The sequence below is a fragment of the Amycolatopsis pigmentata genome (genome assembly GCF_042684065.1).
Taxonomy (GTDB): domain Bacteria; phylum Actinomycetota; class Actinomycetes; order Mycobacteriales; family Pseudonocardiaceae; genus Amycolatopsis_E; species Amycolatopsis_E pigmentata.
Genome location: NZ_JBHUKR010000029.1, coordinates 1 through 56,792 on the forward strand (window position 1 = coordinate 1; position 56,792 = coordinate 56,792).

Annotated in this window: 56 protein-coding genes and 1 pseudogene (1 of these 57 running past the window's edge); 14 read left to right on the plus strand and 43 right to left on the minus strand. The window is 68.9% G+C overall.

The window, feature by feature from the left end; translation table 11 throughout:
- Positions 1-299: 299 nt before the first annotated feature.
- Genes tyrS through argC form a run of 10 tightly spaced genes read right to left on the minus strand, consistent with a single transcriptional unit; the run spans position 300 to position 10,631 of the window.
- Positions 300-1,574 (minus strand): tyrosine--tRNA ligase, encoded by a 1,275-nt coding sequence (gene tyrS / locus ACFSXZ_RS39525; RefSeq protein ID WP_378271515.1) that lies wholly within the window; start codon positions 1,572-1,574, stop codon positions 300-302.
- Positions 1,575-1,604: 30 nt separating this feature from the next.
- Positions 1,605-2,228 (minus strand): DNA-3-methyladenine glycosylase, encoded by a 624-nt coding sequence (locus ACFSXZ_RS39530; protein ID WP_378271842.1) that lies wholly within the window; start codon positions 2,226-2,228, stop codon positions 1,605-1,607.
- A gap of 17 nt (positions 2,229-2,245) precedes the next feature.
- Entirely contained in the window at positions 2,246-3,643 is a 1,398-nt protein-coding gene (gene argH / locus ACFSXZ_RS39535) for an argininosuccinate lyase (RefSeq protein WP_378271517.1), read from the minus strand.
- Between the two features lie 47 nt (positions 3,644-3,690).
- Positions 3,691-4,899 carry an argininosuccinate synthase gene (locus ACFSXZ_RS39540; RefSeq protein WP_378271518.1) on the minus strand — a complete coding sequence of 403 codons (1,209 nt, stop codon included), beginning with the start codon at positions 4,897-4,899 and terminating at the stop codon, positions 3,691-3,693.
- Positions 4,883-5,410 (minus strand): arginine repressor, encoded by a 528-nt coding sequence (locus tag ACFSXZ_RS39545; RefSeq protein WP_378271519.1) that lies wholly within the window; start codon positions 5,408-5,410, stop codon positions 4,883-4,885. Before ACFSXZ_RS39545 ends, ACFSXZ_RS39540 begins: the two co-directional genes overlap by 17 nt.
- Complete coding sequence (argF, locus tag ACFSXZ_RS39550) at positions 5,407-6,333, minus strand: ornithine carbamoyltransferase (RefSeq protein ID WP_378271520.1); 927 nt, start codon at positions 6,331-6,333, stop codon at positions 5,407-5,409. The genes ACFSXZ_RS39545 and argF overlap by 4 nt, the downstream gene beginning before the upstream one ends.
- Before the next feature lie 2 nt (positions 6,334-6,335).
- A complete protein-coding gene (locus ACFSXZ_RS39555; RefSeq protein WP_378271521.1) occupies positions 6,336-7,535 on the minus strand; it encodes an acetylornithine transaminase in 1,200 nt (399 codons plus the stop codon).
- Positions 7,535-8,452 carry an acetylglutamate kinase gene (gene argB / locus ACFSXZ_RS39560; RefSeq protein WP_378271522.1) on the minus strand — a complete coding sequence of 306 codons (918 nt, stop codon included), beginning with the start codon at positions 8,450-8,452 and terminating at the stop codon, positions 7,535-7,537. Before argB ends, ACFSXZ_RS39555 begins: the two co-directional genes overlap by 1 nt.
- Positions 8,449-9,606: a bifunctional glutamate N-acetyltransferase/amino-acid acetyltransferase ArgJ gene (gene argJ / locus ACFSXZ_RS39565; protein WP_378271523.1), complete on the minus strand. Its 1,158-nt coding sequence runs from the start codon at positions 9,604-9,606 to the stop codon at positions 8,449-8,451. The genes argB and argJ overlap by 4 nt, the downstream gene beginning before the upstream one ends.
- Entirely contained in the window at positions 9,603-10,631 is a 1,029-nt protein-coding gene (gene argC / locus ACFSXZ_RS39570; protein WP_378271524.1) for an N-acetyl-gamma-glutamyl-phosphate reductase, read from the minus strand. The genes argJ and argC overlap by 4 nt, the downstream gene beginning before the upstream one ends.
- Positions 10,632-10,773: 142 nt before the next feature.
- Here argC and ACFSXZ_RS39575 point away from each other — a divergent pair, with 142 nt between their 5' ends.
- Positions 10,774-11,532, plus strand: a complete 759-nt coding sequence (locus ACFSXZ_RS39575; RefSeq protein ID WP_378271526.1) for a class I SAM-dependent methyltransferase — start codon at positions 10,774-10,776, stop codon at positions 11,530-11,532.
- A gap of 75 nt (positions 11,533-11,607) precedes the next feature.
- Here ACFSXZ_RS39575 and ACFSXZ_RS39580 read toward each other — a convergent pair whose 3' ends face one another.
- On the minus strand, positions 11,608-12,120 hold the full coding sequence (locus tag ACFSXZ_RS39580; protein WP_378271528.1) for a helix-turn-helix domain containing protein: 513 nt from the start codon (positions 12,118-12,120) through the stop codon (positions 11,608-11,610).
- 238 nt (positions 12,121-12,358) lie between these two features.
- Between ACFSXZ_RS39580 and ACFSXZ_RS39585 the strand changes: the two genes are divergently transcribed.
- Entirely contained in the window at positions 12,359-13,087 is a 729-nt protein-coding gene (locus ACFSXZ_RS39585; protein ID WP_378271844.1) for a DNA alkylation repair protein, read from the plus strand.
- Between the two features lie 44 nt (positions 13,088-13,131).
- Here the strand turns inward: ACFSXZ_RS39585 and pheT are convergent, their stop codons facing one another.
- From pheT to infC, 6 genes are all read right to left on the minus strand, one after another.
- The gene (gene pheT, locus ACFSXZ_RS39590; RefSeq protein WP_378271529.1) at positions 13,132-15,660 is read right to left on the minus strand and encodes a phenylalanine--tRNA ligase subunit beta; all 2,529 of its coding nucleotides are present in this window, start codon (positions 15,658-15,660) and stop codon (positions 13,132-13,134) included.
- The gene (gene pheS / locus ACFSXZ_RS39595; protein ID WP_378271530.1) at positions 15,660-16,727 is read right to left on the minus strand and encodes a phenylalanine--tRNA ligase subunit alpha; all 1,068 of its coding nucleotides are present in this window, start codon (positions 16,725-16,727) and stop codon (positions 15,660-15,662) included. Before pheS ends, pheT begins: the two co-directional genes overlap by 1 nt.
- An 86-nt stretch (positions 16,728-16,813) precedes the next feature.
- A complete protein-coding gene (locus tag ACFSXZ_RS39600; protein WP_378271846.1) occupies positions 16,814-17,638 on the minus strand; it encodes a TrmH family RNA methyltransferase in 825 nt (274 codons plus the stop codon).
- Entirely contained in the window at positions 17,635-18,024 is a 390-nt protein-coding gene (gene rplT, locus ACFSXZ_RS39605; protein ID WP_378271531.1) for a 50S ribosomal protein L20, read from the minus strand. Before rplT ends, ACFSXZ_RS39600 begins: the two co-directional genes overlap by 4 nt.
- A 139-nt stretch (positions 18,025-18,163) precedes the next feature.
- Complete coding sequence (gene rpmI / locus ACFSXZ_RS39610) at positions 18,164-18,358, minus strand: 50S ribosomal protein L35 (protein ID WP_378271532.1); 195 nt, start codon at positions 18,356-18,358, stop codon at positions 18,164-18,166.
- Between the two features lie 70 nt (positions 18,359-18,428).
- Complete coding sequence (gene infC / locus ACFSXZ_RS39615) at positions 18,429-18,983, minus strand: translation initiation factor IF-3 (RefSeq protein ID WP_378271847.1); 555 nt, start codon at positions 18,981-18,983, stop codon at positions 18,429-18,431.
- A gap of 260 nt (positions 18,984-19,243) precedes the next feature.
- Between infC and ACFSXZ_RS39620 the strand changes: the two genes are divergently transcribed.
- Positions 19,244-19,612 carry a DUF1844 domain-containing protein gene (locus tag ACFSXZ_RS39620; RefSeq protein ID WP_378271534.1) on the plus strand — a complete coding sequence of 123 codons (369 nt, stop codon included), beginning with the start codon at positions 19,244-19,246 and terminating at the stop codon, positions 19,610-19,612.
- Positions 19,613-19,796: 184 nt separating this feature from the next.
- On the opposite strand, the gene ACFSXZ_RS39625 is transcribed toward ACFSXZ_RS39620, so the two are convergent.
- Both ACFSXZ_RS39625 and ACFSXZ_RS39630 read right to left on the minus strand, forming a co-directional pair.
- Complete coding sequence (locus ACFSXZ_RS39625; RefSeq protein ID WP_378271536.1) at positions 19,797-20,177, minus strand: RidA family protein; 381 nt, start codon at positions 20,175-20,177, stop codon at positions 19,797-19,799.
- Positions 20,149-20,937 carry an IclR family transcriptional regulator gene (locus ACFSXZ_RS39630; protein ID WP_378271537.1) on the minus strand — a complete coding sequence of 263 codons (789 nt, stop codon included), beginning with the start codon at positions 20,935-20,937 and terminating at the stop codon, positions 20,149-20,151. Before ACFSXZ_RS39630 ends, ACFSXZ_RS39625 begins: the two co-directional genes overlap by 29 nt.
- 95 nt (positions 20,938-21,032) lie before the next feature.
- On the opposite strand from ACFSXZ_RS39630, the gene ACFSXZ_RS39635 reads away from it, so the two are divergent.
- The 3 genes from ACFSXZ_RS39635 to ACFSXZ_RS39645 all read left to right on the plus strand — a co-directional run bounded on the left by ACFSXZ_RS39635 (position 21,033) and on the right by ACFSXZ_RS39645 (position 25,397).
- A complete protein-coding gene (locus ACFSXZ_RS39635; RefSeq protein ID WP_378271538.1) occupies positions 21,033-22,325 on the plus strand; it encodes an amino acid deaminase in 1,293 nt (430 codons plus the stop codon).
- Between the two features lie 10 nt (positions 22,326-22,335).
- Positions 22,336-23,925 (plus strand): N-acyl-D-amino-acid deacylase family protein, encoded by a 1,590-nt coding sequence (locus tag ACFSXZ_RS39640; protein WP_378271540.1) that lies wholly within the window; start codon positions 22,336-22,338, stop codon positions 23,923-23,925.
- Between the two features lie 83 nt (positions 23,926-24,008).
- Positions 24,009-25,397, plus strand: a complete 1,389-nt coding sequence (locus ACFSXZ_RS39645) for a GntP family permease (protein ID WP_378271541.1) — start codon at positions 24,009-24,011, stop codon at positions 25,395-25,397.
- A gap of 101 nt (positions 25,398-25,498) precedes the next feature.
- Here ACFSXZ_RS39645 and ACFSXZ_RS39650 read toward each other — a convergent pair whose 3' ends face one another.
- Genes ACFSXZ_RS39650 through ACFSXZ_RS39660 form a run of 3 tightly spaced genes read right to left on the minus strand, consistent with a single transcriptional unit; the run spans position 25,499 to position 28,235 of the window.
- Entirely contained in the window at positions 25,499-25,957 is a 459-nt protein-coding gene (locus ACFSXZ_RS39650; RefSeq protein ID WP_378271543.1) for a YbjQ family protein, read from the minus strand.
- 29 nt (positions 25,958-25,986) lie between these two features.
- Positions 25,987-26,652 (minus strand): response regulator, encoded by a 666-nt coding sequence (locus tag ACFSXZ_RS39655; RefSeq protein WP_378271544.1) that lies wholly within the window; start codon positions 26,650-26,652, stop codon positions 25,987-25,989.
- Entirely contained in the window at positions 26,649-28,235 is a 1,587-nt protein-coding gene (locus ACFSXZ_RS39660) for a sensor histidine kinase (protein WP_378271545.1), read from the minus strand. Before ACFSXZ_RS39660 ends, ACFSXZ_RS39655 begins: the two co-directional genes overlap by 4 nt.
- 120 nt (positions 28,236-28,355) lie before the next feature.
- Between ACFSXZ_RS39660 and ACFSXZ_RS39665 the strand changes: the two genes are divergently transcribed.
- Complete coding sequence (locus tag ACFSXZ_RS39665) at positions 28,356-29,720, plus strand: cation:dicarboxylate symporter family transporter (RefSeq protein ID WP_378271546.1); 1,365 nt, start codon at positions 28,356-28,358, stop codon at positions 29,718-29,720.
- A 9-nt stretch (positions 29,721-29,729) separates the two neighbouring features.
- Here ACFSXZ_RS39665 and ACFSXZ_RS39670 read toward each other — a convergent pair.
- The 3 genes and pseudogenes from ACFSXZ_RS39670 to ACFSXZ_RS39680 form a co-directional block, all read right to left on the minus strand.
- Positions 29,730-30,187: pseudogene (locus ACFSXZ_RS39670) on the minus strand (SRPBCC family protein).
- A 121-nt stretch (positions 30,188-30,308) separates the two neighbouring features.
- Positions 30,309-33,161 (minus strand): excinuclease ABC subunit UvrA, encoded by a 2,853-nt coding sequence (gene uvrA, locus ACFSXZ_RS39675; protein ID WP_378271548.1) that lies wholly within the window; start codon positions 33,159-33,161, stop codon positions 30,309-30,311.
- Positions 33,162-33,292: 131 nt separating this feature from the next.
- Positions 33,293-34,531, minus strand: coding sequence for an acyltransferase family protein (locus tag ACFSXZ_RS39680; protein ID WP_378271549.1), 1,239 nt, complete (start codon positions 34,529-34,531; stop codon positions 33,293-33,295).
- 110 nt (positions 34,532-34,641) lie between these two features.
- On the opposite strand from ACFSXZ_RS39680, the gene ACFSXZ_RS39685 reads away from it, so the two are divergent.
- Entirely contained in the window at positions 34,642-35,319 is a 678-nt protein-coding gene (locus tag ACFSXZ_RS39685; protein WP_378271550.1) for an MBL fold metallo-hydrolase, read from the plus strand.
- On the plus strand, positions 35,316-35,717 hold the full coding sequence (locus ACFSXZ_RS39690; protein ID WP_378271552.1) for a hypothetical protein: 402 nt from the start codon (positions 35,316-35,318) through the stop codon (positions 35,715-35,717). The genes ACFSXZ_RS39685 and ACFSXZ_RS39690 overlap by 4 nt, the downstream gene beginning before the upstream one ends.
- A gap of 140 nt (positions 35,718-35,857) precedes the next feature.
- Here ACFSXZ_RS39690 and trxA read toward each other — a convergent pair whose 3' ends face one another.
- Positions 35,858-36,181, minus strand: a complete 324-nt coding sequence (trxA, locus tag ACFSXZ_RS39695) for a thioredoxin (RefSeq protein ID WP_378271553.1) — start codon at positions 36,179-36,181, stop codon at positions 35,858-35,860.
- The gene (locus ACFSXZ_RS39700; protein ID WP_378271555.1) at positions 36,181-36,567 is read right to left on the minus strand and encodes a MerR family transcriptional regulator; all 387 of its coding nucleotides are present in this window, start codon (positions 36,565-36,567) and stop codon (positions 36,181-36,183) included. Before ACFSXZ_RS39700 ends, trxA begins: the two co-directional genes overlap by 1 nt.
- Before the next feature lie 254 nt (positions 36,568-36,821).
- Between ACFSXZ_RS39700 and ACFSXZ_RS39705 the strand changes: the two genes are divergently transcribed.
- A complete protein-coding gene (locus tag ACFSXZ_RS39705; RefSeq protein WP_378271556.1) occupies positions 36,822-37,451 on the plus strand; it encodes a DUF5684 domain-containing protein in 630 nt (209 codons plus the stop codon).
- Positions 37,452-37,561: 110 nt separating this feature from the next.
- Here ACFSXZ_RS39705 and ACFSXZ_RS39710 read toward each other — a convergent pair whose 3' ends face one another.
- The 9 genes from ACFSXZ_RS39710 to ACFSXZ_RS39750 form a co-directional block, all read right to left on the minus strand.
- Positions 37,562-38,062, minus strand: a complete 501-nt coding sequence (locus tag ACFSXZ_RS39710; protein ID WP_378271557.1) for a DUF6114 domain-containing protein — start codon at positions 38,060-38,062, stop codon at positions 37,562-37,564.
- Positions 38,059-38,673 (minus strand): DUF6230 family protein, encoded by a 615-nt coding sequence (locus tag ACFSXZ_RS39715; protein ID WP_378271558.1) that lies wholly within the window; start codon positions 38,671-38,673, stop codon positions 38,059-38,061. The genes ACFSXZ_RS39710 and ACFSXZ_RS39715 overlap by 4 nt, the downstream gene beginning before the upstream one ends.
- Before the next feature lie 322 nt (positions 38,674-38,995).
- A complete protein-coding gene (locus ACFSXZ_RS39720; RefSeq protein WP_378271559.1) occupies positions 38,996-40,354 on the minus strand; it encodes an aminomethyl transferase family protein in 1,359 nt (452 codons plus the stop codon).
- A 58-nt stretch (positions 40,355-40,412) separates the two neighbouring features.
- Positions 40,413-40,922: a mycothiol transferase gene (locus ACFSXZ_RS39725; protein WP_378271560.1), complete on the minus strand. Its 510-nt coding sequence runs from the start codon at positions 40,920-40,922 to the stop codon at positions 40,413-40,415.
- Between the two features lie 22 nt (positions 40,923-40,944).
- Positions 40,945-41,691 (minus strand): ABC transporter permease, encoded by a 747-nt coding sequence (locus tag ACFSXZ_RS39730; protein WP_378271561.1) that lies wholly within the window; start codon positions 41,689-41,691, stop codon positions 40,945-40,947.
- A 41-nt stretch (positions 41,692-41,732) separates the two neighbouring features.
- Positions 41,733-42,185 (minus strand): MmpS family transport accessory protein, encoded by a 453-nt coding sequence (locus ACFSXZ_RS39735; RefSeq protein WP_378271563.1) that lies wholly within the window; start codon positions 42,183-42,185, stop codon positions 41,733-41,735.
- 209 nt (positions 42,186-42,394) lie between these two features.
- Positions 42,395-43,150 (minus strand): MgtC/SapB family protein, encoded by a 756-nt coding sequence (locus ACFSXZ_RS39740; RefSeq protein WP_378271848.1) that lies wholly within the window; start codon positions 43,148-43,150, stop codon positions 42,395-42,397.
- Positions 43,150-44,661, minus strand: coding sequence for an FGGY-family carbohydrate kinase (locus ACFSXZ_RS39745; RefSeq protein WP_378271564.1), 1,512 nt, complete (start codon positions 44,659-44,661; stop codon positions 43,150-43,152). Before ACFSXZ_RS39745 ends, ACFSXZ_RS39740 begins: the two co-directional genes overlap by 1 nt.
- Positions 44,654-46,069: an L-fucose/L-arabinose isomerase family protein gene (locus ACFSXZ_RS39750; RefSeq protein ID WP_378271566.1), complete on the minus strand. Its 1,416-nt coding sequence runs from the start codon at positions 46,067-46,069 to the stop codon at positions 44,654-44,656. The genes ACFSXZ_RS39745 and ACFSXZ_RS39750 overlap by 8 nt, the downstream gene beginning before the upstream one ends.
- A 245-nt stretch (positions 46,070-46,314) precedes the next feature.
- On the opposite strand from ACFSXZ_RS39750, the gene ACFSXZ_RS39755 reads away from it, so the two are divergent.
- Positions 46,315-47,295 carry a LacI family DNA-binding transcriptional regulator gene (locus tag ACFSXZ_RS39755; RefSeq protein ID WP_378271850.1) on the plus strand — a complete coding sequence of 327 codons (981 nt, stop codon included), beginning with the start codon at positions 46,315-46,317 and terminating at the stop codon, positions 47,293-47,295.
- A 4-nt stretch (positions 47,296-47,299) separates the two neighbouring features.
- On the opposite strand, the gene ACFSXZ_RS39760 is transcribed toward ACFSXZ_RS39755, so the two are convergent.
- Genes ACFSXZ_RS39760 through ACFSXZ_RS39770 form a run of 3 tightly spaced genes read right to left on the minus strand, consistent with a single transcriptional unit; the run spans position 47,300 to position 50,885 of the window.
- Positions 47,300-48,307: a substrate-binding domain-containing protein gene (locus ACFSXZ_RS39760; protein ID WP_378271567.1), complete on the minus strand. Its 1,008-nt coding sequence runs from the start codon at positions 48,305-48,307 to the stop codon at positions 47,300-47,302.
- A gap of 17 nt (positions 48,308-48,324) precedes the next feature.
- Positions 48,325-49,356 carry an ABC transporter permease gene (locus ACFSXZ_RS39765; protein WP_378271569.1) on the minus strand — a complete coding sequence of 344 codons (1,032 nt, stop codon included), beginning with the start codon at positions 49,354-49,356 and terminating at the stop codon, positions 48,325-48,327.
- Positions 49,356-50,885, minus strand: coding sequence for a sugar ABC transporter ATP-binding protein (locus tag ACFSXZ_RS39770; RefSeq protein ID WP_378271852.1), 1,530 nt, complete (start codon positions 50,883-50,885; stop codon positions 49,356-49,358). The genes ACFSXZ_RS39765 and ACFSXZ_RS39770 overlap by 1 nt, the downstream gene beginning before the upstream one ends.
- 242 nt (positions 50,886-51,127) lie before the next feature.
- Here ACFSXZ_RS39770 and ACFSXZ_RS39775 point away from each other — a divergent pair, with 242 nt between their 5' ends.
- Complete coding sequence (locus ACFSXZ_RS39775; RefSeq protein ID WP_378271571.1) at positions 51,128-51,712, plus strand: DNA-binding protein; 585 nt, start codon at positions 51,128-51,130, stop codon at positions 51,710-51,712.
- Positions 51,713-51,726: 14 nt separating this feature from the next.
- The gene (locus tag ACFSXZ_RS39780; protein ID WP_378271573.1) at positions 51,727-52,485 is read left to right on the plus strand and encodes an RES family NAD+ phosphorylase; all 759 of its coding nucleotides are present in this window, start codon (positions 51,727-51,729) and stop codon (positions 52,483-52,485) included.
- Between the two features lie 3 nt (positions 52,486-52,488).
- Here the strand turns inward: ACFSXZ_RS39780 and ACFSXZ_RS39785 are convergent, their stop codons facing one another.
- Positions 52,489-52,803, minus strand: a complete 315-nt coding sequence (locus ACFSXZ_RS39785) for a hypothetical protein (protein ID WP_378271574.1) — start codon at positions 52,801-52,803, stop codon at positions 52,489-52,491.
- A 137-nt stretch (positions 52,804-52,940) separates the two neighbouring features.
- Here ACFSXZ_RS39785 and ACFSXZ_RS39790 point away from each other — a divergent pair, with 137 nt between their 5' ends.
- Positions 52,941-53,090 (plus strand): hypothetical protein, encoded by a 150-nt coding sequence (locus ACFSXZ_RS39790; RefSeq protein WP_378271575.1) that lies wholly within the window; start codon positions 52,941-52,943, stop codon positions 53,088-53,090.
- A 15-nt stretch (positions 53,091-53,105) separates the two neighbouring features.
- Here ACFSXZ_RS39790 and ACFSXZ_RS39795 read toward each other — a convergent pair whose 3' ends face one another.
- The 3 genes from ACFSXZ_RS39795 to ACFSXZ_RS39805 all read right to left on the minus strand — a co-directional run.
- Positions 53,106-53,528, minus strand: a complete 423-nt coding sequence (locus ACFSXZ_RS39795; protein WP_378271576.1) for a hypothetical protein — start codon at positions 53,526-53,528, stop codon at positions 53,106-53,108.
- Between the two features lie 381 nt (positions 53,529-53,909).
- Positions 53,910-55,841 (minus strand): S9 family peptidase, encoded by a 1,932-nt coding sequence (locus ACFSXZ_RS39800; protein WP_378271578.1) that lies wholly within the window; start codon positions 55,839-55,841, stop codon positions 53,910-53,912.
- Positions 55,842-55,868: 27 nt separating this feature from the next.
- Positions 55,869-56,792: the 3' portion of a TerC family protein gene (locus ACFSXZ_RS39805; protein ID WP_378271580.1), read on the minus strand. 39 nt of this gene lie beyond the right edge of the window; 924 of the gene's 963 nt are visible here — the last part of the coding sequence; its start codon lies beyond the right edge, outside the window — the gene reads right to left on this strand; the stop codon is at positions 55,869-55,871.

Here is a 56,792-nt window from a genome sequence, read left to right on the forward strand (position 1 = left end):
AACAAAGCTCTACTGGCTATAGTTCACTAGCACACTGTTGAGTTCTCAAACAACACGTAAATGTCTTCTTCTGGCAAGCCAGGCGACAACCGGCCCACCGCGAATCCGCTGATTCATTCGATGAGGTTTGGTCTCGCCCGACCGGACCACCCACTCTACCACACATGGTGGGAGGTTGGTTCGCGGCCCTCGCCTGGTACCCCGTGCCTTCCGGCCCGGTCTCCCTGGCGACGAAGAAAAGATTACATGGCGGCGACAGGGGCCTCGCAAGGGGGTCCCCTAAACGGGGAACCCCCAGGTCAGGCCAGCAATCGGACTCCTCCGACGGTCCGCTTGCCCCGCCGGACGACGAGCCATCCGCCGTGCAGCGCGCCGTCGGGCTCGGGCCGCCACTCCTCGTCGGCGATCTTCACGTTGTTCACGTAGGCACCGCCTTCCTTGACCGTGCGCCGCGCCGCGCCCTTGCTGTCCACCAGGCCCGCGGTCACCAGCAGATCGACGATCGTCGGTTCCTCGGATCGCCGGACCTCTCCGGTGGGCACCTCCGCCATCGCCGCTTCCAGCGTCGACGCGTCGAGCTCGGCCAGCTCTCCCCGGCCGAAGAGCGCCTGGCTGGCGGCGATGACCTGCCGGGTCTGTTCCGGCCCGTGCACGAGCGTCGTCAGCTCTTCCGCCAGCTTGCGCTGTGCCGACCGCAACTGCGGCTTTTCGGCCGTCAGCCGCTCGTACTCCTCGATCTCCTCGCGGGAAAGGAAGGTGAACATCCGCAGGTACGGCACCACCTGCGCGTCCGCCACGTTCACGAAGTACTGGAACCAGGCGTACGGGGAGGTCATCGACGGGTCCAGCCAGAGGTTCCCGCCCCCGGTGGACTTGCCGAACTTGCGGCCTTCCGAATCGGTCACCAGCGGTGTGGTCAGTGCGTGCACGGCCGCGCCGTCGACCTTGCGGATGTAGTCGACCCCGCCCAGGATGTTGCCCCACTGGTCGGCGCCCCCGATCTGCAGCTTCGTACCGTGCTTCCGGAAGAGCATCAGGTAGTCGTAGGACTGCAGGAGCAGGTAGCTGAACTCGGTGTAGGACATGCCGTCCGAGACCAGCCGGCGCTTGACCGTCTCGCGAGCCAGCATGACGTTGATCGAGAAGTGCTTGCCGACATCGCGCAGGAAGTCCAGCGCGGACACCTCCCGGAACCAACTCATGTTGTTCTCCAGGATCGCGCCCGACGGCGAGTCGTCGAACGTGACGAACTTCTCCAGCTGCACCGTGACCCGCTTGGCTCGCTCCTCGGTGACTTCACGGCTCACCAGCGTCCGCTCACCCACGTCGCGCGGATCCCCGATCTGGCCGGTCGCGACACCGGCGAGCATGATCGGCCGGTGACCCGCGCGCTGGAAGCGGGCCAGCGTCAGCAACTGCACCAGGTTGCCGGCGTGCAGGCTGTTCGCGGTCGGGTCGAAGCCCCCGTAGACCGTGAGCGGACCAGCGTCGAGGTCCTTCCGGAGCGCGTCCAGATCGGTGGAGTGCGCGATGAGCCCGCGCCAGGCCAGTTCGTCGAGGATGTGTTCGCTCACGCGTCGATACTCCCGTACCAGGTCAATCCCTTATCGGCCGGGTCGGGAGCGCCCGCCCCGGCGGTAAGCCGAAACGGCGGCCGAGTCCTCGACCCAGAACCGCCACGGATGGTCCATCGCCGCGGCCACCCCGACCCGGGGACCGGAGCGGACCGCGGCCCGGGGCACCTCGTCCCCGGTGAGCAACCGGATTTCCGATGCCGGATCGAGAAGATCCGCTCCGTTGTGTTCGGGCCCGATCCCCAGTGCCGTGGTGAGCCGCGCCGGGCCCTGCCCCAGTTCGTCGTCGCGGCGGGCCGCCTTTCGCCGGGCGCGGGCCAGCTCCACTCCCGACGTCACCTCGCCGGCCCGCAACAACACGGCTCCCGCCGTGCCGTCCTCGCTGCCGACCACGTTGGCGCAGAAGTGCATGCCGTAGACGAAATACACGTAGAGATGCCCGGCCGGACCCCACATGACCTGGTTCCGCGCGGTGCGCCCGCGATAGGAGTGCGACGCCGGATCCTCCTGGCCGCGGTAGGCCTCGACCTCGACCAACCGGGCCGTGACCGTCCCGGAGGGCCCGGCGCATTCGATGACCGACCCCAGGAGGAGGTAGGCCAGGTCGACAGGGTCGACCGCGAGCTCCTCGCGCTTGAACAACCGGCCGTTCATGCGCTCAGGACCACTCATCAGCCCGCCACCCACCGCCGGAAATCCTCCGCGCGGACCACCAGGCGTTCGAGTTGCTCGGCGACGCGATCGGGCGCGGTGCCACCCCGGGCATTGCGTGAGGCGACCGAGCCATCGACCGTGAGCACCTCACGGACCTGCGGGGTCAGGGCCGGATGAATCTTTTCCAGCTCGTCGTCGGTGAGTTCGTCGAGCCCCGCGCCGCGTGCTTCGGCCACGCGCACGCATTCCCCGGCCGCCTCGTGCGCGACCCGGAACGGAACGCCCTGCCGCACCAGCCATTCGGCGATGTCGGTGGCCAGCGTGAATCCCGCGGGCGCCAGCTCGGCGAGCCGTCCGGTGTGGAAGGTCAGCGTGCCGAGCATCCCGGCGATCGCGGGGAACAGCAGTTCCAGCTGCCCCACCGAATCGAACACCGGCTCCTTGTCCTCCTGGAGGTCCCGGTTGTACGCCAGTGGCATCGCCTTCAGGGTCGCCAACAGGCCGGTCAGATTGCCGATGAGCCGCCCTGACTTACCACGCGTCAGCTCGGCCACGTCGGGGTTCTTCTTCTGCGGCATGATCGAACTGCCGGTGGCCCAGGCGTCGTCCAGCGTGACGTAACCGAATTCGGCGGTGTTCCAGATGATCACCTCTTCGGCTATCCGGGACAGGTTCACGCCGAGCATCGCCAGGACGAACGCGAACTCGGCGGCGAAATCCCGCGAAGCGGTGCCGTCGATGGAATTCTCCACCGCCGCCGCGAAACCCAGCTCCCGCGCGACCGAGTCCGGGTCGAGCCCGAGCGAGGAGCCCGCCAGCGCACCCGAGCCGTACGGTGACTCCGCCGTCCGCGCGTCCCAGTCCCGGAGCCGGCTCACGTCGCGGAGCAACGCGTGCGCGTGCGCGAGCAGATGGTGGGCCAGCAGGACCGGTTGGGCGTGCTGCAGGTGGGTGCGGCCGGGCAGTACCGCGCCCGGATGCAGATTCGCCTGTGACACCAGGGCGTCCACGACATCGAGCGTGCCCGTGGCCATCCGTTTCGCCGCGTCACGCAGCCACATCCGGAAGAGCGTCGCCACCTGGTCGTTGCGGGACCGGCCCGCACGCAGCTTGCCGCCCAGCTCGGCCCCCGCGCGTTCGATCAACCCGCGTTCGAGCGCCGTGTGGACGTCCTCGTCGTCCGCCGAGGGCGTGAACGCCCCGGAAGCGACGTCCTCGGCGAGGCCGGCCAGCGCCCGGAGCATGCCCTCGAGCTCGCTGTCGGTGAGCAGACCGGCCTCGTGCAACACCCGCGCGTGCGCCCGGGACCCCGCGATGTCGTACGGCGCCAGGCGCCAGTCGAAATGCGTGGACACGCTCAGCGCCGCCATCGCCTCGGCAGGCCCGCTTGCGAAGCGTCCTCCCCACAGCGCCATGCTCGCTTCTCGCGGTTCCGCTTGCTCCCCCGGCATCGAAGCGCCCTTCACGCCTTCAGGTCGCGCGTCGCGGCGATCTTGCTCGGGAGGCCCCACAGCTGCACGAAACCCTTGGCCAGCGACTGGTCGAAGGTGTCGCCTTCGTCGTAGGTGGCCAGATTGAAGTCGTACAGGGACTGCTCGCTGCGACGACCGGTGACCACGGCGGAACCACCGTGCAACCGCAGCCGGATCTCACCGGAGACGTGCTCCTGCGTCTTGGCGATGAACGCGTCGAGCGCGTCTTTCAGCGGCGAGAACCACAGGCCGTCGTAGACCAGCTCGCCCCAGCGCTGTTCCACCTGACGCTTGAACCGGGCCAGATCCCGCTCCACGGTCACGTTCTCCAGCTCCTGGTGCGCGGTGATCAGCGCGATCGCCCCGGGCGCTTCGTAGACCTCACGGCTCTTGATGCCCACCAGCCTGTCTTCGACCATGTCGAGCCTGCCCACCCCGTGCGCTCCCGCGCGCCGGTTGAGCTGCTGGATCGCCTCCAGCACGGTGACCGGCTCCCCGTCGATCGCCACCGGCACACCCTTGTCGAAGGTGATGACCAGCTCGTCCGGAACCTGCCAGTGCACCGTCGGGTCTTCGGTGTAGGAGTAGACGTCCTTCGTCGGTTCGTTCCACAGATCCTCGAGGAATCCGGTCTCCACCGCACGGCCCCAGACGTTCTGGTCGATCGAGAACGGCGACTTCTTCGTCACGTCTATGGGCAGGTTGCGGCCCTCGGCGTAGGCGATGGCCTTCTCCCGCGTCCAGGCGTAGTCGCGCACCGGCGCGATCACCTTCAGGTCCGGCACCAGCGCGCCCAGACCCACTTCGAAACGCACCTGGTCGTTGCCCTTGCCGGTGCAGCCGTGCGCGACCGTGGTGGCGCCGTACTTCTTCGCGGCGTTGGCCAGGTGCTTGACGATCACCGGGCGCGAAAGCGCCGACACCAGCGGGTAGCGGTCCATGTAGAGCGCGTTCGCCTGCAACGCGGGCAGGCAGTACTCGTTGGCGAACTCGTCGCGGGCATCGGCGACCACGGCCTCCACAGCGCCGCAGTCGAGCGCGCGCTTTCGGATGGTCTCCATGTCCTCGCCGCCCTGGCCGAGGTCGACCGCGACGGCCACCACCTCGGCCCCGGTCTCTTCGGCGATCCAGCCGATGCCCACCGAGGTGTCCAGCCCGCCCGAGTAGGCGAGCACCACCCGCTCAGTCTTCTTCGTCACTACCGTTCTCTCCATTTCGTTCCATGTCCAAAGTAGATGACCGCCGCGCCAGTGCGGCGAACCGGTCGGCCAGATCCCGGCCGGTCAGCGGTTCCCTGGCGATCACCGCGACCGTGTCGTCACCGGCGATCGACCCGACGACCTCCTCCAGCGCCGCCCGGTCGATCGCGCTCGCCAGGAACTGCGCCGCCCCCGGCGGAGTGCGCAGCACCATGAGGTTGCCCGAAGCGTCCACCGACACCATCAATTCGGCCAGCAGACGCGAAAGCCGTGAGGTACCACCGCGCACGCCGCGCACCGGGCTGCCGTCCTCCGGGATGACATACACCGGAGCGCCCGAATCCGCGCCCCGGAGCTTCACCGCACCGAGTTCGTCCAGGTCACGCGACAGGGTGGCCTGGGTGACGTCGATCCCCTCGGCGGCCAGGATCTTCGCCAGCTCCGTCTGGCTGCGGATCGCCATCGTCGAAACCAGCTCGGTGATCCGGGCCTGGCGTGCGGCCCGGCTCATCGTCGTTGCCTCAGCAACCACAACAACAAGGCCTTCTGCGCGTGCAGCCGGTTCTCCGCCTCGTCCCAGACCGCGCTGGCGGGGCCGTCGAGGACCTCGTCGGTGATCTCCCAGCCGCGGTGCGCCGGCAGGCAGTGCAACACGATCGCCCCCGGCGCGGCCCGGGCGAGGAGCTCGTTGTTGATCTGCAACCGGCGGAACGGGGTCACGCGGTCCATGCCGTCGTTCTCCTGGCCCATCGACGTCCAGGTGTCGGTCACCAGCACGTCCGAGCCCTCGACCGCGGCGTTGGGGTCGGTGAAGACGGTGACCCCGCCGTCGGTTTCCTCGGCGCGTTCCTTGGCCGCCACCATGACCTCCGGAAGCGGCTGGAACCCTTCCGGCGTGACGACCCGGACGTTCAGTCCGGCCGTGGTCCCGCCGAGCATCAGTGAATGCGCCATGTTGTTCGCGCCGTCGCCGAGGTAGGTGAGGGTGAGCCCGGCGAGCCTGCCCTTGCGTTCCCGGATGGTCTGCAGATCGGCGAGCACCTGGCAGGGGTGGAACTCGTCGGTCAGCGCGTTGACCACCGGCACGGTCGCGGCCGATGCCATCGCGACGATCCGTTGCTGCGCGAAGGTCCGCCAGACGACCGCGTCGACGTAACGGGACAGCACGCGGGCGGTGTCCTCGATGGTCTCCTCGCGCCCGAGTTGCATCGACCGGCCGTCCACGATGGTCGGCTGGCCACCGAGCTGGGCTATGCCGACCTCGAAGGAAAGGCGGGTGCGGGTGGAGTTCTTCTCGAACAGCACCGCGACCGACCTCGGCCCGGCCAGCTCGCGGTTACCGAACGGGTCCTTCTTGAGTTCGTCGGCGAGATCGAGAATCGCCGACTGCTCTTCGGGCGTGACGTCGTCGTCGCGGAGAAAGTGCCGGAGCATGGTCAGCCTCCCTCCCGCGCACCGTCGAGCACGCCGGGCAGCGCGGCGACGAACCCCGCCGCCTCGTCGGCGCTCAGAATCAGCGGGGGCGCGAGCCGGATGGTGTCCGGCGCGACCGGGTTGACCAGATACCCCGCCGCCTGCGCCGAGCGGGCGACCGCCGGGGCGACGGGCTGGGACAGCGAGATGCCCAGCAAGAGTCCCGCGCCCCGGACACCGTTGACGAGCGGGTGCCGGAGCTCCTCGACACCGGCCGCGATGTCCTTGCCCAGCGCCGAAACGTGGTCGTTGAGGTTGTCGCGGGCGATGGTGCGCAACACCGCCAGCCCGGCGGCGCAGCACACCGGGTTCCCGCCGAACGTCGTGCCGTGGTGCCCCGGCTTGAGCGCCTCGGCGGCAGCACCGACGCCGATCACCGCACCCAGGGGCAGGCCACCGCCGAATCCCTTGGCGAGGGTGATCACGTCCGGCGTGATCCCGATCCGCTGGAAGGCGAACCACACACCGGTGCGGGCGATGCCGGTCTGGACCTCGTCCAGCACCAACAGGGCGCCGGACTCCTTGGTGATCTCCCTGGCGGCCTGCAGATAGCCGTCCGGCGCGGGGATCACCCCGCCCTCACCGAGGATGGGCTCCAGCACCACCGCGGCGGTGTCGGTGTCGACCGCCGCTCTCAACGCGTCCACGTCGCCGAACGGGATGTGCACCACACCGGGCACCAACGGCTCGAAGGGTTCCCGTTTGGACGGTTGACCGGTCAGCGTCAGGGAACCCATGGTGCGGCCGTGGAAGGCGCCCTCGCACGCGACCACCTTGGTGCGCCCGGTCAGCCGCGTGATCTTCAGCGCGGCCTCGTTGGCCTCCGCGCCGGAGTTGACGAACAACACCTTCCCCTGGCCGGCCAGCCCTGCCACGTCCAGCAGTGCCTCGGCGAGTTCCACCGCGACGGGGTTGATGTAGAGGTTGGACACGTGGCCCAGCACCGAAATCTGCTCGGTCACCGCGCGCACGACTTCGGGATGGGCGTGGCCGAGCGCGTTCACCGCTATACCACCGACCAGGTCGAGGTACTCGCGGCCGTCGGCATCCCACACACGCGCGCCGTCTCCGCGCACCAGGGTCAGCCCGGGGGTGCCGTAGTTGTCCATCAACGCGGACCGCCAGTGCGCCTGACCATCCACATTGGACTTTATCGGGTCCATCAGCTCTCCTGTTCCGGCAGGACCATCGTGCCGATGCCCTGCGACGTGAAGACTTCCAGCAGCACCGAATGCGCGATGCGGCCGTCGATCACGTGAGCCCCGCGCACCCCGCCACGCACCGCGCGCACACAGGCCTCCATCTTCGGGATCATGCCGCTGGCCAGGGTCGGCAACAGGGCTTCGAGGCGGTCGACACGGATGCGGTCGACCAGTGAGGACCGGTCCGGCCAGTTCGAGTACAGACCCTCGACGTCGGTCAGTACCACCAGTTTCTCCGCGTCCAGCGCGGCGGCCAGCGCCCCGGCCGCGGTGTCGGCGTTGACGTTGTGCACGACGCCGTCCACGTCGGGAGCGACCGTGGAGACGACCGGGATGCGCCCGGCGTTGACGATGTCGAGCACCGCGTCCGGGTTGACCGAGACCACCTCCCCGACCAGTCCGACATCCACCGCCTCACCGTTCACCGTGGCGTGCTTGCGCTCGGCGGTGAACAACTGCGCGTCCTCGCCCGAGATCCCGACCGCGTAGGGACCGTGGGCATTGATCAGGCCGACCAGTTCACGGCTGACCTGGCCGACCAGGACCATCCGCACGATGTCCATGGTCTCCGGCGTGGTGACCCGCAGACCGCCCTTGAACTCCCCGGCCAGGCCGACCCGGTTCAGCATCGCGGTGATCTGCGGTCCGCCGCCGTGCACCACGACCGGATGCAGACCGGCGAGCCGCAGGAACACCATGTCCTGCGCGAACGCCTGCTTCAACCGGTCGTCGATCATGGCGTTGCCGCCGTATTTGACGACGACGGTGGCACCGTGGAAGCGCTGGAGCCACGGCAGGGCTTCGATCAGCACGCCGGCCTTCTCGGCGGCCGTGGCGAACCGGTCGGCGGGGGGCACGAGGGCTTCGGACGAAGTCATGAGGAGTAGGCGCTGTTCTCTTCGACGTAGGCGTGCGAGAGATCCGTGGTGTAGATGGTGGTCTCGCTCGAACCGACGCCCAGATCGATCACGATCTCGATGGCGCGACCGGTCAGATCGGCCTTGGCGCGGTCCTCACCGGGGAGGCCCTGAGCGAAGACCGGGACGCCGTTGATGGTGATGGACAGCGAACCGGGATCGACCTCCGCCCGCGACCGTCCGACGGCCATGGCGATCCGGCCCCAGTTCGGGTCGGACCCGAACAGTGCCGTCTTCACCAGGTTGTCCTCGGCCACGGTGCGGCCGACGTTGATCGCGTCCTGCTCACTGGCCGCCCCGCGGACGATCAGGTCCACGTCCTTGGTCGCGCCCTCGGCGTCGGCACGCAACTGGAGTACGAGATCCAGACAGGTCCGGGTGAGCACGTCGGTGAACTCGTCCACCCGCGGCGCGATCCCGCTGGCGCCGGAGGACAGCACCAGCACGGTGTCGTTGGTCGACGTGCCGCCGTCGACGTCCAGCCGGTCGAACGTGACGCGGGCGGCCGCGCGGAGGGCGGCGTCGAGCGCATCCGGTTCCACCACGGCGTCGGTCGTCAGCACCGACAACATCGTGGCGAGGTTCGGCGCGAGCATGCCCGCGCCCTTGGCACATCCGCCGACGCTCCACCCGGCCTCGTGACTCCGCAGTGCCTGCTTGGGTTTGCTGTCGGTGGTCATGATGGCGGTGGCCGCGGCGAGGCCCGCTTCCGGACCGGTGGCCAGTGCCCGCGCGGCGCTTTCCACCCCGGACAGCACCGCGGGCATGGGCAACCGCTCACCGATCAGACCGGTCGAGCAGACCGCGACATCGATCGCCCCGGAGCCGAGCACCTCGGCGACCTTCTCCGCCGTGGCATGCGTGTCCTGGAAGCCGCCCGGGCCGGTCGCCGCGTTGGCGCCGCCCGAGTTGAGCACGACGGCCTTGAGCCGCTGATGCCGCAGCACCTCCTCGGTCCACAGGACCGGCGCGGCCTTGATCATGTTGCGGGTGAACACTCCCGCCGCGGTCTGCTCGGGTCCATCGTTGACGACAAGCGCGAGATCGAGGGCATCCTGCTTGATCCCGGCCGCCACACCGGCGGCCCGGAACCCCTTCGGCCCGGTCACGGTCAAGGTGCTACTCCTACGGTCGAAAGTCCGGTGGTTTCGGGGAATCCGAGTGCGATGTTCATGGACTGGATCGCGCCGCCCGCGGTGCCCTTGGTGAGGTTGTCGAGCGCGGTCACGACGATCAGGCGCCGGGCATCGGCGTCCACCGCCAGCTGGAGCTGAACGTTGTTCGAGCCCACGGTGGCCGCCGTGGCGGGCCAGCTTCCCTCGGGCAGGAGTTGCACGAACGGTTCCGCCTCGTAGGCCTTTTCATAGGCCGCCCTGGCCGTTTCGATGTCCACATCGGACACCAGCGGCGCGCTCGCCGTGGTGAGGATGCCGCGAGGCATCGGTGCCAGCACCGGGGTGAACGACACCGTCACGCGCGTTCCGGCCACCCCACCGAGGTTCTGCGCGAATTCCGGTGTGTGCCGGTGCGCCCCACCGACGCCGTACGCGCTCGCCGAGCCCATCACCTCCGACCCGAGCAGATGCGGTTTGAGGCTCTTGCCCGCACCGGAGGTTCCGGTGACCGCCACCACGGACACGTCCGCCTCGACCAGACCCGCGGCGAGCGCAGGGGCGAGCGCGAGCGAACCACCGGTCGGAAAGCAGCCGGGCACGGCGATCCGCTTGGCGCCCCTCAGCTTCTCGCGCGCTCCGGGCAGTTCGGGCAGCCCGTAGGGCCAGGTCCCCGCGTGCTCACCGCCGTACCAGCGCGCCCAGTCCGCCGCCCCGGCCAGTCGGTGGTCGGCGCCCAGATCGACGACCAGGACGCTGTCACCGAGTTGGGCGGCGATCTCACCGGAACGCCCGTGGGGCAACGCGAGGAACACGACGTCATGGCCCGCGAGCCGACCCGCGCTGGTCTCCCCCAGCACCCGATCAGCCAACGGGGCCAAATGGGGTTGATGCGCGCCCAAAGGGGTACCGGCGCTACTCGCCGCCGTCAGGGCACCGATCTCGACCTCGGGATGAGTGAGCAGCAGGCGCAGGAGCTCGCCTCCGGCGTACCCGCTCGCTCCGGCCACCGCGACCTTCACCGTCATACGTATGATTATGCACCATCTCGTAAGGTTAATCAAACGTTGATCACCAGTGCCGATCGCGACGGCGTGCGCCATACCTCTCCCGCACCGGGGCCGCGAAATGCGTTGCGACCCCTCGGCGGGGGCCGGGAGAGTGACTCCCATGCCTGGTTCGTCGTTCGAAGAGTTGCTCGCCGAAGGCGCCTCCATTCCTGTTGATGGCTGGGATTTTTCCTGGTTCGAGGGCCGCGCTACCGAGGAGCGCCCCTCCTGGGCCTATGCCAAGGTGATCTCCGCGAGGATGCGCACCTCGTCCGTGGCGCTGGACGTGCAGACCGGCGGCGGTGAAGTACTCGCCAGGATCCCGCGGCCGCCCTCGGTCCTGGTGGCCACCGAATCCTGGCTACCCAACCTCCTCGTCGCGAAGCGCACACTCGCCCCACTGGGCGCCGTCGTCGTCCACGCCGCCGACGACGGCGCCCTGCCGTTTCGGACCGGTACGTTCGATCTCGTCGTCAGCCGGCATCCGGTGGTCACTCGCTGGGACGAGATCAGCCGGGTGCTCGCTCCGGGCGGCGCCTTCCTTTCCCAGCAGGTCGGCGTGGGAAGCGTGCGCGAGTTGGCCGACTACCTGATGGGACCTCAGCCGGTCAGCGACGTCCGGAACCCGCGTCGCGCCGTCTCGGCCGCCGAAAGCGCAGGGCTCGTCGTCACCTATCTGCGCGAGCAGTCGTTGGAGACCGTGTTCTACGACATCGCGGCGGTCGTGCACTTCCTGCGCAAGGTGATCTGGATAGTGCCCGGCTTCACCGTCGACCGCTACCGCGACCGCCTCGCCGCACTCCATGACCACATCGAGCGCGAAGGCTCCTTCGTGGCGCACGCCCAGCGTTTCCTCATAGAAGCACGCAAGCCGGACTGAGCCGCGGCATCGACACGCACAGTCCGCACACGGACGCTCCCCGCGTCCTCCCGGCTTTGGCGCCGAGCCGTTCGATCACGGACTTCTCTCCGCAGGGCCAGCCGGCCCGCCTCCGGACACCCCCTCGGACCTCCGGCTCGGCGGCTCCGGCAGATACTCCCCTGGCCGTTCCGGGTCACATCCCACCCTGGGCAGCCGCGCCCGGATCCCACCCGGCGTGCGCTCCAGCCGCGCGGCGATTTCCTCGACGCTTTCGCCCGTGATCCACCGGCGTTCCAGTTCGGCGTCGAGTTCCGGACTCCACGGCCGCCCACGACCGGGAGGGTTGTCCCGGGCCTTCCGGCCCGTTTGGCCGGTCATCGCGGTGTGGTGCCGCAACGTCTCCGCCAGGACCGTGCCCAGTGTCGCGGCCGCGCGCGGAGTGACCTCGATCTGTCCGCTCGCGACGAATTCGTCCGCGGCTCCGCGGGCGCCGATGCCCACCACGAGCGTTTCGGACCGGTCGCCGCCCGGCAGCGCGGTGACCTCGATGGAAAAGGTGTGTTCGCCGGCCCGGATCGTGCTCCGGTGCTCTTCGATGATCGTCATGCCCGGCACGCTAGCGGCACCCACCGACATTTTTCGTCACCGTACGCGTCCGGCCGGTCGCCGACTGAAATTGTCGGTATCCCGTCCTACCGTGGTCGCGACATCACGACGAGCCCTGGGGAGGGGATCGTGAACGAACATCGCCGCCGGATCGACCGGTACTTCCAGGAGCCGCCGCACCAAGCCGCGGCTCCGGCCACCGCGTCGCCAACGCGCCATCGGAGGAAAGACAGTGCCAGTGGACGAAGTGGACGAGCTCGCACGGGCGGTCCGCGCTGGGCTCGCCGGGCTTTCGGACCCCGGCAAAGCGTCGTCGATGCGCCGGTACATGAAGTCGGAGATGCCGTTCCGCGGCGTGCCGAAACCGGCGCGCCGCATACTGACCAGACGGCTGTTCGCCGAACATCGGCTACCGGACCGGGAATCCTTCGTTTCCGCCGCCCTCAGGCTCTGGCGCGAAGCGGAGTTCCGCGAGGAACGCTACGTGGCCATCGACCTGACCGGGGATCGCCGCTATGCGCGGTGGCAGGACGCCACCTTGCTCCCCTTGTACGACGAACTGATCGTCACCGGAGCCTGGTGGGACTATGTCGACGAAGTCGCCATCCATCGGGTCGGCCCGCTGCTGCGAACCGACCAGGGCACGCTGACGCCGGTCATCAGGCGATGGGCGAACGACGACGACCGCTGGCGGCGGCGCAGTTCGGTGATCTGCCAGGTCGGGTCCAAAAAGGACACCGATATCGGCCTGCTCACCGCGACCGTCGAGGCCAACCTCGGCGGCCGGGATTTCTTCCTCCGCAAGGCGATCGGCTGGGCTCTGCGCGATTACGCGAAGACCGATCCGGGCTGGGTCTCCGCCTTCGTGGCCACCCACCCCGGCCTGTCACCGCTTTCCCGGCGAGAAGCTCTCAAGAACGTGGCCACCGCTTCGGAGGTGCGAAACGGTGGCCACGGGGAACACTGATGACGCTGGTTGCTCTCATGATGAGCCCCACGCGGAGGTTCCGGTCAAGTGCGGAGACCCGCGCCGAACCGCGAGGCCGCTTCCGCGAGCGCCGCGTCCCGCGCCTTGGTGGCCTCCTCCACGGTCAGCGTCCGGTCGGCGGCACGGAAGCGCAGCTTGTAGGCCAGCGATCGCTTGCCTTCGCCGACCTGGTCCCCGGCGTAGGCGTCGAAGAGCCGGACATCCTCCAGCAGGTCACCGCCACCGGCGACGAGCGCCTCGGCCAGGTCCGCGGCGGGCACCTTCGCGTCCGCCACGAGCGCCACGTCCAGCAGCACCGGCGGATACGGGGACACCGAGGGCGCGGGCCTGCCGTCGGGCAGCGGGATCGCGTCGAGGTCGAGTTCCATGGCGACGGTTCGCTTGGGCAGGCCAAGCGCCTCGACCACCTTGGGGTGCAGCTCGCCGGCGTGCCCGACGGGCCAGTCACCCACGGCCAGTTCGGCGCACCGTCCAGGGTGCCAGGGGGCCAGGTCCGCGGAGCGCACGCGCAGCGTCACGCCGGCCGCCTCACCCACCAGCCGGGCCGCCTGCACGGCGTCGGCCCAACTGGCCTGCTCACCTTCACCCCACCAGCCGGAGCGCTGTCGTTGCCCCGCGAGCACCACGGCGACGTGCAGCGGCTGCGCGGGCACCGCGGCCTCCAGCAGGGCCAGTTCCTCGTCGCTGGGCCGGTGGTCCACGCCCAGTTCGGGCACCGGGAGCGGGTTCGACCCTGGCAGCACCACCTGTCCGATGTGGAACAGCGCGATGTCCTTGAAACCTCGGGAAGCGTTGCGCTGCAACGTTTCCAGCAAGCCGGGCAGCAGCGTGCCCGCCAGCTGGTCCTTGTCCGCTTCGAGCGGGTTCCGCACCTGGATGGTGTGCCGGCGGACATCATCCTCGGCAAGACCGAACGCGTCCCAGACGGCCGGCGACATGAACGGGAACGGCAGCACCTCAACATACCCGGCCTCGGCCAGGGCACGCGAAACGGTACGACGGCGGCGCTGAGCGTCGGTGAGGCCGGTACCGGCAGGAGCGGGCGGCAAGGTGGACGGGATGCTGTCGTACCCCTCCAGCCGCAGCACCTCCTCGACCAGGTCCGCCGGTTTCGTCAGATCATTGCGCCAGCTCGGCGGGATGGCGCTGACCAGCGCAGTGCCCTCCGCCGACGTGCCGACCGAGATCTTGCAACCGATCTGACCGAGCCTGCGCACCGTGACACCGCGCTCGTAGCGCGTGCCTGCCACGCGGTCCGGCAGGTCGATCGGCATGGTCACGGCCGGGAAGGGAACCACCTGTCCCACGTCCGTGCGACCGGGCTGAATGCTTCCGTCGCCGTAACGCCGCAACAAGCGCGCGGCCAGTTCGACCGCCGCCGGGCACAGCTGAGGATCGGTGAACCGCTCGAACCGCTTCGCCGCTTCGGAGAACAGCTTGTGCCGCCGGGCGGTCCGGCTGATCGAGGCCGGGTCCCAGTGTGCCGCCTCCAGCAGCACGTCGGTGCTGTCCACGGTGATCTCGGTGCTCGCACCGCCCATCGTGCCCGCGAGCGACACCGCGCCGGTGTCGTCGGCGATCACCACGTCGTCCGGGTCGAGCGCACGCTCGACATCGTCCAAAGTGGTCAGTTTTTCACCGGGCTCCGCCCGGCGCACGACGAGCTCGCCCTTGACCGACGCGGTGTCCCAGGCGTGCAGCGGATGCCCGAGCTCGAGCATCACGTAGTTCGTCACGTCCACCGCGAGCGAGATCGACCGGATACCGGCCAGCAGCAGGCGGCGCCGCATCCACCATGGCGTCGGGGCGCTCGCGTCCAGACCGGTGATCCGCCGCACCACGAAACGGCCGCAGCCACCGGGATCTTCGATCCGGACCGGCCACGCCTCACCCTCGCCTTCCGGCAGGTCCAGCGAAGCCGGGTCGCCGAAGGGGACGTCGAGCGCGCAGGCGAGTTCACGGGCGAGACCCCGCACCGAGAGTGCGTAACCACGGTCCGGTGTGGGCGCCAGTTCGAGCACGGTGTCGTCCAGGCCGAGCACCGGACGAGCGTCGTCGCCGGGGCTGGCGGTGGCCGACGGCAGCACCAGGATGCCGGTGTGATCGTCGCCGAGGCCGAGCTCGCGGGCCGAGCAGATCATGCCATCGCTGACCTTGCCGTAGGTCTTGCGCGCGGCGATCGCGAAACCACCGGGCAACACCGCTCCGGGCAACGCGACGATCACCAGGTCGCCTTCGGCGAAGTTCGAGGCACCGCAGACGATGCCGCGGGTCTTGATGCCGGGCGCGATGTCGTCGTCCTCGGCCTCGTCGTCCGTGTCGGAGGCCTCGTCCCCGACCTCGACGCGGCAGTAGCGGATCGGCTTCTTGAAACCGGTCAGCTCCTCGATCTCGACGACCCGGCCCACCACCAGCGGCCCGCTCACGTCACCGAGCGCCCGTACGTCGTCGACCTCGATCCCGATCCGGACGAAGGCGTCGGCCAGCTCCTGCGGCCCGACCGCCTCGCCGGCGTCCAGATGCTCGGTCAGCCAGCTCACGGGGACTCGCACTACGCCTCCGTTCCGAAGGGAAGAGTGAACCGGATGTCACCCTCGACCATGTCGCGCATGTCGGGAATGCCGTTGCGGAACTGGAGCGTCCGCTCGAGCCCCATACCGAAGGCGAATCCGGAGTACACCTCGGGATCCACCCCGCAGGCCCGCAGCACGTTCGGGTTGACCATGCCGCAGCCACCCCACTCGACCCAGCCGGGGCCGCCCTTCTTCTCCTCGAACCACACGTCCACTTCCGCCGACGGCTCGGTGAACGGGAAGAAGTGCGGGCGAAGCCGGGTTTTCGACCGGGCTCCGAACATCGCGCGGGCGAAGGTGTCCAAGGTGCCCTTGAGATGAGCCATGGTGATGCCCTTGTCCACCGCGAGCCCCTCCACCTGCGAGAAGACCGGGGTGTGCGTGGAATCCAGTTCGTCGGTGCGGTAGGTGCGGCCCGGGCAGACGATGTACACCGGCGGTTCGTGGTGCAGCAAAGTCCTCGCCTGGACCGGCGAGGTGTGCGTACGCAGCACCAGACCCGAACCCGGCTCGCCGACGTAGAAGGTGTCCTGCATCTGGCGCGCGGGGTGGTCCTTGCCGAAGTTCAGCGCGTCGAAGTTGAACCACTCGGCCTCGAGTTCGGGGCCCTCGGCGACCTCCCAGCCCATCGCGACGAACACGTCGGCGACCCGCTCGCTCAGCGTGGTGATCGGGTGCCGGGCGCCGCGCGGGATCCGGTCCCAGGGCAGCGTGACATCGACGGCTTCCTCGCGCAGTACCCGCTCGTCACGCTCGGCCTGCAGCGTGGCCCGCCGCTCGTCGAACGCGCTCTGGATCGCCTGGCGTGCCTCGTTGACCCGCTTGCCCGCCTCGGCCTTGTCCTCCTTGGACAGAGCGCCGATGGCACGGCGGGCCAGCATCAGGGGTGCGTGGTCGCCGAGGTGAGCCGGCTTGACCGCCGCCAGCGCGTCGAGATCCTTCGCCTCACCGAACTGGGCTTCGGCGTTCTTGACCGCCGCCCGCAGGGTTTCGGGGTCGAGGGCCTCGGCAGGCTTCGGGTCCTGCTTGTCGTTGGCTCCGGACATAGCTCCTCAGCGTCCGTGGTGAACAGGTTGCGCATGGGTACGCGATTACCGGGCGATTCTAGGCGAGGCCGACCGGTCGTAACCGGTCACCCTCCGCTTGACCTGCGCTGGGCCATGGCGGCGGCATAAAGGCAAACCGCGGCCGCCGTGGCGAGGTTGAGGCTCTCCGCGCCGCCGTAGAGGGGGATCCGCACGGGAGTGTCGACTTCCCGCAGAACATCGGCCGGAAGACCGTGGGCCTCGTTGCCGAACACCCAGGCTACCGGCTCGGCGAGATCGAGTGAATCGAGCGCCGCTTCGGCATATCCGTGCGCGGCCAGCAGCCGCAGGCCGGCGTCGCGGCAGGCGGACAGCGCGGCGGCGGTGTCGCGCACGCGCGCGATCGGCAGGTGAAAGAGGCTGCCGGCGGACGCGCGGACACACTTGCCGTTGTGCGGGTCGACGCTGTCCCCGGCGAGGATCACCGCGTCTGCGCCTGCCGCGTCGGCGACGCGGATGACCGTGCCGGCGTTGCCCGGGTCGGCCACGTCCACGAGCACGGCGACAAGCCGCGCGCCGGGCGGGAGCAGTCCGTCGAGCGAGCGGTCCAGCAGGTCGCAGACCGCCACGATGCCTTGCGGCGTCACGGTTTCCGACAGCGCCGCGGCGGCGCGGTCGGTCACCGGTGAGACGCGGACACCACGCTCATGGGCGGCCGCGACCAGCTCAGGGTGCGCTTGTTGGGCACTCGCTGTGACGAACAGTTCGCGCACGAGCTGCCGTTCGAGTGCCGCCGCGACCGCGTTGACTCCCTCGGCCAGGAAACGACCGGTACGGTCACGCTCGACGCGCCGGGTCAGGCGCCGGGCAGCGACAACCCGGGGGGTCCGTTGCGTGAACGGCTCCGCCCCGGGTTGTGTGGTCCCGCTCAGGCCGACTTCTTCGCCTGCTCGCCGGAACCGGTGTCCACATGCTGCTTGGCGACCTCCACCAGCGCGGTGAACGCCGCGGCGTCGGTGACGGCGAGTTCGGCGAGGATCTTGCGGTCGACCTCGACCCCGGCCGCCTTGAGGCCCTGGATGAACCGGTTGTAGGTCACGCCGTTCTGCCGGGCGGCCGCGTTGATCCGGGTGATCCACAGCTGGCGGAAGTCACCCTTGCGGGCGCGGCGGTCCCGGTAGGCGTAGTTGAGCGAGTGGAGCGTCTGCTCCTTGGCCTTGCGGTACAGCCGCGAACGCTGACCGCGGTAGCCGCTGGCCAGTTCGAGAGTTGCGCGACGCTTCTTCTGGGCGTTCACCGCCCGCTTGACGCGTGCCACGGGTCCATCCTGTCGATCTCAGGGGGCGCGGGACGCCCCGGTTTACAGCTCTTCAGTCGGCGGCTTCGCGCGGGCGCGCGGCGGCCACCCCTCGCATCGCGGGACCGGGCAGGGCCACCGCCCCGCGATGCCGGGAAGGTCAGCGGCCGAGCAGCCGCTTGATCCGCCCGACATCGCTGGCGGCGACCTCGGTCGTGCCTTCCAGGCGGCGGGTGACCTTGCTCGCCTTCTTCTCCATCAGGTGACGGCGGCCGGCCTTCTGACGGCGGATCTTGCCGCTGCCAGTGATCCGGACCCGCTTGGAGGTCCCGCTGTGCGTCTTCATCTTGGGCATTTCGTGCGCTCTCTTTCCTGCGCAGCACACCGGGCCCACCGGTGCGCTGCCGACTGCGTCGGTGGCCGGCTCAGGACTCGACCGGTTCCTTGACCGCCTTCTGCTTCGCCTTGGCGTTCTTGTGCGGCGCCAGAACCATGATCATGTTGCGGCCGTCCTGCTTGGGCAGCGACTCGACGTAACCCAGTTCGGCGACGTCGTCCGCGAGCTTTTCCAGCAGCCGGCGCCCGAGCTCCGGCCGAGACTGCTCACGGCCACGGAACATGATGGTCACCTTGACCTTGTTCCCTGCGGAGAGGAAGCGGGACACGTGCCCCTTCTTCGTCTCGTAGTCGTGCTGGTCGATCTTGGGGCGCAGCTTCTGTTCCTTGATGACGGTCAGCTGCTGGTTACGGCGTGACTCGCGAGCCTTCTGCGCGCTCTCATACTTGAACTTGCCGAAGTCCATGAGCTTGCAGACCGGCGGGCGCGCCTGCGGCGCGACCTCGACGAGGTCGAGGTCCGCCTCCTGGGCGAGCCTGAGCGCATCCTCGATGCGGACGATGCCGACCTGTTCACCGTTCGGTCCGACCAGACGGACCTCGGGAACGCGGATGCGTTCGTTGATGCGTGTCTCGGAGCTGATGTGGCCTCCTTGGTCCGAGTTTTCGTCCTTCTACCCTGCTCGACCCGGTGCCCACATACCACGGGCCCCGTCACCGGCTCTTCCTGTTCACCGGTACGCGGGGCCCTGTTCCGATCGCGCTCTCCACGGGAGAGCGCACCCACCACACTGGGGTGGCGAGACCGGACCCGGCCGCCTGCACGGTGACTCGGGTGGGAGCGGGGCTCCACTTGCCGCCCCCGATCTCTCGAGGGCTGGTCGCACGTGGAAGGGTACCAGACGTGCCTGATGACATTTCCAACGCCGCCACCTCGGGCGAAAATTCCCCCGGTGTCCGCGACCTGGAGGACATCCCCAGCGTGGAGGTGATCAGCCGCGCGGCCGTGATGCTGATGTCGGCGGCGGCCGAGCGGCTGGGCCTGGCCGACGCCGACCCGGCCGCCAGCCCGCGCCGTGACCTCGACGAGGCCCGTCGGCTGATCACGGCACTGGCCGGCCTGGTCACCTCCTCGGCCGAGTACCTCGGCCTGCACGCCGGTCCCCTGCGCGACGGGCTGCAGTCTCTCCAGAAGGCGTTCCGGGAAGCTTCGGCCGTGCCGGACGCGCCAGGGCAGGGTCCGGGCGAGAAATACACCGGACCGGTGTACTGACTTCGAGCGTGTATCGAAGCTTGAGGGCGAGGAGGGGCGCGCGGGTGCCGAAGGCCTCGGATTTGGGGAGGCGGGCCACCTACCTGCGGTAGTGAGGGCCGGTTCGAAGCCACGGCCTGGCTACCCAAATCCGATCGCGCGCACCAGGAAACACTGACTTCGCCGCCCGAGCGGGACCGCGCGCTCAGCCGAGCACGGCGAGCGCGTCGACTTCGAGCAGGATGCCCTCCGGCAGGCCCACGTAGACGGTGGTGCGCGCGGCGTAGGGCTCCGGGACGAGCGTGTTGTAGACCTCGTTGAACTCGGCGAAATGCGCGGTGTCGGTGAGGTAGACGCGGATCATGATCACGTCGTCGAGACTCGACCCGCCGGCGGCGAGGACCGCTTCGATGTTCCGGAAAGTCTGCCGGGCCTGCTCGGTGACGGTCTTCCCGACGAGCTCACCGGTTTCCGGGTCGAAGGCGACCTGGCCGGCCACCTGGAGCAGGTTTCCCTTGCGGCACCCCTGGGCGAACGCGGCCGGCGGAGTGGGCGCGTCATCGGTGCTGATCGCGACCTTGCTCATGAACGGTTCCCAACCCTTCGTCGATCCATCCACTGTGGACAGAAGCTTCCCTCGCGGCGGCCCTGAGGTCCGGCAGCAACGCCAGCAGGCCGTCGAAATCGAGTAGCACCCTCGGCACGGACAGCGAAACGGCCGCGAGGACCACTCCCCCGGGCCCCCGGACGGGCGCGGCGACGCAGTGGATGAAGTCCTCATGCTCGGCGTTGTCCACCGCGTAACCCTGCGCGGCGACCCGCCGCAACTCTGCCAGATAGTCGTCCGGGCCGCTGAGGGTGTTTTCGGTGAGACGCGGGTATTCCAGCGAGGCGGCCACTTCCGCGCGGCGCGGGGGATCGAGCGCGGCCACCAGCACCTTGCCGACGGCGGTGCAGTGCAGCGGCGCGCGCAGGCCGATCCTCGAGTACATCCGCACGCTGTGGCGTCCCTCGTACTTGTCGACGTAGACGACCTCGCCGTCCTCATAGGTCGCGAGATGCACGGTGTGCCCGGTGCGCGCGTTGAGGTCCGCCAACGCGGCCGCGGCGCTGCGGCGCACGTCACGGTCCTCCAGCGCGCGATGGGAGAGGTCGAACACGGCGCTGCCCAGCCGGTAGTGCCGGATTCCCTGACGGTGGACGAAATGCTGGGACTCGAGCGTGCGCAGCAGACGCAGCACGGTGGTCTTGTGCACGCCGAGTTCGGCGGCCAGTTCGTCGAGCGTGCTCGCGCGACGGGCGAGCACGCCGAGCAGGCGCAGCCCGCGGTCAAGACTCTGGCTCACACTCACACTTTCCATTGACCGTCACGACGCACGATGCTACATCTACAGCGGTCGCTATGTGCAACGTGCGTTGCACAAGATGCAACGGAGCCCTTATGACCTCCTCCGAGTGCCGGATGGACGCCGCATCGGTGTCCGCGATCGATGACGAACGGCTCGACTGGCGTTTCCGGTCGGTCCCCTCGTCCCTGTGGGGCCTGACCATCGGCGAAGCAGCCCGGCTGCGCCCTGACCTGTTCAACTCCGGTTTCCTCGCGCCCATGGTGGTGCTGGATTCCCGGGCGCTGGACCACAATCTCCGCACCATGTCCGATTGGTGCGCCGGCCACGGCCTGCGCCTCGCACCGCATGGCAAGACGACGATGGCGCCTCAGCTCTTCGCCCGGCAGGTCGAGGCCGGCGCCTGGGGGCTGACCTGCGCCACAGCCGGCCACCTGCGGATCTACCGGGCCTTCGGCGTCTCGCGGATCGTCTTCGCGAACCAGCTCGTGGACCCGGCCGCGCTGCGCTGGCTCGCCACGGAGCTGGAACGGGACGCCGGCTTCGAGTTCACGTGCTGGGTCGATTCCGTCCGCGCCGTCGAGCTGATGACCGAAGCACTGCGCGACGCGACCCGTCCCGTGGATGTCCTGGTCGAACTGGGTGCGGACGGGGGGCGGACCGGTGTCCGCGACGAGGCCGGCGCGCTCGCGATCGCTGATGCGGTAAGGAAAAGCCCGGCGTTGCGGCTTGCCGGAACCGGTGGTTACGAGGGCGCGCTCGCCCACGACGCCACAGCGCGGTCACGCGACACCGTGGCCGCGTATCTGCGACGACTGCACGCGCTCACGATCGCCCTGGCGGATTCGTTCGAGACCGAGCAGGTGATCGTGACCGCGGGCGGGAGCGCCTACTTCGACCAGATCGCCGAAGAGCTCACGACCGGCTGGCCCGCGGAACTGCCGGTCGTCCCGGTCCTGCGCAGTGGTGCATACCTCACCCACGACGACGGCTTCTACCGACGGATATCGCCCCTGGGCGCGCATCCCCGCATCACCGGCACCCCACTGTTGAGGTCCGCGCTCCGCGCCTGGGCGGAGGTGACCTCGAAGCCGAGCTCGGAGCTCGCGCTTCTGACCCTCGGCAAGCGCGATATCTCCTTCGACGAGGGGCTGCCCGAGCCCCGGTCGTACCAGCGCTCGGGCGTCACGGCCGAACTCTCCGGGCACACCGTGACCAAGGTCAACGACCAGCACACCTTCCTGGCACTGCCACCGGACTCGCCCTTGGAGGTCGGCGACCGCGTCTGCTTCGGACTTTCCCATCCGTGCACGGTGTTCGACAAGTGGCCGCTGATTCCCTTGGTGGACGGCGAGAACGTGACCGGCTTCGTCCGCACCTACTTCTAGGGGGTCCATTGTGGACACCGTTTTCCGGGGCGCGCGGATAGCCGACGGCACGGGCTCGCCGCCCTACCGCGCGGATGTCGCCCTCCGTGACGGCCGGATCGCCGCCATCGGGCGGAATCTCGACGCCCGCCGGGTCGTCGACGCCGGAGGACTGGTGCTGGCGCCCGGCTTCGTCGACATGCATTCACACTCCGACCTCCAGATCCTCGCCACGCCGGACCATCCGGCCAAGGTTTCGCAGGGCGTCACCACCGAAGTACTCGGGCAGGACGGCCTGTCCTACGCCCCGGTCGACGACGCCACCCTCGCCACGCTGCGGGAACAGCTGGCCGGCTGGAACGACGACCCGCCCGGCTTCGACTGGGACTGGCGATCCGTCGGTGAGTACCTCGACCGGCTCGACCGCGGCATCGCGGTCAACGCGGCCTACCTCGTACCGCAGGGCACCGTGCGGATGCTGGCCGTGGGGCACGCCGCGCGCCCGGCTACGGAGTCCGAAGTGGACACCATGCGCGCGCTGGTGGACACCGGGATGTCGGAAGGTGCCTTCGGCATGTCCTCCGGACTGACCTACACCCCGGGAATGTACGCGAGCACCGGCGAACTGGTGGCGCTCTGCGAAGTCGTCGCCCGCAACGGTGGCTACTACAGTCCGCACCACCGCGGCTACGGCGCGGGCGCGCTGGCTGCCTACGCGGAAATGATCGAGGTGGCACGGCGGGCCGGTTGCCCGTTGCATCTCGCCCACGCGACCATGAACTTCTCCGTCAACCGCGGGAAGGCGCCCGAGTTGCTGCGCATGCTCGACGCCGCACTGGACGAGGGCGTGGACATCTCCCTGGACACCTACCCCTACCTGCCCGGCGCCACCTACCTGTCCGCGCTGCTGCCGAGTTGGGCGACCGAAGGTGGCGTCGCCGCGACCCTCGACCGGCTGTCCGATCTGGACACCAGGGAACGCATCCGCCGTGAGATCGAGGAAACCGGGTCGGACGGGGCACATGGTGTGCCGATCGACTGGGGAAGCATCGAAATCAACGGCGTGCGACGGCCCGAAAACGCGCGTCTCGTCGGCCGCAGTGTGGCGGAATCCGCCCGAGCGGCCGGGATTCCGCCCGCCGAGTTGTACTTCGACGTCCTGGTCGCCGAACGGCTCGGCACCTCGTGCCTGATGCACGTCGGTCATGAGGAGAACGTGCGGACCATCATGCGGCACCGGGTGCACACCGGCGGCAGTGACGGTCTGCTCGTCGGTGACCGCCCGCATCCCCGCGCCTGGGGGACTTTCCCCCGCTATCTCGGTCACTACGTGCGCGAACTCGGTGTGCTCGACCTCGCCGACTGCGTGGCCCACCTGACCGGACGCGCGGCGAAACGGCTCGGGCTGACCGATCGCGGGCTGATCAAGGAGGGCTACGCCGCGGACCTCGTGCTGTTCGACCCGGACACCGTGCGGGACACCGCGACCTTCGACGATCCACGGCAACCGGCCGAGGGCATCCCGTACGTCTTCGTCAACGGCGTCGCGGCCGTCGACGACGGCCGGCCCACGGGAGCGCTCGCCGGGCACGCGCTCAGAAGTCCTCCCCGAGCCGCCTGATCGGCTCAAAGTCCCGCCGGCGGCGAGGTTTTCCGTCGCCGGAAGGTTCCCTGGAAACCCGCCCAGACCCCGCGGAGGTCCCCTTGATCCACTGGCTTCAGCACACCACCGGCGGCCTGCTCACGCTCGCCGCGGTGTCGATCGCGGTCCTGCTGTTGTTGATCATCCGGTTCCGGGTCGAACCGTTCATCGCGCTGATCGTGGTCGGCCTGCTCACCGCGCTGGCCGACGGGCTGCCGGTCGGCACCATCGTCGGCACCGCGCAGAAGACCTCGGATTCCCTGCTGGAAAAGGGATTCGGCAGCATCCTCGGGCACATCACCGCGATCATCGGGCTGGGCACGTTGCTCGGCGCGATCCTGGAGAAATCCGGCGGCGCGCGGGTGCTCACTTCGGCCCTCCTGCGTGCCTTCGGTGAGAAGCGCGCGCCGCTGGCGATGGGCCTGTCCGGGTTGATCTTCGGTATCCCGGTGTTCTTCGACATCGGGATCTTCGTGCTGGCACCGCTGGTCTACGTGGCGGCACGGCAGGGTGGACGGTCGATCCTGCTCTACTGCCTGCCGTTGATCGCGGGCCTGTCGATGACGCACGCCTTCATCCCGCCCCACCCCGGGCCGGTCGCGGCGGCGGGACTGCTGCACGTCGACCTCGGCTGGGTCATCCTGATGGGCGCGGTGTGCGGGATTCCCGCGTGGTTCATCAGCGGTGTGCTCTTTCCTTCGTGGATCGGAAAGCGCATCAACATCCCGGTGCCCGAGGAGATGATCGCCGCCGACGACACCGAGGCGCCCGAGGAGAGCCTGCCGTCGCTGGCGCTGGTTTCGGCGATCATCGCGATCCCGCTCGTCCTGATCCTGGCCGGCACGTTCGGCAGCATCTGGCTGCCGCAGCGATCGGCCGCGGCGGGCGTCGCGGCCTTCATCGGCACCCCCGCGGTGGCGCTGACCATCGCCGTCCTGCTGGCTTCCTGGCTGCTCGGCACCCGGCGCGGCACCACCGGCCGGGAACTCGCCGAACTGTCCGCGGCCGCCCTGCGACCGGTCGCGATGATTCTGCTGGTGGTCGGTGCGGGCGCCTTCTTCGGCGCGGTGCTGTCGGCGACCGGTATCGGCAAGGCGGTCGCCGACTCGCTGCACAACGCGGGACTGCCGGTGATCTTCGCGACCTACGTGATCAGCTGCGGGCTGCGGATCGCCCAGGGGTCGGCGACCGTCGCGATCGTGACCACCGGGGGGATCATCGCGCCGTCCGTGGCCGGGCTCGGGTACTCCCAGGTGCAACTGGCGCTGCTGGTGGTCGCGATCGCGGCCGGTTCGATCATCGCCTCCCATGTCAACGACGGCGGTTTCTGGATCGTGTCCCGCTACTTCGGGATCTCCGTCGCCGACACCCTCAAGACCTGGACCGTGCTGGAAACCCTGCTGTCCGTGACCGGCTTCGCCATGGCGGCGGTGCTCATGGCGATCTTCTAGCCCGCCCGTCTCCCACCACCACCCTCAACGGAGCTTCGCGCTGTCACACCCAGCGTCTCCCACCACCACCCTCAACGGACACGCTCCGCGTGGCAGCTAGTTCACTGCTGCGGGTAGGGCGGGGGCGGGTATTGGCCCTGCTGCTGCTGTTGTTGCTGCTGATACTGGCCCGGCGCCTGCTGCTGTTGTTGCTGCTGGGCCTCGGCGCCCTCCGGCACCACGTACACGGCGGTTCCGTAGGCGGCGATCTCACTGGCGGTGTTGGCGATCTCGTTGCAGTCGAAGCGCAGGGCGAGCACCGCGTTCGCCCCGTGCTGCATCGCCTCCTGCGCGAGCCTGCCCAGCGCCTCGTACCGCGAGTCGGACAGCAGCTTCGACAGTCCCTTCAGTTCACCGCCCGCCAGGGCCTTGAATCCGGCACCCATGTTGGAAAACATGTTCCGGCTCCGCACGGTGAGTCCGAAGACCTCACCGAAGACCCGGACGACCTTGTACCCCGGCAGGTCGTTCATCGTGGACAAGAGGATGGGGAACTGCTGAGGCTGGTATGGCTGGCTCATGGCCGGATGGTATCGGCACGCCGGGCCGGTCAGGACACCGCGCGGTACCAGACTTCGGGTCTGCCCACCTGGCCGTATCGCGGCTCGCGGTCGGCCAGCCCGTGGTCGGCCAGGTACTCCAGGTACCGCCTGGCCGTGACCCGGGAGACGCCGGTCGCGTCCGCCACCGCACCGGCCGGGAGCCCGTCGCGTTCCGCGCGCAGCGCGAGCACGATCGCGTCCAGGGTCGGGCCGCTGATGCCCTTCGGCAGCGAGCCCCGCGCCGCCGGGCGGAGCGCGGCGAGCGTGCGGTCGACGTCGGCCTGGTCCGCGGCTTGCCCGGAACTGCGGCGGAAGCGGGCATAGCTTTCCAGTTTTTCCCGGAGGGAGGCGAAGGTGAACGGCTTCAGCAGATAGTGCACGACCCCGGCCGACACCGCCGCTTTCACCACCGTCAGGTCGCGCACCGACGTCACCGCGATCACGTCGGCCGGGTTGCCCGCGGTCCGCAGGGCGCGGCAGACCGCGAGGCCGTGCGTGTCCGGAAGATAGAAGTCGAGCAGCACGACATCGACGGATTCGCGTTCGCAGAAGCGGACCGCGTCCGTGCCGGAGTGCACCACCCCGGCGACCGTGAACCCGGCGACCCGGCTCACGTACTGCCGGTGCGCCTCGGCCACCACCGGATCGTCCTCCACGACCAGCACCCTGATCACCGCCTCGCCCCTTCCAATGGCAACCGGACGGTGAACACGGCACCGCCGTCGTTGACCACCGTGATGGTGCCCGAGTAGCGGCGAACCGCCTGACCGACCAGCGCGAGCCCCAGTCCGCGTCCCGCCGGGGCCTTGGTCGACCAGCCGCGGCGGAACACCTCCTCGCTCGCCTCGACGCCGGGTCCGTTGTCGGCCACCCGGATCACCAGTTCCGCACCGTCCACTTTGGCCGTCACGGTGATCCGCGCGGCCGCCGTGCCGGCCATGGCCTCTGTGGCCACTGTGGCTTCAATGGCGTTGTCGATGAGGTTGCCCACGATGGTGACCAGATCGCGGGGCGCGATACCGGCCTCGCCCAGCTCGGTGTCGTCGGTGATCACCAGCTCGGCTCCGCGTTCGGCGGCTTCGGCCGTCTTGCCGAGCAGCAGCGCGGCGAGCACCGGCTCGGAGACCGCGCCGAGGACCCGGTCGGTGAGCCGTTGGGCGATCGCGAGTTCGGCGGTCGCGAACTCGACGGCCTCGTCCGTGCGGCCGATTTCGACCAGCGATACCACGGTGTGCAGCCGCTTCGCGGCCTCGTGCGCCTGGGACCGCAGGGATTCGGCGAGTCCGCGGGTGCTGGTCAGCTCGCCGGTCAGGCGCTCGAGGTCGGTGTGGTCCCGGAGCGTGACGACGGTGCCGGGTGAGCCGTCGCCCGAGCGCACTGGCGCGGTGCTGACGAGAAGCACGCGCGCCTCGGTGAGGTGGATCTCGTCAGTGTGCGGTTCCTGGGCTTGGAAAGCGCTTTCCAGCGACTCCGGAAGACCCAGCTCGGTGACCGGCTCTCCCGCCGGATCGTCCGCCAGGCTCAGCAGGTCACGGGCGCCGTCGTTGCACAGCACGATCCGGTGATCGGCTCCGACCAGCACGAGCCCTTCCCTGACCGCGTGCAACGCCGCTTCGTAGTAGGCGAACACGGTGCCGAGCTCGGCGGGCGCGAGTCCCCGGGTCTGCCGCCGGAGCCGTCCGCTGACCAGGAAACTGCCAGTGACACCGACCGCCAGTGCCACGGCGGCGACCGCGGCGGCCACCACGGCCTGGTCGGTCACGTCCGCCCCGATCACCTCCGTCTTGATTCCGGCCGCGACGAGCGCGATCACCTTTCCGGCGGGATCGAACACCGGAACCACCGCGCGCTTGGACGGCCCCAGCGTGCCGGTGTAGGTCTCCACGTAGGTCTTGCCCCGCTGGGCCTGCGTGATGGTGCCGATGTACTGCCGGCCGATCAGCGCCGGGTTCGGATGGGTGAACCGGACCCCGTCCGGGCTCATGATGGTGATGAAATCCACGCCGGTATCGGCGCGCACCCGCTCGGCGAAGGGCTGCAACCGGACGCTCGGGTCCGGTGTGGACAGTGCCTCCGCCAGCACCGGGGCGTCGGCCACGGTGTGTGCCACCGCGACCACCTCGTCGCCGGCCCGGCGCTCCGCGGCGTGCGCGGCGGCGAAGTAGGCCAGCATGGCACCGGCCACGACCAGTGCCGCGACGCCGGTCACCTGCAACACGAGCAACTGACGGGCCAGGCTGCGGCGCCGGTTTCTCATCCGCCGAATGTAACGGTGAACTCAATGAACACAACCGTGACGAGGTCACGGGTCGCCACCGATAGTGACCCTCGAACCCGGCCGACCGGCCGCGCATCGGATGAGACTCTGGAGGCAACGGTGCCGACACAGCCTGCCCACGGCACGGCGGCGAAACACCGCGACCGGACGCACTACCTCTACCTGGCCGTCGTCGTGGCGGTCGTGGCGGGCGTCGCCGTCGGTTTCATCGCACCGGGATTCGCCAAGGGCCTCACGCCCTTGGGCACCGGTTTCGTCAACCTGATCAAGATGATGATCTCACCGATCATCTTCTGCACCATCGTGCTCGGGATCGGCTCGGTGACCAAGGCCGCCCAGGTCGGCAAGGTCGGCCTGCTCGCGATCGGCTATTTCCTCGCGATGTCGACGGTCGCCCTGGGCATCGGGCTCATCGTGGGCAACCTGCTGCACCCCGGTGCCGGCCTGCACCTCGATCCCTCGTCCGCGGCCAAGGCCCACCAGCAGGCGGTCGGAAGCCAGGGCAGCACGGACTTCGTGCTCGGCATCATCCCCGCCTCCCTGTTCTCGGCACTGACCTCCGGCTCGGTGCTGCAGACCCTGCTCGTCGCGCTGCTGGCCGGGTTCGCGCTGCAGAAACTCGGGCGGGCAGGGCAGCCGATCCTGCGCGGCATCGAGCATCTCCAGAAACTCGTGTTCCGGATCCTGTCGATGATCATGTGGGCGGCCCCGGTCGGCGCGTTCGGGGCGATCGCGGCCGTCGTCGGGAACACCGGCTGGGCCGCGCTCCGCAGCCTGCTGCTGGTGATGGCCGGCTTCTACCTGACGTGCGTGGTATTCGTGTTCGTCGTGCTGGGCGCTGTGCTGTGGCTCGGGGCACGCCTGAACGTGTTCGGGCTGCTGCGTTATCTCTCCCGCGAATTCCTGCTCATTCTGTCCACTTCGTCCTCCGAGTCGGCGCTCCCCCGGCTGATCGCGAAGATGGAGCATCTGGGGGTGAGCAGGAGCGTCGTGGGCGTCACTGTGCCCACCGGCTACTCGTTCAACCTCGACGGGACGGCCATCTACCTCACGATGGCCACCTTGTTCATCGCCTCGGCTCAGGGCTCGCCGCTGTCGGTCGCCGAGCAGATCTCGTTGCTGCTGTTCATGATCCTGGCGTCGAAGGGCGCCGCGGGCGTCAGCGGAGCCGGGATCGCGACCCTCGCGGGCGGGCTTCAGGCGCACCGCCCCGACCTGGTCGGCGGAGTCGGGCTCATCCTCGGCATCGACCGGTTCATGTCCGAGGCCCGTGCCCTGACCAACTTCGCCGGGAACGCGGTCGCGACGGTGCTGATCGGCGCGTGGACCCGGGAGTTCGACCGGGCCAGGGCACGAACGGTGCTCTCCGGTGAGAACCGGTTCGACGAAACGTCCCTGTCCGGCCAAGAGGAACCGCGCGAAGACGCCGAGGAGACGCCAGGCGTGCCGGTTCCGGCGAACTGAGCGGCGCGGTCAGGCTCGGGTGCCGGGCCGGGTGAGGAAGTGCCGGAGGCCCGAGTGGCCCCGCCGCATCATCAGCGCGTGGTTCGCGCGGAACATCGGGCGTGCCATCGGGGCCAGGTGACGCAGCAACGGTTCCGCGCCATCACGTGCTGGATGATGTCCAGCCTCGTCCCGGCGGCCTGGCCGATCACCAGCGCCGCCAGCGATCCCTCCAGGTCCCCGGTGAGCTCGACCCGCAACCGGCCGGCAGGCGCGTCCTGTTCGGCCCGCCGCATCCGCAGCACCAGCCGGTACGGCAGGGTGGCCCGGCAGACCAGTTCGGCCGTGTCGTCGTCCACCCGGCTGACCGAACGGACATCGGGCCACCACCGCGGATAGCCGGCCAGGTCGACCACCGCGTCGAACACCGATGGCGGGGGCGCGGCGATGAACCAGGTGTCCCGGAACCGATAGGTGTTGATGCCCACACGCGCAGTATGCCGCCGACGCCGGGTCCACAGCCTGCTAGCGGCGAGGACGTCCCGGATCCGGAAGCGGCAGAGCCCCGCTTTGGCCTTCCTCGCACGTGGCGCGCCCGGGGCCGGGGAGCTAGAGCACGGTCTTCAGGAACTGCCCGGTGTAGCTTTCTTCGACCGTCACGAGATGCTCCGGTGTCCCCTCGGCGACGACCGTCCCGCCGCCGGACCCGCCCTCGGGGCCCATGTCGACGATCCAGTCGGAGGTCTTGATGACATCCAGGTTGTGCTCGATGACGATCACCGTGTTGCCCTTGTCCACCAGCCCGTTGATCACCCCGAGCAGCTTGCGGATGTCCTCGAAGTGCAGGCCCGTGGTCGGCTCGTCGAGCACGTAGACGGTCTTTCCGGTGGAGCGCTTCTGCAGTTCGCTCGCGAGCTTGACGCGCTGCGCCTCACCGCCGGACAGCGTCGGCGCCGGCTGCCCGAGCCGCACGTAGCCCAGCCCCACGTCCACGAGGGTCTGCAGGTGACGGTGGATCGCCTTGATCGGTTCGAAGAACGCCGCGGCCTCCTCGATCGGCATGTCGAGGACCTCGGAGACGGTCTTGCCCTTGTAGTGCACCTCCAGCGTCTCCCGGTTGTACCGCGCGCCCTTGCAGACTTCGCAGGGGACATAGACGTCCGGGAGGAAGTTCATCTCGATCTTGATCGTGCCGTCGCCGGCACAGGCCTCGCAGCGGCCGCCCTTGACGTTGAACGAGAACCGGCCGGGCTGGTAGCCCCGCACCTTCGCCTCGGTGGTCGCCGCGAACAGCTTGCGCACGTGGTCCCACACGCCGGTGTAGGTGGCCGGGTTGGACCGCGGGGTGCGCCCGATCGGCGACTGGTCGACCCGGACCAGCTTGTCCACCAGGTCGAGCCCGCGCACCCGGGTGTGCCTGCCGGGCACCTGCCGCGCGCCGTTCAGCTTGTTCGCGAGCACCGTCGCGAGGATGTCGTTGACCAGCGTCGACTTGCCCGAGCCGGAAACCCCGGTCACCGAGACGAGGCAGCCGAGCGGGAAGGAGACGTCCATTCCGCGCAGGTTGTGTTCCCGGGCGCCGACCACGGTGAGCCGTCGCTTGCGGTCGACCGGGCGGCGGATCGACGGCACCGGGATACTGACCCGGCCCGACAGGTACTCACCGGTGAGCGAACCCTTGGCGCGCAACAGTTTCCTGAATGGTCCACTGTGGACGATGTGGCCGCCGTGCTCGCCCGCGCCCGGGCCGATGTCGACCACCCAGTCACTCGACCGGATGGTGTCCTCGTCGTGCTCGACCACGATCAGCGTGTTGCCCAGGTCGCGCAGCCGGGTCAGCGTCTCGATCAGGCGGTGGTTGTCGCGCTGGTGCAGGCCGATGGAGGGCTCGTCGAGGACGTAGAGGACGCCCACCAGGCCGGAGCCGATCTGGGTGGCGAGGCGGATGCGCTGTGCCTCACCGCCGGAGAGCGTGGCCGAAGCGCGGTCGAGCGAGAGGTAGTTGAGCCCGACGTCGAGCAGGAAGCGCAGCCGGGCCTGGATTTCCTTGAGCACCGCACCGGCGATCATCTTCTCGCGCGGGCCGAGCTTGAGGCCGTTGAGGAAGTCCGAGGACTCCTCGATGGACAGCGAGCACACCTCGGCTATCGACCGCTCACCGTACTCGCTGTGTTCGAGGGTGACCGCGAGGATCTCCGGCTTGAGCCTGCTGCCCTGGCACGCGGGGCACGGAACCTCGCGCATGTAGCCCTCGTAGCGCTCCCGCATGTACTCGGACTCGGTCTGTTCCTGGCGGCGCTCCAGGAACGGGATCACGCCCTCGAAGTTGGCGTAGTAGGAACGCTGGCGGCCATACCGGTTGCGGTAGCGCACGTGGACCTGTTCGTCGACGCCGTGCAGGATCGCCTTCTGCGCCTTGGCGGGCAGGCTCCGCCACGGAACGTCCATGCGGAAGCCGATGGTCTCCGACAGCGACTCGAGCAGGCGGAGGAAGTAGTCGGCGCTCTGACCGCCCGCCCAGGGCGCGATGGCACCCTCGGCGAGGGAAAGCTCGTCGTCCGGCACCACCAGCTCCGGGTCGACCTCCTTGCGGACGCCGATACCGGTGCATTCCGGGCAGGCCCCGTACGGCGAGTTGAAGGAGAACGACCGCGGTTCCAGGTCCTCGATGGTCAGCGGGTGCCCGTTGGGACAGGCCAGGTTCTCCGAGAAACCACGGGTGCGGTGCGGGTCGTGCTCGGGCAGGTCGACGAATTCCAGCTCGACCAGGCCGTCGGCGAGCCGCAGCGCGGTCTCCACCGAGTCGGTCAGCCGCTGCTTGGAGGCGGGCTTGACGGTCAGCCGGTCGACCACGACGCCGATGTCGTGCTTCTCCTGTTTCTTCAGCTTCGGCGGATCGGTGAGCTGGTGGACGTGCCCGTCGACGCGCGCCCGCGAGTAACCCTGTTGCTGAAGATTCGCGAACAGGTCCAGGTACTCGCCCTTGCGTCCGCGCACGATCGGCGCGAGGACCTGGAATCGCGTGCCCGGCTCCATTTCGAGCACCTGGTCGACGATCTGCTGCGGGGTCTGCTTGCTGATCAACTCACCGCATTGCGGGCAGTGCGCCTTGCCCGCGCGGGCGTAGAGCAGGCGGAGGTAGTCGTAGACCTCGGTGATGGTGCCCACGGTGGACCGCGGATTGCGGGAGGTGGACTTCTGGTCGATGGACACTGCGGGCGAAAGCCCCTCGATGAAGTCCACGTCCGGCTTGTCCATCTGCCCCAGGAACTGCCGCGCGTAGGCCGACAGCGACTCGACGTACCGGCGCTGCCCCTCGGCGAAGATCGTGTCGAAAGCCAGGCTGGACTTCCCGGACCCGGACAGTCCGGTGAAGACGATCAAACTGTCGCGCGGCAGGTCGAGATCGACGCCACGCAGATTGTGCTCGCGGGCGCCACGAACAACGAGGCGATCAGCCACGCCAAAGTCCCTTCACTGGTTCTCTCTGCCACCGATGTCATCACCCGACGCGGGCCCGCGGTGACCCACCGCGGGCTTGTCCCGACGTCTCCCATAACACCCGGACCGGAAACAACCGGCCGCGTTCAATGCTAGGACGGGCCACCGACAGAAACCGGACCCGGACCCTTCGGCGACGGGATGAAGTCGTCCTGGGGCGCTCGCGGAGCCGGTGGAGAGGGCGGCCGGCGGCTGAGACGGCGGTACGCGGGACGCTCCACGGCCATCGTGAGCGACCAGCCGAGGCCGATCGATGCCGCGAGCACCAGAGGTAGCCGGACCCAGCCGCCCAACCCGGCTTCGACCAGGGCTTTTGCCAAAAGATAACCGAGTTCCTGGTGCAGGAGGTACACGCCGTAGGAGATGCCGGCCAGCCAGGTGATGGCCGGTGCGAGGGGCCGCAGGAAGGTCCAGTCGGGTCCCTTCGCCGCCGCGCAGATTGTGACCAGCATCACAGCGAACCCGATCACCGACGGCAGGCGCGCGGGATCGCCGGGTACCTCGACATGGTCGGGATAGAGGTGCTGATCCTGGGCGAAGACGGTGGCCGCGAGGACCAGGACGAGACGCCGGCCGCTCATCCGGTCGCGGGACCACAGCCAGATGGCGATACCGGCGCCGAAAGCGTGCATGCGGTGCAGACCCAGGCCGTTGATCACGGCGTACGCCCACGGCGACGGATTGTGCGCGCCGATGATCCAGAACCGGAGCACCAGCGGGCCGGCGATCATCGCCCACGCCATCGCCTCACCCCGGCGGCCGCCGCGCAACCGCGGGCCACCCGCGAAGACGAGCGCGGCGCAGGAGAAGACCATGAGCTGCACCGGAAGTGTCCAGTACGAACCGTCGAGCCAGATGAAGCCGTTGTGCCAGCCCTGGATCATGAACACGTTGACCAGCAGGTCCCAGCCCACGGGGACGTACCAGGTCGAGACCCAGGCCTGGCCGTCGGCGGTGGGCCCGAACAGCAGATTCCACCAGCCTCCGCCGAAGTCCTGGCCGTTGAACGCGGCGCTCGCCAGCCGCATCACCAGGTACGTGACCACCACGGCGACCAGATACGCCGGCAGGAGTCGGGCGATCTTGCCCCTCAACCACCGCCTGAGGTCGCCACGCCGGATCGTCTGGCAGATGAAGAAACCGGAGACCACCATCAAGGCCGCGGCGCCGTACTGCGCTGTCACCTCGACCGGATAACCGCCGAGTTCCCCGTGCGAGAGCGGGCCCTGATGGGTGATGTGGCCGAGCACCACGGAAAGCACGGCGATCACCCGTACGGCGTCCCAACTGATGCGCCGGGACCTGCACGCGGGAACGGCGAAGCTGGGCACTGTCTTCCTGCAAGATCGAACCGGCGATTGCCGACCGAGGCTACGACACGGCACCTGGACCGGGGTGAACGGGTGGAACGGCTCGGAACGGACCGGCTACCGTGTGGCAGGTGAACGTCGTAGACCACTACACCGGACACGTCGAGCCAGGCGGCGACGCGGCGCGGCGCACCCTCGAGGCACTGACCATCACCAAGCTGTCGGTCGGGCCGATGGACAACAACGCCTATCTACTGGTGTGCCGGGCCCGCAACGAGGCGCTGCTCATCGACGCGGCGGCCGAACCGGAGCGGATCTCCGACCTCATCGGTCACGGCCCCGACCGCCCCGCGCTGCGCACCGTGGTCACCACCCACCAGCACGGCGACCATTGGCAGGCCCTTGGCGCCGTCGCCGGCGCGAACGGCGCCAACACCGCCGCCCATCCCCTGGACGCGGGGCCCCTGCCGGTGCCGCCGGACTTCCTCGTGGAGCAGGGCGACACGCTGGCCGTCGGCGACTGCACCCTCGAAGTGATCCACCTCCGAGGCCACACACCGGGTTCGATCGCCCTGCTCTACCGCGACCCTTCGGGGCCGCCGCACCTGTTCACCGGCGACTCGCTGTTTCCCGGCGGTCCTGGGCGGACAACAAATCCCGAGGACTTCACCAGCCTGATGGACGACCTGGAGACGAGGGTGTTCGGCGAACTGCCGGACGACACGTGGTTCTACCCCGGGCACGGGGACGATTCCACCCTCGGCGCAGAGCGGTCCAAGCTCGGTGAATGGAGGGCCCGCGGCTGGTGAGCACGCGTGTCGCGGACAACCACCGTGTGACCATCAACGAGCACGTCGCCACGGTCTCGCCGACAGGCCGCATCGTCCTGGCGGATGACACTGACTACGACACGCCGTCAGACGCGGCGAGAGCGGTCGCCAACATCCAGGTCAACGGCTGGATCGCTGGGAAAACCGACACGAACCGTTCCCTTGCCTCCCTGCGGAACGAACTCCGGGACATCACGACAGACGTCACCGAATCGAAGGCGACGTCAGGTTTCTCAAGGGAAGCCGGAGAGCGGGTTCGCGCCGGCGACACGGTTTCGATCACAGTTCGCGAACTGTTGCGCCGCTGGAATGCGCGCACTCGCGGAAATCGGATAACCGCGAACACGGTCGCCATGCTCCGCAATTTCTGCGGGTGATTCGACTGAACATACCGGGTTGCTGGACGGCCTGGAGGCCAGGTGTTCGGCGGACTGCCCGACGACACTTGGGGTGTCCGGGCCACGGCGACGACACCACGCTGGGTGCCGAACGGCCGAAAGCTCGCGGGTTCTTTCGCCTAGATCCCCCGGAGCGCGTCGTCCAACTCGGCGAGCAACCGCGCCTTCGGCCGCGCGCCGATGAACGCGCGCACCGGCTTGCCGTCCCGGAACAGCATCAGCGTCGGCAATGACATGACCTGGTAGTCCCGCATGGACACCGGGTTCTCGTCGGTGTTGATCTTGCGGACGGCCAGCGTGCCCGCGCGCTCGGCCGCGATCTCGTCGAGCACCGGGGCGATCATGTGACAGGGCGGGCACCACTGTGCCCAGAAGTCCACCAGCACGGGTTTGTCTTGGCGCAGGACTTCCTGCTCGAAGCTCTCGTCGGTGACAGTCCGCATCAGGGCTCCTCCGTCGTCAGTTCGCAGCGGGGTTTGCGGACCAGCGCCGCGGTCAGTTTGGCCGCGAGATTCGCGCGGACGTCGCCCAGCTTGGCCAGACAGGCATCCACTTCGGCGAGTTTGCGCTGGTAGACCTCGATCGAATCGGCGCAGGAGTCCCCGGACTCGTGGCCGGAGCGCAGGCATTCGACGAACGGCCTCGTGTCATCAAGACTGAACCCGACCGCCTGGAGCGTCAGGATCTCGTTGACCAGCCGGAAATCCTCTTCACCGTAGTCGCGGTAACCGTTGGCCGCGCGCGGCGCCTTGAGCAGTCCCTGGGACTCGTAGAACCGCAGCGCCCGGGTGGTGGTCCCGGTACGCCGGGCGAGCTCACCGATTCGCATGATGCCGACGATAAACGTTGACCTTCGCGTCAAGGCAAACCTGCCTGGCCACCGAGCCGCCCGAAGGTCCAGTCGTAGCTGGGCCAAATCGAGCGACGGCCCCGACTCCGCCGGCGACCGCGCCGTCCTGCCGCGCACGTGATCACGCGGTCGCCGTCCGGAGTGGAAGCTTACGATTCGTGCATGATCGCCGAAATCAGCGCCACCGACGGCTAGCCTTGCCCCGTCGTTGAGGTGGACGGAAGGACGCGGACGTGAACCAGCAGTACCAGTACGGGGCGAGCACCACGATCAGCCCCGGTGCACTGATCGTGGTGCTCCTGGTATCACTCGCCGTTTCCGTGTTCCTGATCGCCACGATGTGGCGCGTCTTCACCAAGGCGGGTCAGCCCGGCTGGGCGGCGATCGTGCCGTTCTACAACACGGTCGTGCTGCTCCGCGTCGTGGGCAGGCCGTGGTGGTGGCTGTTGCTGATGTTCATCCCGTTCGTCAACATCGTGCTGCTGTTCATCGTCTACGTCGACCTGGCGAAGTCGTTCGGCAAGGGGACCGGGTTCGGGGTGCTCACGGTCTTCTTCCCCTACATCTGCCTCCCGATCCTCGCCTTCGGCGACGCGCGTTACGTCGGTCCCGCCGGAAGTGGCGGCCAGCCCCAGTACCCTGGCCAGCCGCCGTACCCCGGCCAGCAGCAGTACCCGCCCCAGCAGTACCCGGGTGGTCCGTACCAGCAGCAATACCCGGGTCAGCAGTACGGCGGTCAGCAGCAATATCCGCCGCAGGGCCAGCAATACCCGGGACAGCGGCCTGGCGGGTACCCCTACGGCACTCCGCAGCAGTACCCAGGGCAGCAGTACCCCGGACAGCAGTACCCGCCGCAGCAATAGCCTTCAGGGCTGGGCGCCGCCCGGGTCTGTGAGTCCAATGAGGACAATGACCGCGGGGAATCACTGCCGAACGCGGGCTGACAAAAGCGAGGAAGACGGCGGAATGCTCCTCAGTCCTCCTCTAGCGTGCCCGTTGTCACGCCGGCCGCGACGGGAGTTTCAGCGGGACGCGCGGTCTGATCGGTCCACGCCAGGCACAAGGCCCCACCGACGAGTCCGAGCACGGTGCCGATCAGGAACCCACCGAGGTTGGCCGTGATCAGTGCGACCAACGACAGCAGTATCGCGGCGGCACCCGCGAAAACCCGCATGCTCGACCGGACGCACACCACGACGGCGCAGACGAGGAGAAGGCTGCCCAGCACCAGCGCGGAGAGCCCGCCCAGGGTGCTGATCGACACCACCACGTCACGGAACCGGAAGGTCATGTACGGGGGCAGAAGGATCACCAGCCCGGCCAGGGCCAGCAGCACCGCGGACGCGACGGGACGACCATGCCGCCAGCGCCGGAACGCCCGCCATCCGGAGGCCATCGCCGACCCGCAGCGCACGAGTCCCCGGCGGGAGCCGGAAACCACCGTGCGCGCCATGCCGTTTCGCAAGGCGATCATTGGTCGTCGAAACAGTCGTGCCGGCCGGGGAGCACCACCGTGGTCGAGCGCTCCAGATGGAGCGTTTCCGCGGTGGAGGCCCACGCGACCTGGCGGAGGTTCTTCACGATGACTTCATCCGCCTGGGTACCGGAGGCTCCCCGCGCTCCCCTGACCCCCCGCGGGCCCTCCGTCACCGTGCTGGCGTCGATGTTGGTTTCGATGTCCTTGTAGGTGATGTCGCCACGGATGACCTGCGCGTCGGTCACCAGGTCCTCGGCGGACACGTCCGGCGAAGTGATGCGCAGGGTGACCGGGCCGATGAACGGCGCGGGCATCACGACGGACTGGCAGAACTCGTCGAGGTGGGCGTGCCGGAAGGCGTTCACCACCACGGGGTGCAGCGTGCCGTCCACCTCGCGGTCGATCGTGCCGAATGCCACGAAACCGTTGCCCCGCAACAGGTCGGCGCTGATCTTCAAAGGCACGCCGGCCACCGCGAAGGACACGGCGAGCGCGTCCTGTGCCACCGCGACCATCAATCCCACCGCACCGAAAAAACCGGCGGTGAACACCGCGAGAAAGCGGCGCCATCTGATCCTGCCAACCGGCCTTTCCGGCGCGTCAGCCACGACTGGTCTCCCTTCCCTGATCGCTCTTTTCGCCGATTGTGACTGACACAACAGGGGCGCCGGCGTCCTCGACGCGAAATCACCCGGTCGCGGCCCGTCCGCACCGCGCCATGACTCGATCGAGCACACCTGTTCGGTATGGGAGACCAGCCCACCGCGGAGGGCAAGTCCCTTTTCCGGCTATACCCGGCTTCGCCGCGCCGCCGAGGGCGGCTTTGCCCGCCTCGAATGGTCGGTGTCGACCGTAACGACAGCGTGGAGAGGAAATCCCGGGCTTGTAGTTCCGGGCGGTATTCCGGCCTACCGGACCGTCACGGTGCGATCAGGACCGGCGGTAGGAGTCGCGAATTTCCCGCACATAGGGAACGGGCGCGACCGTCGCACGGATCTCGACTTGGCGGTGACGCTCGACGGCCGGCTTGGTGGAATTGGGGTTCTCGCCCCACAGGACCGTCACTTCGGTGCCGGGCTCACTGGCCGCCAAGTCGACCGTGGCCAGCGAGACGACCGCCTGCTCGGTGGCGAGGTAACCCATGTCGAGGGACATGCCCACCGGTGTTCCCGCGCGCGTCACCGTGTCGACCTGGAAGAACGCATAACGGGCCTTCGGCAGTTCGATGTACTTGGCCGGGACCCCGGGCTCGAACAGCGAGCGCATCGCCGCCGCGACGTCGTCCGGGTTCCACACCAGCGTCACCTTCTTGCGACGCGGGTGTTCCGCGATCCGCCTCAGCGCCGCGCGGCCGAGAAAGTCGTGGTCGAACCTGACCACATGGCCGTAACCGAGATCGTAGGGCGTGACGAAGTAGTCGGTGATGTCCGGGGACTCCAGGCTGCCGCCGAGCGAGCCGATCGCCTCCGCGGGCAGCCACTCGCGATATTCCATCAGCTCGGGACCGAAGATCGCGGGCAGTACGGTGGGAATCCAGCCCGATTCCAGATTCGCCGTCGAATACGCTTTCGAACCCGCGCGCACGAGGCCGAAATCCGGTCCGGCGTCCAGGATCGCGTCCAGCACTTCCGCGCCCTCGGCCCAGGGGCCGAACAGTTCGAAGCCCGGCTGCCCCGCCATGCCGTGCCGCAACGCCCGCACCCGGCGACCCGCGATGGCGAACTCGGTCATGGTGAAGAACCTGACGCCGGGCAGTGGAGCGCCGGTCACCTTTTCCAACAGGGGCAACGCCGTCGGCCCCTGGAGTTCGTACCGGTAGAGCTTCGGCGGGCCCGACGGGCGGTCGTAGGAGTTCTCGTCCACATCGACCGTCACGTCGTAGCCGCCGGCTTCCGCGTTGTAGCGCAACCAGTTCCCGACCGTGGGATGACCCACGACGTCGTACAACTCGTCGTCGAGACGAAAAACGATCGCGTCCCCGATGAACGAGCCGTCGGCGTTGACCGCGACGTACTGCTTCGCCTTGCCGGGGCCGAAATTCCCGAAAGTGTTGACGCCGAAGTCGCTCAGCAGTTTCAGCGCGTCCCCGCCACCGAAGTGCACATCGGTCATGTGGTGCGACTGGTCGAAAAGGACACACGTCCTCCGCCAAGCCTGCTGCTCCGAACGCCAGTTCGTGAATTCGGGAGCGACCGGGAAGGTGTGCGGGCGGGCCGTCGAATTCCGCAGCAGGTCCACCGCGGAGCCCACCCGCCGGATCGCGTCCTCCAGGCTTTCGGAACCGACCACAGCGCACCCCTTCCCGGCCGGACGATCCGGCGTCAATCCCTCCACAGTGGACCGGTTTTCAGCGGCGCTGGAGGATTCCCCGTACGAAGGCGGCCTGGCCGGCGTGCTCGAGATCGTCGTCGAGCACGCTGATCACCCGGACGCCCAGCGACACCGGCGGGTCCCACGACTCGTCCACGATCCGGTCGAGGTCGGTTTCCTTGAGATCCCCCAGCCACGCGACGGTCTGGGCGTGCACGGCGTCGTGGTAGTCCGTCAGCAGTTTGGCCGAGCCGACCCGCACCGCGGCCACATCCTCCACGCTGTGGCCGTACCCGGTGTCGGCGGGTTCGAGCGGTAGCGCGAACTTCTCGTACCAGCCTTGCGAAAGCCAGACCTGTTCGGTGCCCTGGAGTTCGGCGAAGTGGTCGTCCTGGACGCGGGTGAGGTGCCAGATCAGCCACGCGATCGAATTGGCTTCCGGCGCCAGGCGTTCCGCGAGCTGGCCGGCGTTCAGGCTACGGACCGTACCGTGTACCGATTCCCGGACCCGGCCGAACCCATCGATCAGTAGATCGGCGAAATTCATACCTCGATGGTAAGCCGGGTTTTCAGGATCGCACGACAAGACCGGCGGCCACCAGCTCCACCGCCACCAGTACCGCGACGGACTCCGCGGCCAGCAGGCCGATCAGCACGAGCACCTGCGTGACGCCGGCCTGGACCGGGCTGGCCCCGCCGAGCAGCACGCCGACGTAGGCACCCGGCAGCGTCACCAGACCGACGGTGCGGGTCTGGTCGAGCGCCGGAATCAGCGCCTGTCCCGCGGACGGCCGGCAGATCTCCAGTGCGGCGGCGCGCCGGGAAAAGCCGAGCGCCAGCGCGGCCTCGTACTCACCGTGACGCAGGCGCAGATCGTCGAGCGCCCGGCGTGCGGCCTGCGAGGTCGCGGTCATCGCGCCACCGATGACGATCCCCGCGATCGGCACCACGACGACCGGCTTGGCCGTAGTCACCCCGGTGCCGAACACCAGCGCGAGGACCGGGACGACACCCGCGCCGATCGCACCCGCGACTCCGCCGGCGCGACGCACCGGCACGCCGATCCGCCGAGCCGACGTGAAGGCGGCGATGCCGAACATGGCCAGCACGAACAAACCGGTCCACCAGTACGAAGCGAGGACCACCGTGATCACGACCGACACGGCGGCGAGCTGTGCCCCGGCCCGCACAGCGGCGATCACGACCTCACGGCCGCGACCCAGTTCGCCCAAACCGACGACCACCGCGCCGAGCGCCACCAGCACGGCCAGGACGAGCCCCAGCATGGGGCCGATCACGATCGCGGCGTTGGCCATGGAGGGAATCGTGCCAGCCGGGAAGCCTCAGCGCCCTGGTGTCACGTGAGGGTCTTGGAGCAGCGCACGACACCGTGCGGTGAAGTCACCGTCCGCTCGCTCTGCACGACGTCGTCGACCAGGACGCGGCACTTCAACGTGCCCGCGCCGGTGTCCTGCGCGGAGATGCTGTAGTACTGGGCGCTGCCTGCCGGCGCCTTGCGCTCCAGCGTGGCCGACCACGGCGCCGCCGCCTGCGACACCTGGGTGATGGCGGCCCCTTCGGTGACGTAGGTGATGTTGAGCGCGGTGCCACCGCTGAGCTCGTACCGCACCGTGTGCGTGACCAGTGTTTCGGGGACCGGACTGACCCCGGTGGTGGTGGGCCCACCGGCGAGTGTTCCGCGCGACCGGGCGCCCGGTGTGGGGTTGGCCAGGGCCGAGACCAGCCCGACCGCGACGATGACGGCCAGCCCAGCGATGATCACGACCGGGCCGGAACGAGGCCTCCGCACCTTCCGAGCGGGGCCTACCGAGGGACCAGCACCCATGGCAGGTTGTCTCTCTCGCCTCACCGCACTCCCGCCGAGCGCGTTGACTCGTTTTCGCGAAGGGACGGTAAATCGTTACCCAATGCGAACCCAAGGGGGACCATTTCACCCATTTGGGGGTGAATCGCCTGCCGGCGTTTGCACCTTTCGGCCAGCGACCGCGGGCCCCGGGGTCACGCGTCGAGTTCGCCCAGATCCTCGTCGCCGGTCTCGACCGACATCACCCCGGCCTGGTCCGCGAGCGCCGTCAGCAGTTCGGTGACCTGGCGTGGACCGACCAGGCGCAGCCGCAGGTCGATCAGGCCGGGGACCCGCACCAGGGTGGCGCGGTGGTCTTCGTCCGCGATCCCGTCGGGGGGACGGCGCTCGGTGACGGCGTGCTCGACCGCGTAACCCTGCCGGGTGGCAAGCTCCAGGATGGCCCGGAGAACGCCCTCACCGTCGCGGTACACGACTCGCACCACGGTGTTGGCCGGGCGCGAGCGAGTCACCAGCCGGAGCAGCGGCGGATAACCGTAGACGACCAGGAAGTGCGCCCCCGTCACCACGAGCGCGAGCAGCGGCAACCCGGCGGCGCACGCGCACCCCACGGCCACGCTCATCCAGACCACGGCCGCGGTGGTCAGGCCACGCACCACATCGCGCCGGACGAAGATCAGCCCGCCGCCGATGAAGCCCACGCCGGACACGATCTGTGCCGCCACCCGCGAAGGGTCCAGCACGACCAGGTCCTTGGTCAGGACGTCGGTGAAGCCGTACTTGCTCACCAGCAGGAACAGCGCGGCCCCGACGCCGACCAGGGTATGCGTGCGGAGACCGGCGCTCTTCTGCCGCAGTTCCCGTTCCAGCCCGATCAGGGAACAGAGCACCAAAGCCAGCAGCAGTTCCCCCACCTGCGTCCAGCCCTGCCCCGCCGGCTCTCCCCAGATCACCGGGGCTCCGCGGCGGCATCGGCGGCCTTCTGCCGGCCGGCCAGGAAGTGCGCGATGTCCGCGGTGGCGGGATAGAGCTCCCGATAGCGGCGGTAGAACTCGTCATAGACCGCCGAACGGCCGGCGTCGGGGCGCACGATCGTGGCGACCGGGTTCCACACGGACACGTCGGGCTCGCCTCCGGTCGCGACCGCGGCGAGCACCGCATCGCCGAAGGCGGCGCCGATCGTCTCGGCGGGCACCTGCTGCTCGGCGCCGGTCACGTCCGTGACGATGCGCGTCCACAAGCCGCCCTGGGTGCCCCCGCCGACCGCGACCAACCGGGTGGCCTTGCCGCCGGAGGCGTGCATGACCTCCAAGTTGTGTCTCACGCCGTAAGCAGTACCCTCCAGCGCCGCGCGGTACACGTCGCCGAGGCCATGACTGGTGGTCAGCCCGGCGATGACGCCTCGCGCGTCAGGATCGAACACCGGCGTGCGCTCGCCCGCGAAATACGGCAGCAGCAACAGTCCGCGGCTGCCCGGAGGGACTTCCGCGGCCTTGGCGGTGAGGTCCGCGAAGTCGCCGCCGGTGAGTCTGCGCAGCCAGTCGGTGATCGCACCGGAGGTGGCCATTCCGGCGGCGAGCGAGTACGTGCCCGGAAACGCGCCCTTGGTCGTCCACAGACCGGTGTGCGGCCGGGGATCGGCGAGCACCTGGATCAGGAACATCGTGGTGCCGTACATGATCATCGTGTCGCCGGGCTCGCTGACGCCGACGCTGGCGGCCTCGGCCCAGGCGTCCACCGTGCCGGCGGTGACCGGAAGTCCTTGCGGCAGCCCGGTTTCTTTCGCGGCGGCGGCGGACACCGTGCCCGCCACCTCCGTCGGCCAGAGCAGCCGCGGCAGTTCGATGCCCGGCGCCACCACGGCCGCCCAGTCTTCGGCCCAGGTACCGGCGCGCAGGTCGTACATGGGATCGCACTGGCTCGCCGAGTGATGGTCCAGCACGTACTCACCGGTCAGCCGGTGCACCAGATAGGAACTGGCCATCAGGAACAGGCTCGCGCGCTCGAACACCTCGGGTTCGTGCCGGGCGAGCCACCGCCACTTCGGCCCGACCGCCTGCGAGGACAGCGCCGTCCCCGCACGCTCCACAATGGACTCTTCACCCAGTTCCGCGGTGAGTTCCCCGATCTCCCGCGCGGCGCGGGTGTCCACGCCGTAGAGAATCGCCGGGCGGAGAGGCCGCCCCGAGGCGTCGGCGGGCAGCAGGACCGGGCCGATGCCGCTCACCGCGAGGGCGGCGAGCCCGCGTTCCCCGGCGGCGCCGGTGAGTTCGCGGACGATCGCCAGGAAGTCCTGCCACCACACCGTTTCCGCGTCGTGTTCGACCCAGCCCGGATGCGGGTAGGACGTCTCGTGCGAGCGCGAGGCGCGGGCGACGATCTCACCGCGGGACGTGACCAGGACCCCCTTCGCGCTCGACGTCCCGATGTCGACCCCGAGGAACAGCCCGTCCTCAGGCACGAGTCCACTCGTCCAGTCGCACGCCGAGAAGCTCGGCCACCGCGCGCATCTCCGGCCGCCGGTCGCCGGGCACGGCGTGAATGTGGTTCGCGCCGAAGGTGCTCAGGAAGGTCGGGCCGTCGACGTCGAGCCGGGCGAAGGCATGCGGCCACTCCGGGGTCGACTGCCGGATCAGTTCGTCGTTGGTGGCGTCGTCGTAGTTCTCGAACTCGCCGAGCATGAGCTGGAGCCGGTATTCCCCGGCCTGCCGGGTCAGCCTGCCGAGCGTCATCGTGCCGGGCGCGGCGATGTGCTGCACGGAAGCCCCGCCCGCGGGAAAGAAGAACACCTCGGGATAGAAGTTGACCTTGGCGAGGTTCTCGACCGGGTCGTCGCTGCGCGCGGCGTACCAGGTCGCGTGCTGACCGGAGTTGCACAGGTCCCAGATGTCTCGGTCGGCGTGGTAGTGCCGCACATCGGCGAAGAGCACCGGATCACCGGAGACCCGGTGGAACAACTGCATCGTCAGCGCGCCGTCCATGTCGGCCTCGGTGGCGGTGACGTGGACGTCCTTGGGACCGTTCCAGTCGTAGGGATCGTTGAGGAACGCCTCGGTCACGTCCATCGTGGCGAAGTGCTCGGTGAGCTCCGGCTGCCCCTTGATGCCGGAGAAGTCCAGGTTCCGCTCCGCGATGATGTCCCGGATCGCCAGGTAGGACCGGATCTGCCGTTCCAGCAGTTCCGGCGTGAGTTTCTTGCCGTCGTAGTGCACGCCCGCGGCATGCGTCTCGATCCACCGGCGGGCCTTCGCCGCCTCACCGGCATCCGCCCGTTCCGCGCGCAGAACCAGTTCGTACTGGTCGATCTCCTCGACGTCGATGCCGAACTGGCGCATCCACTGGTCGGTGTTGGCGACGGCGGTGTTCATGCCCATGGGACGACCGCCGAACCGGCCGAAGGTGGACCCGCGCAGCGACGCCACGGCCGCCGCGGCCCGGCTCCGCACCCCCACCGCTTCGGCCAGCGAAGCGTCGTCCGGCGCGCCCCACAGGCGCGTGTGCACGCGGCCGATCTGGTCGAGCGCGCCGCCCGCCGCGAGCATGCCGACCAGTCCGGGCTCGGTCGGATCCGTGCTGGCCACCAGGATCAGCGGGCTGGTGGTGGCGTCCGCGGCGAGCATGGTGAAGTGCGGGAAGCTCCACACCGCGTAGTAGAAGATCGTCACGTCCACGCCCGCGGCGGCCACCTCCCGAGCCACCGCGGACGCGGCCGCGTTGGTGGCCACCAGATCACGGCCTGCCACCACCTCGTGCCCGGCAGCACACAGTGACCGCACGAGCGCGTCCTGTTTGGACTGAATGAACGCCGCGTTACGAGCGTGCACGTGGTCGCGCCCGTCCGAAATGCTGATCACACCGATACGCGCCACAGCGATCCCTCCACGGCTCGGTAATCGATTACCGAGACGCTATTCTGCACTGTGTGCGCTGTCAATCGGTGTCTACGACGTGACAACCGAACAGAGCACTCGCCGACCCCTGGCGACGGTTCTCGACCACCCTCCCGCTGCGGAGGGTTATCGTGACATCGGCGCGCCCACCGAAACGCGAGCTCACGGGCCGGGCCGCCGCCAGTCACGTGAGCGAGCGGCACCCACGACCATGGGAGGACCACGTGGCGACCATCAACGACGTGGCCCGGCGGGCGGGCGTCTCCACCGCGACCGTGTCCAGGGCGCTGAACGGAAAGTCCACTGTGGACCCCGCGCTGGTGCTGCGGGTCCGGGCGGCCGCCGACGAGCTCGGCTATCACCCCAACGGCCTCGCCCGCAACCTGCGGCGACAGGAGACCGCGGTACTCGCCCTGATCATCGCCGACGTGGAGAACCCGTTCTTCACCTCCATCGCGCGCGGTGTCGAGGATGTCGCGCAGGCACAGGGATATTCCGTGGTGCTGTGCAACTCCGACGAGAGCGCGGACAAGGAGCGCCGCTACATCGACGTGGCGCTCCAGGAACGCGTCGCGGGCGTGATCCTCTCCCCCACCGGCGCGACCTCCAACGTCGAACGGCTGCGGCAGCGCGGCACCCCCGTCGTCGCGGTGGACCGGCCGCTCCCCGAAGGGGACCAGGTTCTGGTCGACACGCGCCTCGCCGCGCGTGAGGCCACCGAGCACCTCGTCGCCGCGGGGTACCGCCGGATCGGTTGTGTGACGGGGCCCGCCGGGGTGCGCACGGCGGACGACCGCCTCGCCGGCTACCGGGACGCGATACGCGCCGCGAAAAGGCCGGAGTTGGCCCGCCACGCCGAATATCGCGCCGCCGGCGGCCGCGAGGCGACCCTCGAACTGCTCGCCGAACGGGAGCCGCCCGACGCGCTGCTGATCGCGAACAGCGCGATGGCGATCGGCACCCTGGAGGCCCTGACGGAGGCGAACCTCCGGCTCGGCCGCGACGTCGGGGTGGTCGCGTTCGACGACGTCCCCTGGGCGACGCTGATCGACCCGCCACTGACCGTGGTCGCGCAACCCGCCTACGAAATCGGCAAGCAGGCCGCGAAACTGTTGCTGGGCCGGATCGGCGCGAGCACCTCGGCACCCCGCACCACCATGCTCGCGGCCCGGCTCATCGAGCGCGGGAGCACCGTCCGCGAGTAAGCCCTCAGCCCCGGTTCAGCTCGTCGTAGACCTGTGCCGCGTTGTCCTTGGTGACGAGCTTGGTGGACAGCGTCTGCGTCTTCGGCACGCTCTGGCAGTCGATCAGCAGTTTCTTGGCCGCGTCGACCGCCTCCTTGCCACCGGTGGGGTAGACGAACGTGGCCGAGATCCGTCCCGCCTGCACCGCCTTGATCCCACCGGCTTCGATGGGCAGCCCGTCGATCCCGGTGATCGGCAGATTCGGCTTGCCCGCGTTGGTCGCGGCGATCCGCGCGCCCTCGGCCATCGGGTCGTTCTGCGAGTAGATCGCCTGGATGTCCGGGTTCGCCTTGAGGATCGCGTCCGCCTGCTGCTCTCCCTTGTCCTGCAACCAGTCGCCGTCCTGGGCGGCGACGATCTGGATGTTGTGGCCCGCGATGCCCTGGTCGAACCCGTCGGCGCGTTCCTTCGCCGGGGTGGACCCGGCCAGCCCGCGCAGCTCGGCGATCTTCCCGCCCTGGGGCAGCAGCACGTTCGCGAAGTACTGCCCGGCCTGGCGGCCGATGTCGACGTTGTCCGCGCCGATGAACTCGGTGTAGGCGTCACCGTCGACCTTGCGGTCGAGTACCAGGACCGGGATTCCCTTCTGGTAGGCCTGTTTGACGATCGCGGTCAGCGGTGTGGCCTCGTTCGGGCTGATGATCAGCAGGTCGATCTGCTGGGTGATGAACGTGCTCACCTGCTCGACCTGTTTGGAGTTGTCCTGGGCCGCGTCGGCGAAGGTCACGGTGAACTGGGGGACCGCGCCGGCCGCCTTGGAGATGTCGTCGTTCATCCGCTTGCGGTAGGGCTCGGCCACGTTGGCCTGGCTCATGCCGATGACGTACTTGCCGCCCGGCCCCTTGCACTTCGAGGCACCCTGCTGCCCGGCCCCGGCCGTGCCCGAGTTCTCGTGCGTGGTGCCGCACGCGGTCGCGGCGACGAGCACCGCGCACGCCCCGGCCACCAGGACCATCCTCGATCGCATTCCCATAGCTGCCCCTTTCCTGCTCACGAAACCGATGCCGGGCGGAGTTGCTGCAATCCCGCGGCCAGGACGATGACCAGGCCGATGATCAGCAGTTGGACGTTCGAGTCGATGTTGCGCAGCGCGAGGATGTTGCGCAGCACGCCGACCAGCAGCGCCCCGGCGACCGTGCCCGCCACCGAACCGCGTCCGCCGGTCAGGCTCGTGCCACCGATCACCACCGCGGCGATCGCGTCGAGTTCGTAGCCGGTGCCGTCGTTGGGCCCGCCGAAGTTCAGCTGCCCGGCGTGCACGATCCCGGCCAGCGCGGCGAGCAGCCCGCAGATGCCGAAGACGAGGATCTTCACGCGGGTCACCGGGACACCGGACAACCGCGCGGCCTTTTCGTTGCCGCCGATGGCGTAGACGTGCCGGGAAAACGCGCTCACCCGCAGGAGTACCACGGCGAGCGCGGCCACCACGATGAAGATCAGGGCGGGAATCGGCACCAGCCCGTCGAAGGTGCGCTCCCCGAGCAGCGAGAACACCACGGGCGCCTGGCCCGGCTGGTCACCATAGGTGATGGCGACCGCCTGACCGCCGGACCAGATGCGAGCCAGCCCCCTCGCGATCTGCATTCCGGCGAGCGTCACGATGAACGCCTGGATGCCGAACGTGCCGATCGCGACCCCTTGCAACAGGCCGAAAGCCAGTCCGATGGCGAGTACGGCCAGCACCGCGGGCACCACGCCGAGGCCCTTGTTCACCAGCAACGACGCCGAGCCGACACTGGCCAGGCCGAGCACCGAACCGACCGAGAGGTCGATTCCGCCGATCAGGATCACCAGCGTCATGCCCACCGCGAGGATGCCGATCTCCGAGATGGAGCGCACCACGTTGAACAGGTTGCCGGAATTGAGGAACAGCAGTTCGCCGCCCCGGTGGGGCGAATACAGCACGGCGGCGACGAACACCACCGCGAGCCCGAACAGGCTCTGGAACTTGAACAGGGCGGGCAGGAACTCCCGCCGCCGCGTCTCTTCGACCGCGACGGTTTCCTCGGTTTTCACGCTCATCAGGCACCTCCCACGGCCAGGTCCTTGGCCGCCCCTTCACCCATCGAAGCCGCCAGCAGGTCGGCTTCGGAGACTTGACCGGTGTCGAGTTCGCGCACGCTTCGCCCGTCACGGAGCACCACCACCCGGTGGCAGACGCCGACCAGTTCGGCGGGTTCGGACGACGCGAGCAGCACCGCGAGCCCACGTTCGGCGGCCTCGCCGAGCAGGCGGTAGATCTCGGCCTTCGCCCCCACGTCGACTCCACGGGTCGGCTCGTCGAGCAGCAGCAGGCGCGGTTCGGTGAGCAGATTGCGCCCCAGCACCAGCTTTTGCTGGTTGCCCCCGGACAGCGAACCCGCCGGGGCGGCGAGCGACGCGAGCTTCACTTCCAGCCGCTCGGTCATTTCACGGGCCGCGCTCCGCTCGCGCCGCCGGGAGACCAGTCCCAGCCGTGCCACCCTGTCCACAATGGACAAGACCGTGTTCGCCAGCACGGAGTGGTCGAGCGCGAGCCCGGCGACGCGACGGTCTTCGGGCACGAACGCGATGCCCAGCCGCAGGGCACCCCGAGGACTGGCCGGCCTGATCTCGCTGCCGTGCAACAGGATCCGGCCGTCCCAACCGCCCTTCGCGCCGACGCCGTAGAGGGTCTCCAGCAACTCCGTGCGTCCCGCGCCGAGCAGTCCGGCCAGTCCGACGATCTCCCCTTCGGCCACGCTCAACGTGACCCCGGCCGGGTCACGGCGCCCGGGACGGGACCGGTGGACGGCAAGGTTCTCCACCCGTAACAACTCCGTGTCGCGGGATCGCACGCCGTCGGCGGCCCGGAAGAGCAGGTGCACCGGCCTGCCGACCATCGCCTCGGAGGCCTGCTCCGCCGTCATCGACCGAGCGTCGAACTCGGCGACGACCCGGCCGTTGCGCAACACGGTCGCGCGGTCGGCGACCCGCCCGATTTCCTCCATGCGGTGCGAAATGTAGACGATTCCCGCCCCTTCGCGCCGCAGCTCGGCGATCACCGTGAACAGGCGCTCGACCTCGTGCGCGGACAACGCCGACGTCGGCTCGTCCATGATCAGGACGCGCGCGTCGAGAGACAGGGCTTTGACGATGGTGACGAGTTGCTGCTCACCGGTCCGCAGTTGCTCGACCGGGCGACGCGGATCGATCCTCACCCCGGTGCGTTCGAGCAGCTTCTCGGTTTCGGCCACCATACGGCGGCGATCGACGGTGCCGAGGCGTGTTCTCGGCTCACGGCCGAGAAAAACGTTCTCCGCCACCGAAAGCGCGGGCACCAGGTCGAGCTCCTGGTGAATCATCGCGATCCCGGCGCGCTGAGCATCGGCGGGCCCGGCGAAACGCACCGGTCCACCGCCGATCCTGATCTCGCCGCGGTAACCGCCGACCTCGCCGGAGAGCACCTTCATCAGGGTCGACTTGCCCGCGCCGTTCTCCCCGAGCAGCGCGTGCACTTCTCCCGCCCGCACGGTGAAGGCGACATCGTCGACGGCGCGCACCCCGCCGAAGGACTTGCCGATACCCGTCATCTCGGCCAGGGGCGTGGCGGCCGGGTCGGTCAAGACGTTCCCGCGAGCACGTCCGGCCCGCTCTGCGATCGCGGACTCGATTCCCGCGACACGGTCGCTGGTGACAGCACGTTCGTCCTCACCCCTCACCCTGGCGAGAAATCGATTACCGGGCGAAGTTAGAGTGGCCCGCGCCACGTGTCAACCCTTGACGGTCGGATGTCCTTCCGCACGAAGGCGCACGCACGCGCTAGCCTGTGCGTATGACCACCAGGCTGGAAGGAGTGCTCACCAGGGCCGGGATCCGCGTGAGCGCCGCAGACTTCCTCGTCATGATCGAGGAAGCGGCGCGCAAACTGTCACCGCAGAATCCCGATCCGTCACACTACTTCTCGCCCCGGCAACGGGCCGCGCTCACGGACGTGGGATTGGATCTATCACCCCGTACGGGCGAGGAATCCGACACACGCGCGAGGACGGTGGCCGCGCAGACCGTGCTGGCCGAGTCCGCGCTGACCGCCGCGGAGGCGGCCCGGACGCTCGGCATCGATCCCAGCCGGGTGCGGCACAAACTCGCCGCGGGACGGTTGAGCGGCTGGAAGGACCAGAACGGCTGGCGGCTCCCGGCGTGGCAGTTCACCGGTGACGGCGCCTTGCCCGGACTGGCCGTCGTGCTCGCGTCCGTTCCGGCGGACCAGCCCCCGTTGGTGGTGGCGTCCTTCATGACCACCCGGCAAGACGACCTGCTGCTCGACGACCGCCCCGCCACGCCACGGCAGTGGCTGCTGGCCGGCGGACCCCCGGAGCCGGTGGCGGCACTCGCCGCCACGCTGGGCACCCCGTTCTGAGCGGAATCCGCGACTTGGCACGACTCCCTCCGCCGCCGGCGCACGCCGTGCTCACCCGCGCGCTGCGGCGCAGCCGGGACATCGTCACGGTGGATCCGGCGAGAAGCCTGGTGAGGATCTTCACCGCCTACGGCAACCATCCCCAGCAGTGGAACACCTTCCGGTACACCGGCCCGCTGCCGCACGGCCGTTTCGACCCGCACCCGCCCGGTACTGTGCCGTTCGTTACCAACCCGACCACAGCCACGGCGGAAACGGGTCCGTACAAGCAGATCGGCGGCGGTCCGTCTCCGCCTGCTTTTGGTCGGATTGGTAACGGCGGCGCGGCGACCACTGACGAGAACAGCGGGGTGCTGTACTTCGGGCTGTCCGTGCGCACGAGTGTGGCCGAGGTGTTCCAGGCAACCTCCATTGTGGACAGGAAGACGCGTGGGCCACGCCTGGTCGTGGTGCGCCCGGCCCGGTCGCTGCGGTTGCTCGATCTGACCGGCTCGTGGCCGACGCGAGCCGGTGCGTCACAGGCGATCTCGACCGGCCCGAAGAAGCTCACGCAGGCCTGGGCCCGCGCGATCCACGCCGCGTTCCCGGCACTGGACGGCCTGTGGTATCGGTCCTCAATGGACGGTGGCGGGCACGCCGTGTGCCTGTGGGACCCACCCGCCGGGACGGCCCTGCCGCTGGCGCCCGACGTGTTGCTGCCCCTCGATCACCCAGGCCTCGACGTCCCGCTGGGGCGTGTCTGCGAAGAACTCGGCTACATCCTGCTGAACTGATGGCTATTCGGTTCTGAGGGCCGTGGCGGTGCGGGTGGCCGCCGCCCGGCCCGCCGGCAGCAGGGCCGCCAGGCTCGCGATGACCAGACCGCCAAGACCCAGCGCGACAAGGTGTCCAGGACCATAGACATCGAGGTCGGCGGGTGGCGGTTCCGTGCCCGCGGCGTGAACCAGCAGGACGTAATCGTGCGCCGCCACGCCGAGCGGGACCCCGAGCACACCGGCGACCAGGCCGGGCCCCGCGAGACGTGCACCGTGTCCCCTCGTTCCCGCCGGTTTCCAGGGCACGAACGGTAAGCCCGCACGAGGCACGGGCACGTCGGCCACCGGATGCAAAGGCGCTACCGCATCGGGATGACGAGACCACGCGTCATCCTCGAGATGTACGCGAAAAGCGGAGACGCGTCATGATCCGGCCGGATTCATCCCCGCCCGCGTATCGCCACACTGGACCGGTGAACATCGCAGCCACCGCGGACCGCGCCTGGCGGGCCTTGACGCACAGGTCGTTCCAGCCGCAGCGGCCGTCCCTCCGCATGTGGATCTTCGACATCGTCGTCGCGATCCTGCTGACCGGTCTGGTGCTGTGGTCCTTTTCCGGATGACGATGATGGACAGGTTCAATGATGCATGATCCGGTTCCGGAACAGCAGCATGGTATGCAGGTCGTCGTGCAGCGCACGAAGCGGTCCCCGATAGCACGGGAACGCTTTTCGCGGAATCGGAACCCAGAGAAGTCTATGGTAGGTACCGCTTGTCAACGAAACCCAGAACCCGAGCGAAAGTTCGGCCACAATATCATCGGCCGCATGTGTACGCCGCCGAGCGTTCACCTTGCTGCGCGCGCCGGCGACTATACGTTGCTCATTTCCGCGCAATGGTACGGACTCCCACCAGTCAGTCCTACCGATATGATGAGACAACTGCCGGTGAATCGCATTACGCAAGGCCACTTCGAGACAGTGCAGCGGCGTGTAGAACGCGGCAGAGACGCCGACGTTCCACCAGTACAACGCGATCGCTGCCGCCAGATCACCATCCACCCTGAGCAGGGAGGCTGCGAACCGCGGTAGTGACAGGACGTCACGGATCCAACTCGGGTGCACGCCCATATCGTGTGACCTCACATTCCCCTCAGAGCAGCATCTGGACGTGCTACCATCGACCAGTACGCCCCGGGTCGCCCCTGCATCAGCACGCCGCCCGGGGCATCGCTTTATCTATCTCCGGCACGCCCCCACTTCCGACGAGGTGATCGAGCCGACGCGTCCAAGCCTAAAGGGAAACCCGCCTGCGGCGTCCATAAAAAAGTGGACCAACGGACCATTCGTGGAAGAATTTTCGCCGAATCGGAGCTCTCCGGTTCCGGCGTTCGTGGCCAGGTGGTGGAGCCCGCCCCGGTGAACCGCCCGCGCGGTCACCGGTCACAGATGGCGGTTCCACCAGTCGAGGACGGCTTCGAACCGTTGAATACGGTGCCGTGGCTTGCCGGATCGGCTCAGTTCGTGTCCTTCGCCGGGGAAGAGGAGGAATTCCACCGGTGTCCCGTTCTTCTTGAGCGCGACGAACATACGCTGCGCCTGTTCCAGCGGGCAGCGCCAGTCCTGCTCGGAATGCACGACGGCGAACGGGATCGTGATGGAGCCGGCGTGGGTGAGCGGGCTCCGCTCCAGCTGTGTTTCGAGATCCGAGCCGATGTAGGCGTCCACGAAGGTCCACCCGATGTCCGAAGTGCCCGCCAGCGAGTCCCAGGCGTTCACGGCTCGCTCGCTCCACGCGGCGCGGAACCGCTCGCCGTGATGACTGGCCAGCCAGCTCGTCATGAACCCGCCGTAGGAGCCGCCCATCACGCCGACCCGGGACGAGTCGAGCCCGGGGCGGGCGAGCGCGGAATCCAGCAGTGCCAGCACATCGTCGGCATCGACCGTGCCGAAGCCACGCACGATGGCGCGGCCGTGCCGCTCGCCGTATCCCGACGAGCCACGCGGATTTCCCATGACCACCGCGTAACCGGCCGAGGCGTACATCTGCACCTCGTCGAACAGTCCCCAGTCGTAGGCCGCGAACGGCCCGCCGTGCACGGCCAGCACCACCGGATGCGGGCCTTCGCCTTCCGGGCGCACCAGCCAGCCGTGCACGGGATATCCGTCGGGCGCGGTCGCGGTCAGTTCCTCGACCGGACGAATTCCTTTTTCCCGCAAGGGTTTCGCGCAGTCGGTCAACACTCGCGCGGCACCGTCGACGAGGAGCACGAGTTCTCCGGGGCTCTCCGGGGTGGCCACGACGGCCGCGATCCGATGGCCGTCCGCGGTGAACGCCCGCACCGCCGCGCGCTCACCCGCCAGCAGCGGGAGATCGTCGAGCGGTGCGGAACCGGCGTTTCGCGGCACGGCCCGCAGTTCGACGCTTCCCCGGTTCTGCACCGCGACGACGACCCTTTCCCCCGCGGGCGCGGGCGGACCCGCCGAAGGAGCGCAGGCCACGGTTTCCACGTCGGTCAGCCGTCGCGCCACGGCCGGTTCGTCGCCGTCCGGCAGCGCGGCCGCCCACAACCCGGCGTTGCGTGCCTCCATACGCGGCCAGGTGAACTCCGTACCGAAATACCAGATCGTCCCGTCGTCGCTCACCACCGGCTTTTCCGCGATGCCCGCACTGCGCACCGTGAGTAGCGGTTCACCGCCGCTCGCGGGAACGGCGTAGATGTCGGTCTCCTCGGTCTCGGCGGCGCCCCAATCCCGCCGGGCCACCACGAGCACACGTTCGCCATCCGGAGTCCACGCCGGATCGGAGACGTCCACCCGGTCGTCGGTGAGCGGCGCGATCTCCCCGGGCTCCCCGGTCACGTCGATCACGAACAACCGTTGCCGCCGGTCGGCAAGAAAACCGATGTCGTCGAGCCGGTAATCGAAGCGGGTGATGCGTCGTGGCGCTTCTTCGCCAGGCTCGGACGTTTCGCCGTCGGTGCCAGGGCTTCCGTACCGGCCCGGCTCCGGCACCCGCGCGGTGAACGCGATCCGCCGTGAATCGGGCGCCCACACCGGAGCACCCGCGCCGAGTGGCAGATCGGTGAGCTTGCGCGCGTCACCGCCGTCGACGGGCATCACGTGGATCTGTGGTTTGTCCTTCTCCCCCGCGCGCAGGAACGCCACCCGGCTTCCGTCCGGTGAGACGGCGGGCGCGCTGTCCCGTTCGCCGTGGGTCCAGCGCCGTGCCGACCCGTCCAGGCTCACCTTCCACAGCGTCGAACGATAGGTGTTGGCGACCGGGTCGGGGCTGGAAAGGCTTACCAGCAACAGGGAACCACGCAGGGCCGGCATTCCGGGAACGGTGAAGGACTCGAGATCCGCAGGGCGCATGCCCCGAACCTACCCTCGTTAGCGAAGCTAAGAAGTCCGCTCGGCGAACGTGTCGTGCCGGACCTTGATCAAGCTCAGCACCGTGGTGGCGGCCAGGACGGCGATGATCACCCCGAGCGAAACCCAGTTGTCGATGTCGGCCCACTCCGGCACGACGCCGTACTCGTGCAGCGCGTGCAGGACCAGCTTGAAACCGATGAAGCCGAGGATGACGGCCAGCCCGTAGGAGAGGTAGACGAGCTTGTTCACCAGCCCCCCGATCAGGAAATAGAGCTGCCGCAACCCCATCAGCGCGAAGGCGTTGGCGGTGAACACCAGGAAGCCCTCCTGGGTGATACCGAAGATCGCCGGGATGGAGTCCACCGCGAAGAGCAGGTCTGCGCTGCCGATCGCCACGATGACCAGGAACAACGGCGTCATCCGGCGCTTGCCGCCGAGCTTGATGAACATCCTTTTGCCGTGGTAGTCGTTGGTGACCGGATAGATCCGGCGAGCCCATCGGGTGACGGTGTTGTCCGTGTACTCCGCGGGTTCGTCCTGCTCGCGCGCCATGCTGATCGCCGCCCACACCAGCACGGCGCCGAAGAGGAAGAACACCCACACGAACTGCGCGACGAGCGCCGCCCCGATCGCGATGAACGCGCTGCGCATGACCAGCGCGAGCAGAATGCCCACCAGGAGCACGCGGTGCTGGTGGATCGCGGGGACCTTGAACGAGGCCATGATGACCATGAAGATGAACAGGTTGTCCACCGACAGCGAGTACTCGGTGATGTAGCCGGTGAAGAACTGGACCCCGTAGTGGTGACCGGCCAGCGCCCAGACCGCGGCACCGAACAGCACCGCACAGGTGACGTAGAAGATCACCCACCGCGCGGCCTCGCGGGTGCCGATCTTGTGGGGGTGGCGGTCCACGATCACCAGATCCAGGGCGATCAGAACCAGAAGCCC

Excerpts from the sequence above, each read along its gene's own strand:
- ACFSXZ_RS39530 (WP_378271842.1), bottom strand. The coding sequence starts at position 2,228 with ATGAACGGCCGGTTGTTCAAGCGCGAGGAGCTCGCGGTCGACCCTGTC.
- argH (WP_378271517.1), bottom strand. The coding sequence starts at position 3,643 with ATGGCGCTGTGGGGAGGACGCTTCGCAAGCGGGCCTGCCGAGGCGATG.
- ACFSXZ_RS39545 (WP_378271519.1), bottom strand. The coding sequence starts at position 5,410 with ATGAGCCGGGCCGCACGCCAGGCCCGGATCACCGAGCTGGTTTCGACG.
- argF (WP_378271520.1), bottom strand. The coding sequence starts at position 6,333 with ATGCTCCGGCACTTTCTCCGCGACGACGACGTCACGCCCGAAGAGCAG.
- ACFSXZ_RS39555 (WP_378271521.1), bottom strand. The coding sequence starts at position 7,535 with ATGGACCCGATAAAGTCCAATGTGGATGGTCAGGCGCACTGGCGGTCC.
- argB (WP_378271522.1), bottom strand. The coding sequence starts at position 8,452 with ATGACTTCGTCCGAAGCCCTCGTGCCCCCCGCCGACCGGTTCGCCACG.
- argC (WP_378271524.1), bottom strand. The coding sequence starts at position 10,631 with ATGACGGTGAAGGTCGCGGTGGCCGGAGCGAGCGGGTACGCCGGAGGC.
- ACFSXZ_RS39575 (WP_378271526.1), top strand. The coding sequence starts at position 10,774 with ATGCCTGGTTCGTCGTTCGAAGAGTTGCTCGCCGAAGGCGCCTCCATT.
- ACFSXZ_RS39580 (WP_378271528.1), bottom strand. The coding sequence starts at position 12,120 with ATGACGATCATCGAAGAGCACCGGAGCACGATCCGGGCCGGCGAACAC.
- pheS (WP_378271530.1), bottom strand. The coding sequence starts at position 16,727 with ATGTCCGGAGCCAACGACAAGCAGGACCCGAAGCCTGCCGAGGCCCTC.
- rpmI (WP_378271532.1), bottom strand. The coding sequence starts at position 18,358 with ATGCCCAAGATGAAGACGCACAGCGGGACCTCCAAGCGGGTCCGGATC.
- ACFSXZ_RS39625 (WP_378271536.1), bottom strand. The coding sequence starts at position 20,177 with ATGAGCAAGGTCGCGATCAGCACCGATGACGCGCCCACTCCGCCGGCC.
- ACFSXZ_RS39635 (WP_378271538.1), top strand. The coding sequence starts at position 21,033 with ATGACCTCCTCCGAGTGCCGGATGGACGCCGCATCGGTGTCCGCGATC.
- ACFSXZ_RS39650 (WP_378271543.1), bottom strand. The coding sequence starts at position 25,957 with ATGAGCCAGCCATACCAGCCTCAGCAGTTCCCCATCCTCTTGTCCACG.
- ACFSXZ_RS39660 (WP_378271545.1), bottom strand. The coding sequence starts at position 28,235 with ATGAGAAACCGGCGCCGCAGCCTGGCCCGTCAGTTGCTCGTGTTGCAG.
- trxA (WP_378271553.1), bottom strand. The coding sequence starts at position 36,181 with ATGCGGACTGTCACCGACGAGAGCTTCGAGCAGGAAGTCCTGCGCCAA.
- ACFSXZ_RS39700 (WP_378271555.1), bottom strand. The coding sequence starts at position 36,567 with ATGCGAATCGGTGAGCTCGCCCGGCGTACCGGGACCACCACCCGGGCG.
- ACFSXZ_RS39710 (WP_378271557.1), bottom strand. The coding sequence starts at position 38,062 with ATGATCGCCTTGCGAAACGGCATGGCGCGCACGGTGGTTTCCGGCTCC.
- ACFSXZ_RS39725 (WP_378271560.1), bottom strand. The coding sequence starts at position 40,922 with ATGAATTTCGCCGATCTACTGATCGATGGGTTCGGCCGGGTCCGGGAA.
- ACFSXZ_RS39730 (WP_378271561.1), bottom strand. The coding sequence starts at position 41,691 with ATGGCCAACGCCGCGATCGTGATCGGCCCCATGCTGGGGCTCGTCCTG.
- ACFSXZ_RS39760 (WP_378271567.1), bottom strand. The coding sequence starts at position 48,307 with ATGGGAATGCGATCGAGGATGGTCCTGGTGGCCGGGGCGTGCGCGGTG.
- ACFSXZ_RS39765 (WP_378271569.1), bottom strand. The coding sequence starts at position 49,356 with ATGAGCGTGAAAACCGAGGAAACCGTCGCGGTCGAAGAGACGCGGCGG.
- ACFSXZ_RS39770 (WP_378271852.1), bottom strand. The coding sequence starts at position 50,885 with ATGACGGGTATCGGCAAGTCCTTCGGCGGGGTGCGCGCCGTCGACGAT.
- ACFSXZ_RS39775 (WP_378271571.1), top strand. The coding sequence starts at position 51,128 with ATGACCACCAGGCTGGAAGGAGTGCTCACCAGGGCCGGGATCCGCGTG.
- ACFSXZ_RS39800 (WP_378271578.1), bottom strand. The coding sequence starts at position 55,841 with ATGCGCCCTGCGGATCTCGAGTCCTTCACCGTTCCCGGAATGCCGGCC.